The organism is Candidatus Rickettsia mendelii (genome assembly GCF_057543435.1).
In genome coordinates this window covers 85,636-126,583 of record NZ_BTGX01000023.1, presented here as the reverse complement: position 1 = coordinate 126,583, position 40,948 = coordinate 85,636, and the positions used below count along the sequence as shown (strand labels likewise).

Sequence of the window (40,948 nt, the reverse complement as noted above, 5' to 3'; positions counted from 1 at the left end):
GTGGGGTGGTATTATAAACATGGTATCATTTATAGAGAATAAGAAGAGATTATTAACAGAGTGTTAAAGTATAAGAATATTATATGGGTTCAATATCATGCTTTGAAGATCTTAGATAGGCTTAGATGGTACTGGAAACCTAAATTTAGAATTTAGTTGGAGGATTGATAAAACATATGTTTAAAGTTAAGAGGTAAGTAAGAATATCTATATAGAATTTTAGATAAGAATGGAGATGCTATCAATTTTATTTACTTCTGCTTGTACTACTCTAATAAGTAATACTAATGCGGCTAAGAGTTTCTTAAATCAAGCTTTGAAAGCTATCTATTGAATATTCATATCGCAAAACAATTAACATCGAGAAAAACCTAACCTACATTAGAATTATCGATTAACTAAAATTAGAAAAGAAATATATGAAAAACTGAAAGCATATGCACATTAAATTTAAATAACATTATTTAAAATCTGATGAATATGAAAGCTCAAGGTATTTACGCTGAAATATTATTACTGACAACTCATTAGCTTGTTAAAGAATATCTTCTAAACTCTATATCCTACTTAATAGTACCATAAACTGTCATATATCAAGCATTCTAAAATATAATGTTAATATTTTTAATGAATATAAATTATGGTAGAAAATGCTATGACGTTACTCACAACATGTACAATATTAACCTCAACTATAAATTTAGTAATTTTACTATAAATTAATTATAATTTATCTAAACATTAGCAGTCCCACTTCTTAAAGTTAAGCCAACCTTCTTATTTGTCAAGTAAAAAATCTGAAATAATTATAAATATTTATGTTGAATAAAATACTATTCTCGTGTCTACTAAAGGAAAATTTTTATACACAAAAATGGTTCTTAATTTAGGTATTATTGCATGACTTATGAAGATCATTTTGATTTTGGTACCTCTAAAAATAAACTGTTATAAGTTGTATTGCTGGGGATACTAAAATTATGCTGCAGTATAACATTTTTAGTTATTTTATGAACCATGCACGTCTTTGATCACTTGCAGTAGCAATTTGAATAATTATGTAAAATAACATAAGAGCTATACAACAAAAATTCTTAACTTTATACTTATAATGAGCACACTAAAAAAAAACAAGTTTCCTATAAATATTAATAATAACAATAATGATTTACTTACTCCTTTCGGTAGGGCTATTTTACGAGATCGATATCTCATAAAAGGCGAAGATTTTCAAGATTTATTTGCGCGAGTTTCTAGTTATTATGCTGAAAATAAGCAGCATGCTCAAAAGCTATATGAATATATGAGTAAAATGTGGTTCATGCCAGCAACACCGATTTTAAGTAATGGTGGGACAGATAGGGGGCTACCTATTTCATGCTTCTTGAATGAGACTGCCGACAGCTTAGATGATATAGTAAGTTTATGGATGGAAAATGTTTGGCTTGCTTCACGCGGCGGAGGTATTGGAAGTTACTGGGGAAATGTACGCTCCATTAGTGAAGAAATATATAATAAAGGTCACTCGTCAGGCATTATACCATTTATTAAGGTAATGGATTCCATGACTCTTGCGATTTCACAAGGTTCTATTAGGCGTGGTTCATCTGCTGTATATTTACCTATTAATCATCCTGAAATCGAAGAATTTATTGATATAAGGCGTCCGACAGGAGGTGATATTAATAGAAAATCTCTTAATATTCATCATGGTATAGCAATAAATGATGAATTTATGAAAGCAGTTGAAAATGATAAGGATTTTGAGCTTATTAGTCCTGCTACTAAGAAAGTGGTAAGTAAAATTAGAGCAAGAGATTTATGGGTTAAATTATTAACTACTAGAATAGAAACAGGTGAACCTTATCTTTTATTTATTGATAGTGTCAATAAATCTATCCCTGAGCATCATAAAAAACTAGGATTAAAAGTTAAAATGTCTAACCTTTGTAGTGAAATTACATTACCAACTGGAATTGATCATTTAGGGAAATCAAGAACTGCTGTTTGTTGCCTTTCTTCCTTGAATCTAGAATATTTTGAGGAATGGAAAGATGACAAAGAATTTATCTACTCTATAATGCTTTTCCTTGATAATGTCTTAGAAGATTTTATTAATAAAGCACCTGATACTATGGCAAGAGCTAAGTATTCAGCTTATCGTGAGCGCAGTGTTGGACTTGGTGTAATGGGATTCCATTCATTCTTGCAGATGAAAAAAGTACCTATAGAGTCAGTGATGGCAAAAGTTTGGAATAAAAAAATATTTGAGCATATAGAAATAGAAACTGATAAAGCATCTATCCAAATTGGTAAAGAGAAAGGTGCATGTCCTGATGCAAAAGAAGTAGGTAGTAGTGAGAGATTTAGCAATAAAACTGCAATAGCACCTACTGCCTCGATTTCAGTAATAGCAGGAAATGCATCGCCAGGAATAGAACCATTTGCTGCTAATAGTTTTATACAAAAAACTTTAACTGGTTCCTTTAATGTGCGTAATAAGAATCTAGAAAAATTATTAAAAGAAAAAGGATATAATAATGATCAAGTATGGTCTTCAATTGCAACACATGAAGGGTCAGTGCAGCATTTAACATTTCTATCTGATGAAGAAAAACAAGTTTTTAAAACTGCTTATGAGATTGATCAAAATTGGCTAATAGAGTTAGCTGCTGATCGCACTCCTTATATTACCCAGGCACAATCATTAAATATATTTTTACCAGGTAATGTTAGTAAGAAACATTTAAATAATATTCATTTTAAAGCCTGGACAAAAGGAGTAAAGAGTTTATATTATTGTAGATCAACTTCAATTCAGCGTGCTGATAAAGTTTCGCACGATGTATTAAAAGCAGATTTTAAAGATTTAGAGAAACAAAATGATAAAGCACAAGAATCTAATAATTATGAAGAATGTTTAGCTTGTCAGTAACATAATACTAAATTTTTGTATAATAGTTATTATGTTAATAAAGTATTTTGATATTAACAGTTACCTTACTAGATTAAAGAAGAGAATATATGTCATTACTTGATGCAAGTCCAATTTATAAACCATTTTCATATCCATGGGCATATGAAGCTTGGCACACTCAACAAAAAATCCATTGGTTACCGGAAGAAGTAGCACTTGCCGATGATGTTAAGGATTGGAAATATAACTTAACTCCTGGAGAAAAACATTTATTAACACAAATATTTCGTTTTTTTACACAAGCTGATATCGAAGTAAATAATTGTTATATGAAGCATTATTTACGAGTATTTAAACCAACTGAAGTATTAATGATGTTATCGGCTTTTTCCAATATGGAAACAATACATATTGTAGCATACTCTCATTTACTTGATACTGTAGGTATGCCGGAAGTAGAATATTCTGCGTTTCTTAAATATAAAGAAATGAAAGATAAATATGATTATATGCAACAATTTGGTGTTAATACTAAGGAGGATATAGCAACCACTTTAGCAGTGTTTGGGGCGTTTACGGAAGGGTTACAGTTATTTGCTTCTTTTGCTATTTTACTTAACTTTCCACGTTTTAATAAAATGAAGGGGATGGGACAAATTATTACTTGGTCAGTTCGTGATGAAACACTTCATACTAATTCAATTATTACACTTTTTAAAACTTTTGTGAGAGAAAATTCAGAAATTTGGACAGAAACTTTACGCAAGCGTATTTACGAAGCGTGTACAACTATTGTACATTTTGAGGATGCATTCATTGAGCTTGCTTTTGAAGTTGGTGGTATAGAAGGATTAACTGCTGATGATGTAAGGTTATATATTCGTTATATTGCGGATAGAAGGTTAATGCAGCTTGGTTTAAAAAATATATATATGGTTAAGAATAATCCTCTGTCTTGGCTCGATGAAATATTAAATGGCATTGAATATACAAATTTCTTTGAGAATAGGGCAACTGAATATTCAAAAGCAGCAACTACTGGTTCATGGGAAGAAGTATTTGTTGAAATGGATTCTAATAATAGTAAATAAAAAAGATTTTTACCCTTATTCCTCAGTGATATAACTATTAAAGAGTGATTTCACACTGACACATGAATCAAGTGGTTATTATAACAAATTAAGGTTGGATCTATTTAGATTCCTGCTTGATGGAATGCTATACATGATATGAAACGTTGCTTTATTTCGTTAAAGAGTTTAACTTCTGTAAAGTTATCTACTCGTAGAGCTATACATTTTAGTAACAGAAATTGAAATATTTAGGTAATTTTCTTTTTTTAAATAATAGGTTAGGGTAGTTTTTATGACTGTTATAAACACTCAAAAATATTATCAGAAAGTTGTAGAAAAAGCTTTCTCTTCTCATGTAGCTAATAAAGCAGTTAGTAGCTTGGTTAAGGATTTATCGTCTTCAAATGGCAAAAATTTTCCTTTAAGTTTAAGAACAATATTACTAGGAGCAAGATTTGTCTTAACTAATCCTGTAAATAGTTATAAGCTTGTTAAACTTGCTAAATCTTCTAATGTGTATCTTGATCCAGAATTTCAAAAGTCACTTCTTGAAAAATCTACAATATGGGAATTTTTAAGAAAACATTCAGATGATTTACCTCAAATAGGTCAAATCTTAGCAAAAGCAGGTTTTAGAGAATTTCAAGATAAGAGTGCGTTAGATCACAAAGGGTTAAAAATATTAAAAGAATGTTTTAAAAATGAAGAAGTGCTTAAAAAGCTTAAAGAAATTGCAATTGAAGTAAAGCAAGAAGTACCTGATTGGACTAAAGTTTCTTCTAAAACTTTAGATATGCTAGCTACTGATAAAAATTTTAAAAAATTTTTTAGCGAAAAGAGTGAAGATATTACAAATTATATAAAGGTTGGAGCAACTGAGATACTTCCAAGCGATTATATAAAAACTTTTGATGATATATTGCAAACACCTGAAAAGAAAAATTTATATTCCTTAGTTACAAAAATATTTGATAAAAATCCTAGTTTTAAACAAGAACTTGCAGAAAATATAAATAACCCTGTTGTTCTAAGCAAATTTAATAAATTAAATCATAAACAACAAATGGTTATAGAAGGTTTTTTAATAGAAGTTAAAGATCAAGCTAGACCTTTTTTAAAACAATATTTTGAAAGCTATAAAATTGATCCTAAAGTTTTAGATACTATTCCTGCTTTATTAAATAAAATTCCTGAAATAAAAGAGATTTTTGATACTCTTAATGCTCCAAATGAAGGTGTAATGCTTGCTCTTGAAAAATCCTTAGAAATAGTAGCTAAAGATAATAACATAAAGGGTTTTTTTGCTAATAATAAAACAGTTTTGCCAAATATTGCCTTAGGTGTTATTGAAAATACCCCTAGTTTGAAAAGCATAATGAACAAGTATAATTTTGATAAACAAATGCTTAATATAGTTGGTGAAGTTATGTCAAAACCTGAAGTTGCACATGCTATTGTTGCAGATGTAAATAAGAGTGACTATATGAGCTTAAGCAGTAATTTAATCTCAGCACTTAATGATCATTCATTTAAACTAAAGGATATATTAATAGAGCAAAGTAAAAAAGGCTTATTTGATAATTTAATAGATGGTATTTTAGAACAAGATGAGAAAGGTAGTAAAGTTATTAAGCAGCAGCTCATAAATTATGGTTTGGAAGCGAATGATGTTACAAAGTTAACTAGTATAATGCCTATATTAATTGATAAACCGGAATCATTACAAAAGATTTTTCGGAATTTTATTAAAGGTGATTATATGATAATGTCAAAGGAGCTAATAATTTTGACTAAAGATAATCCTGAGATTAAACAATATCTGAATGATAATAAGGAGATATTTGCTAATATTTTGGATAAAACTTTAGCATATGTACCAGGAATAAATAGTCTTAATAAAAAAGAATTATATAATATACTACCATCTATGTTAAATCATCCAGATGAATTAGTTCAAGTTATAGAAGGAATTGAACATAAGAATTATCGCAGTGCTGCTACCAATATTTATAATTTAGCTCAAAAAACAAATTACTTTGAAGGACAATTGCCAAATCTTATGAAAGCAGGTTTTAGTTACGCTGCTGAAAAAGTAAAAGATGTATTCAATACATCACAAAATTTTAAGGATAAAACTGTAGATGATATTACTCTGAGAGGCATTATAGATAAAGTACAAAATGGAAAATTTAAATTAGAGGGAGCTATATTAGTAGGTGATTTATCCAATATTGATTTTTCAGGGGTATCATTAAAAAATGCCGATTTAAGTAAAGTAACATCTTTGAAAGATTGTAATTTAAAAAATGTTAATCTAGCAGGAGCTAAACTACCTAGTGATTTAATGCTACTAGCTGATACTTACAATCTTGATAAGACTACACCTTCTTTAGCATATGAACTAATTAAAGAACAACAAAATAAATTAATTGATAAAGCAGTTGATAAAATATTTATACAAGTACAGTCTGAAGGTAAGAGAGGTTTACCTAATAAAAAGGAATTCGCTCAGCAGATAAAAATATTATGCAAAGAAAATCAAGAAATTAAAGAATATATTATAGAGAAATTAAATTTAGTGCCTATGAATATGGTTACTAATCTAGCTGCTCTTGAAACAAATCAACATAAACATATTACAAATCATATAAACTCTCCATTACAAGTATTAAATCCTTTATATGAAAATATAGCAAATCAACAAGATATTAAGGTTAGTTTATTGACAAATATCTTAAGTGAACAAATATCGCAAAAACTTTTTGGTAAAGGTGATAATCGAGGAGAAGATTTTTATATGATTCGTCAGATGCTTAAACAGGTAGTTTCTGATTATGCTAAAGAAAAGCCTAATAATATAGATAATCTTTTAGATTCAGAAAATCAAAAGGCATTAGTAAGTAACATTGCATCTATTTTAAATTCTAAATCTAAATATACTTTAGCAGGTACTATTACCGGCGGAATTTACTTGCCAAAAGAAATTTTCAATAATAAGTTAAAAAATGATCTTAAAGATGAATTTGAAAATAGTATTAAATTAAATATTGTAAGGCATGCAAAAGGTATAATTTCAAATTTAAACAGTAAAATACATATTGTAAATGATCAAAGTAAACCACATGATTATGAATCATTACCAATAAAAAAGCAAAGAAGGGATACACAAAAGGGAATACATTCCTAATGCTCTAAAAAATTTAATAAATTGAACCTTGAAGAACTATATAACATATTCCTACCTATACTTAATTGTTAAATTATAGAAGGAGTTAAAAATAGTAATGATTGAGATGTTCTGCTATATATAATTTAGCTCAAAAAATAAATTATTTTGAATTGAAGTGAGGACGTAGTGGTGCTATTCAAAAATTTAAAAATATATTTAATAGCACATCTTTAGAATAAGAATAAAGGAGCATAAAATATAGTCTTACATTTAAATAATAAGATTAATTTTATAGAAAATAATTCTAAGTTACCTCATATTTCCAATATAAAAAGGGATGAAGAAACACATAGATAACAAATAGTATAGGTTCTCCATTTATAGAGTAGAGCTAAATAATAGGGAATTTTTTTAATATTTGTAAAAATTCTTCCTCATTAGAATATTCCAATGTAATTTTATCTTGCACTTGTTTTTTAAACCAGGTGATTTGTCTTTTAGCATACTGGCGAGTTCTAATCATAGCAGTGTTTAAAGCTTCATCTAAAGTAAGGCTACCATCTAAATAAGCTAAAATTTCTTTTATTCCTACTGCTTTTAAATTTAAATGATCTGTAAAAGAAAATCTATTTTTTATTAAAGTAATTTCATCAATTGCACCTTCTTTAAATATTTTTTGTAAACGTTCATCACATGTTTTATATAAAAATTTTCGTTCTGGATATAAAAATATTATTTTAAAATTAAATTTAGATAAAATCATCTTTTTTGGTAAATTTTGAAAAGAAAAAATAGATTTACCAGTTTGAATGAATACTTCATAAGCTCTAATTAAACGTTGAGTATCACTCTGTTTTATTTTAAAACTAACAAGTGGATCAAGCTTTTTTAATCTATTCCATAATCCTATATTACCTATTTTGCTATGTAACTCTCTAACTTTTTTGCGTAAATCCAAAGATATATCAGGAATATTATTATATCCAAAAACTAAAGAATTGATGTATAAACCTGTCCCGCCTATTAATATAGGTAGTTTACCTCGAACAGTTATTTCATTTATTTTCGCTGCTGCTAATTTTAGATATTTTATTACTGAAAAATCTTCAGTAATAGATAAAAAATTATAAAGATGATATGGAATTTCAACTTTATGCAATTGAAGAGGTGAAGCAGTAATAATAGGAATTTCTTTATAAACTTGCATTGAATCAATATTGATTATTTCGCCGTCATATATTTTTGCAAGTTTATGTCCTAAATACGATTTTCCACTGGCAGTAGGACCACATAATATTATTACATCTTTTTTTGTCACTTATCTATAGTTAATCCGTATTTACTTAATAATTTATTAATTATATTTTTTGATTCTATCAACCCTTCATTACTTACAGATTCAGCTCTTGCAATAATAGCTGATTCAGTATTAGAACAACGCAGTAACCACCAGCCATATGTAGTATTTACACGTATACCATCAATATCATTAAATTTTATTTTATCTTCTAGTAACTTTTCTTTGATTTCTTTAATAATTCGTAACTTTAATTCTGAAGGAACAAAGATTTTAATTTCCGGTGTACTATATGATTTAGGTAATTCTTCTATTATTGCCCCTAGAGTTTTATTGGACCTGCTAAGTAAATCTAAAAATCTTAGTGCTGCATAAATTGCATCATCAAAACCAAAATATTTATCAGCAAAGAATATATGTCCGCTCACTTCTCCAGCAAGTAAAGCTTTTGTTTCATTAATTTTACTCTTAATAAATGGATGACCAGTACGACATATTATCGGCTTGCCTCCATATGATTGAATTCTATCAATTATTAACTGACTAGCTTTTATATCAACTATTATAGTAGCATTTGGATTTTCTTTTAAAATATCTTCAGCAAAGATACATAAAATTTGATCACCAAATAATATTTTACCACTTGAGCTTACAATACTTAGCCTATCACCATCGCCGTCAAAAGCTATACCGATATCACAATTTTGTTCTTTAACTAATTTAATGAGTTCTTGTAAGTTAGCATGGTTTGTAGGGTCAGGATGATGGCTAGGAAAATTTCCGTCAATCTTGCTATTTATAATTATATTTTCATTATCTAAATAATGTTTTAAATCTTCAATAATATTCCCAGTTGCTCCATTACCGCAGTCCCAAGCAACTTTTAATTTTGGATTAATATTAGATTTTTTTTGAAATTCTACTTCTAGAGGTAATTTATACATTGACCAGGTGCTAGAATCACTACATAAGTCTATGTATGCTGCTGATCGAAGCTTTATGTCTCTTGCAATTCTCTTTCTATAAGAGAGTTTAGAAAGAATTCTATTTAAAATACATTCTAAGTATTTATTAGTAATATTGATTTCATGTGTATTTTTATAGTTAGATCTCTTTTGCCAATCAGTATCTAGAATTTTTGCTAGTAGATCCTGTATTTGAGAACCAAAAAAAGGTTTGCCATTTTGCAACAATTTAAAACCATTGTCATCACGAGGGTTATGTGATCCCGTAACCATAATACTAGCGCTAGGTTTAAATTTTTTATCAGCAAAATATAAAACAGGAGTTGGCACAATACCAAGATTTAGGATTTCAGCGTCACCAGCAGTTAGTCCACATTCTAAAGCATTAAACAGAGTAGGGGAGCTAAGACGGCCATCCAAACCAACACAGATTTTTTTATTATCAGTATTTATAGCCATTTTAGCAAAACAAAAACCGATTTTGTAAGCTATATCTTCTGTTAGGTCTTTAAGACTATTACCTCTAATATCATAGGCTCTGAAAATTTCTTTATTAATATGCATGGGGTATATTTAAAATTATTACTTTTTCTAGTGTTGTCAGCATGTTTTAAAAGACAAGTAATGCCCATGTATCTAAAAATTTAACCTATAATGTTATATTTTAGAGATCACACGATTTAATCGAATCAAACTATATAGGTTATAGCAATTTTTTTTGCAATGACATTTTATCAATTTATCAATGAGAATAAAATAACTTAAAAACTAAAGCTATTACCAAGATACACATCTTTAACTTTCTTACTGTTTGCTATTTCTTTAGCTCTTCCTTCTAACAATACTTTTCCTTCAAAAATAACATAAGCACGATCAACTACATCTAAAGTATCACGAACATTATGGTCAGTAATTAAAATACCTATATTAAACTCCCGTAAATAAGTAATTATATTTTTAATATCAGAAATAGCAAGTGGATCGATACCAGCAAGCGGCTCATCAAGCATAATAAATTTTGGTTCTATTGCAAGTGAGCGAGCAATTTCAAGCCGACGTCTTTCACCGCCTGATAAACTAGAGGCAGATAAGTCCCTTAAGTGAACTATCGAAAATTTTTCTAGTAAATTATTTGTTTTTTGTTCGATTATTTCTTTATTATTTTCTGATATTTCAAATATAGCTTTAATATTATCCTCAACAGATAATCCACGAAATATTGAAGGTTCTTGAAGAAGATAACTGATTCCAAGTCTTGCTCGTAAATAAATAGGTAAATGAGTAATATTTATATCATTTAAAAATAATTGCCCTGAATCAGGTTCCATTAAACCAATAATAATATTAAAGCAAGTTGTCTTACCAGCACCATTCGGACCAAATAAACCTACTATTTCTCCTTGTTTTATGTTAAGAGATATATCGCTTAATATATTTCTTTTTTTGTAAGATTTTGATATATTTTTAACTTGTAAACTATCCATTTAATTTATCTTTTCACTAACGTTTTTAAATCTATATAATAGATAAGTTTATTGGTTTTTAAAATATTATCATCACGCTGTAATATTACATTACCAAGTAAGATAAGTTGTTTATTATCTAAAAAATATTTAGCTGAATCAGCAAGCAGTAATTCATTACTTATTTTTCTCTCAACGGTTAGTTTATTAGGAATAATAATATAATTAATAGTTTTTTTGTCACCTACTATTTTATAAAAAATATATAATTCTTCTGTTCTTAATATTGCATTATCAAAATAAATAGCAACATTCCCAAGATATTCCACTTTATGTTTAATTTTATTGATGATTAAAGTATCAGATGTTATATGTAAATTTGAAATATCTTTATTAAACTTCTTTCTAAACTCTAATTCTAGAGGTAATTGAGACAATAATCCAATATTTGAATTCTCATGTACTGCGGTACTATGTTCTATGTCTCCTTCAAATTCTTCTCTATTATAAGCGAGTTTGGAAAGAAGTCTATTATTAGCAAGTACTGAAATATTAATTATAAGAAGTAATACAAGTTTAATAATCTGACAAATTGATAATTGTAGAGACATTGCCTTTAAAAGTTATAATATTATTATCATCTTGAGTATTAAAACTATCTGAAGTAACAGAAGAGTTTTTATAAAGTAGCGTAGAGAAAGAATTACCAGTTATATCTTTATTTACTAAATCAATTTGAGCACCATTAGTATTAAAAATTATATCATCAAAATAAAGCTTCACATCATTTTTTAAATCTAATACACTTGACCCTTCATTTAAAAAACCTTCTTTTGCGTATATGGTAAGAGGCTGGTCTTTACTTGCATTATATGTAACATATATTATATCTAATTTATATTTATTATCTGACTTTTTTATAGCTTGCTCAGCTTTAATAGTATAAGTATTTAAGTTTTTATTTACTCCTTCAAAAATTGAATCTTTTAATATAATATTATATTTGAGATAATAATTTTTATTATCTTTTAAACTTTTTTTTGTAATATTAACATTATTTTCATCAGTAGTATAACCACTCTTAATTAGTATATATCCTACATATAAAATTCCAATTATTATTAAAAAATAGATAGATTTCCAAAGTTTTTTTCGTAGTTTATAGGAAGATAGCATAAATTTTAGCTAATTCCAGCTTGCAACAGATCATGAATATGAATAATACCTGTAATAATATTATTATCAATGATCGGTATATTAGTGATATTCTTAGATTTCATTAAATTTAAAGATTCTTTCGCAAATGTTTCAGATGAGGTATAAATAGGATCTTTTGTCATAATATCTGAGGCAAATCTTAAGTAAATCTGATCGTTAATGTGACGACGTAAATCACTATCCGTTATAATTCCTACTAAATTTTTATTTTTATCCATTACTAAAGCACACCCCAAACATTTTTCATTCATTATAATAATAGTTTCAGCAAAAGATGTATTTTCATATACTAAAGGTATTTGATCGTCTATACGCATTAAGTCTTTGATTTTTGTTAAATTAGCACCAATTGTACCACCAGGGTGATAAACTTTAAAATTATCTTTTGTAAAGCCTCGCTCTTCATGCACAGCAGTCATTAATGCATCACCAAGTGATAACATCATTAAAGATGATATAGTAGGAACGCCAATTGCAGAAGCTTCTACATGTCCAGGTACTAACAATAAAAAATTACTGCTCTTAGCTACAGTAGAATTTTTATTCATTGTCATTGCTACTATTTTTATAGAAGAATTGCGGCAATATTCAATTATATTAAATAATTCTTTAGTTTCACCAGAATTAGAAAGCATAATCACTAAATCGTCTGCAGTGATCATTCCTAAGTCACCATGACTTGCTTCTGCCGGGTGTAAATAAAAAGCAGGCATACCAGTAGAGGAAAAACTAGCAGCTATTTTCTTTGCAATGTAACCACTCTTACCTATACCAGTTAAAATTATCCGCCCTTTAAAAGATAGTAGAAACTTTACTATCTTATTAAAATCTTCAGGGATATTCTCAGATAATTTTTTTAAAGCACTAGCTTCGCTAGAAATAACTCTTTTAGCAATAATTTGGTAATTATCTGTGTTATTCATTTTAATTTTGTAATTAATTATGGATTTCTTGATATAGCTTTAAAAAGAACTCTATATTATTTTAGCTAAAAGTAAGAATCTAGTTTTAGACTAGTAAAATTTAGAACTTTAAAACATAATTTATCTCTCTTCTTTCTTGATTTCTGCTTTTTAGCTAATTATGACATAAAACAATATAATAACAATCTTTCTACGCCTCTAACACTTTAATTAAAATATTTGCGTTCTGTAACTATTTCAGATGTTTCAGAGTTATTTTCTTCATTCCAAGCTCGTTTTTTATTTATGTCATGTCGCACTGCTTCAGTATTTTCCTTAATATTATTTTTTGATTTTGAACTATTTGAAAATTTATCTTTATCAGCATTTTTAATAGTTAGTTTTGCTTTACCTTTATTATCAAAACCAATAAGTTTAACTTTTACTATATCTCCTTGTTTTAAAATGCTGCTAACAGATTCAATTCTTTCTTCTGAAATTTCGCTAATATGAACAAAACCGTCCTTATTGCCTAGATAATTAATAAAAGCACCGGAATCTAATACTTTCATTACTATACCATTAAATATTTCACCGATTTCAGGCTCAACTGAAATAGCTTTAATTTTATCTAATGCGAGTTTTAATTTATCTTTATCAGAAGCATAAACAGAAACTGTACCGTCATCACTTATATCTATTTTAGCACCGCTAGTCTCACAAATTTCTTTTATTACTTTACCACCAGGACCTATAATATCTCTAATTTTATCTTTATCAATTTTTATAGTAATAGTAGAAGGAGCATTTTTGCTCATCTCACTATTAGGCTTGCTAATAACCTTATTCATTTGCTCAAGTATATGCAAACGCCCGAGTCTTGCTTGCTCTAGAGTTATTTTCATTATTTCAAAATTTATACCAGATATTTTGATATCCATTTGTAGAGCTGTAATTCCTTCGCTAGTTCCTGCAACCTTAAAGTCCATATCACCGAAATAATCTTCATCACCGAGAATATCTGATAATACTGCAAATTTTTCGCCTTCTTTAACAAGTCCCATTGCGATACCTGCAACCGGTGCTTTTATTGGAACGCCGGCATACATTAATGCAAGTGAGCTACCGCAAACAGTCGCCATTGAAGAAGAACCATTAGATTCTGTAGTCTCAGCTACTATTCTGATAGAATAAGGGAATTGTGTTCTAGTAGGTAGCACTGGATTAATAGCACGCCATGCGAGCTTACCATGACCAATTTCACGGCGTCCTGGTGCTTTCATTGGCATTGCGTCATTAACAGAGTAGGGTGGAAAAATATAATTAAGCATAAATCTTTCTTTATATTCACCTTCTAAACTATCAACTATTTGTTCATCTAAACTAGTCCCAAATGTAGCACTTACTAAACTTTGTGTTTCACCTCTAGTGAATAAAGCTGAGCCATGAGTACAAGGTAATAAGCCTAATTCACAGGCGATTTGCCTTATGTCTGTAGTGCTACGTCCGTCGATACGTCTATTTTTTTCTAAAATATCATTGCGTAATATATCTGATTCAACAGCTTTTAAAGCTGATTCAATTTGATAATGATTATATTTTTTACTTTCTATATCACTTGCAAATTGTGTAAGTGCTTTTTCAGGTATTATTTCTAAATTACTACTACGTTTCTGTTTAGATTTAATTGCAAAAGTTTGCTGAATTTCTTCTGCAAATAATTTTTTAATCTCATTTTTTAACTGAGCAGGATATAGATCTTGTATTTTAAGTTTTGGTCTTTTAGCTTCTGCTGCAAGTTCTTTAATTAATTTTACTACCGGCTGAAAGCTTTCAAACCCAAATTTTACCGCAGCTAGCATTTGTTCTTCAGAGAGTAGATGTGCTTCTGACTCAACCATCATTACTGAATCTGTTGTTCCTGCAACTACTAAATCAAGCTCACTTATTTTTAATAATTCAAGTGTCGGATTTAAAACAAATTCACCATTTATTAACCCTACTTTACTTGCAGCAACTATTTCTAGATAAGGAGCAGGGGATAAAGCAAGTGCAGCTGATGAACCAATAATTGCAAGTATATCTACCGGAGTTTCAGGATCATATGAAAGAACAGTACAAGTTACATGCGTTTCATTAACAAAAGCTGGATGAAATAATGGTCTAATAGGTCTATCTATTAAACGAGATATTAAAACTTCTCTATCTGATGCTTTTCCTTCACGTTTAAAAAAGCCACCAGGTATTTTACCGGCTGCATATGCCATTTCTCTATAATTAATTGTTAAAGGAAAAAAGCCTACACCTTCTTTTACCTTTGTAGCCACTACTGCTGTACATAATAAAACGGAATTATCCATTTTTACGGTAACTGCACCATCTGCTTGCCGTGCTATTTTACCTGTACTAATTTCAATGGCTTTATTACCCCATTTGACCGTCTTAGTTATTTCATTAAACATTTCTATCTCATTAAATTTAATTATTTATATTTATTATTAATTAGAACAATACTCTAAAATGTCTCCACATTATTTCCACATAAAGATATTAGCTGCATTCCCACTTTCTTAGTCAGAAGATAAGTAATATTATTTTATTTTTCTAATACCAAGTTTATTTATTAAGTCTAAATATTTACTAACATTTTTCTTTTTAATATAATTAAGTAATCTACGGCGACGTCCGACTAGAATTAATAACCCACGTCTTGAAGCAAAATCCTTATGATTAGACTTAAAATGCTCAGTCAAGTTATTGATCCTTTCAGTTAAAATAGCGCATTGTACGATACTAGAACCTGTATCATTTTCTGCTGTAGCATATTCTTTAATTAATTGTTGTTTACGTTTTGATGTAATCGACATCGATAATTTCTCCTTGTTTATTATAAATTAAATACTCGTAAAGAATTAAAGCAACTCTTGTTTAAGTTACCAATTGCAAGCAGGGACTTTTTATAGCGAACCCATAAAAAATTAGCATCTTTTTTGTAATTAAATAGACATTTTTGCCCATATCTAATTTTTTGTGCTTGTTCTCTTGTAGCATCAAGAACCAGGATGTCGTCCAGTATTGCTTCTATCTTTATACTTTTTGTCTCAAGAAAATTTTTTGTAATTTTAATTTCTTTAGAAGGAATAATTCTAATAGCATCTGTTTCTTTAAATATTCCAACTTGAGTACGGCGTAATTCTATCACAAATGCTAAACTTTGCAAGGATAATGCTAGATCTTCTGCTAATGTCCTGATATATGTACCTTTAGAACATTCTGTATAATAAGTAGCAGTAGCATTTTTCCTATCATAATTAAGACATTTTAGATCATATATAGTTATATTTCGTGGTTTTAATTCTACTTCTTTTCCTTCTCTTGCCAGTCTATAAGCTTTAACACCATTCACTTTAAGAGCAGAAAAAGCAGGAGGTATTTGTGTTAAATTACCAATAAATTTAGAGCATATAGCATAAGCATTTTCTTTAGGAGGGATATAGTCCGTAGTAGCTATTATTTTGCCAGCGTAGTCGCCACTATTAGTTTGTACTCCGAATTTTACAGTAAAAATGTAGACTTTCCTAGCATTAACAAGCAGTTGGACTAATTTTGTTGCTTCGCCGACTGCAAGCGGTAATACTCCCTCTGCTTCAACGTCTAAAGTACCGCTATGCCCTATTTTAACTTTACCTAGTACTTTTTTAATGATGCTAACAGCCTTAGCAGAACTTATACCTTTAGGTTTATAAATATTTAACCAATAATTACTCATTTTAATTATTTTTTAATTATTTTGATTTTAACTTGACTTAAACTTAAAAATCTTAGAATATGTAATTTTAGTCAATATACCATAATTAGGTTAGACCAAATAATGACCATTAACCCAACTAATATAGAAAATTCTTCTTCTACTTCAAGTCACAATTTAGATAACTCTTCTTCTAAAATCAACAGACATTTTTTCAAACTTGCAGATTACATTTGGCCTATAAGGCGTCATGAAGTTTCTAAGTTTTTATCTATCACCTTATTAATGTTCTGTATTTTATTTATCCAAAATTTGATCAGAGCTTTAAAAGATAGTATTGTTACGACTATGATTGGTGTTGAGACTATATCATTTTTAAAATTTTGGGGAGTAATGCCGTCAGCTTTCTTAGTGACTGCTGTTTATATAAAAATTGTTAATAAAATGAAAGCTGAGACTATATTTTATCTGATTATATCAATTTTCCTGATGTTCTTTGCACTATTTGCTTATGTTATTTTTCCAAACCATGAAATTTTGCATTTAAGTCCTACAACTGTTCAAGGTTTTACTAAACTATTACCTAATTTAAAATGGTTTATATTGCTTTTATCAAAATGGAGTTTTTCATTATTTTATATAATAGCAGAATTGTGGCCAAATGTAGTTTTTGCATTACTTTTTTGGCAGTTTGTGAACAATATTACTACAGTTGAAGAATCTAAAAGATTTTATCCATTATTTGGTTTATTTAGTCAAACTGGTATTTATTTAGCAGGACAATTTTTAGAAAACTTAAGTAATATTAATGAATATATAACTAATAAATTTGTACTGCAATCGTCTTTTCATACGCTTTCTATACAAATTATACTAAGTATAGTGTTAATTTTAGGTGTAATAGCTATTAAAACTTTTTGGCTGCTTAATAATAAAGTACTTGACAAAGAGCATATGGTGCTTTTGCAGTTTAAAGCAAAGAAAAAATCTATGACCATTACCGAGAGTTTTCAAATGATTTTATCATCAAGACATATTAGATTAATTGCAATTTTACTTATTTGTTACGGTATTGCAATAAATTTAGTAGAAGGCCCTTGGAAAGCTGCAGCTATTAAGGTTTATAAGACTCCAACTGAATATGCAGCTTTTATAGGTAGTTATTTGAGTTATACAGGAGCATTTACTATTTTATTCGTGGTACTTGGGTCGAATATAGTTAGAAGACTCGGCTGGTTTACAGCTGCTATTATCACGCCTTTAATAGTCTTTATTACTGGTATATTATTTTTTGCTGTTAATAATTTTGAAAGATTTGCCGGTTTAATAATAGCTGATTTTATTCTAACTGATCCTGCTTTAATTGCTATAACAATCGGTGCAGTTCAAAATGTGCTTAGTAAATCAAGTAAATATACTTTGTTTGATTCAACAAAAGAAATGGCTTATGTTCCTTTAGATAAAGAAATAAAAATGAAAGGTAAAGCTGCTGCTGACGTAATTGGTACAAAACTTGGTAAATCAAGTAGTGCATTTTTACAGTCATTAGTATTTGTAATATTACCTTCTGCTAGTTATCAATCTATTTCTGTCTGTTTGATGATAATATTTATAATTACTTGTTTGACATGGCTGTGGGCAAGCAAAGAGCTTAATAAAGAATATAAAAACTCTACTAAAATTTCTCAATAAAGATGTAAGTTTTTTCTTGATATTCCTAGAGTCGATCTATACTATTCAGGTAGTATTTTATTTATTAATTAAAATTATTAGGTTTTATGAGTAAAGATAATGAACTGGATTTAAGTGAATTTGATCCTTTAACAGATAAAGAATTTACAGAAGTAGAAAAACAAGAACTAGAAAAACAAAAAAAAGAGTTTTTATCTCAAACCATGGAGTTTCAAGCTCAAGATACTCTTTTTTTTGAGTCTCCTAATATTATAGGTACAACACCTTCAATTAGTGCTTTGTCTGAAAGCATATCAGCTGACAATCAAGCAGTAGATCCGATAACCGAAGCAATAAGAAAAGAAATTCTTGAAAAGCAACGTGAACAATTAATGTTATATCTTTCTACTACGCACCCAGAGTTAGAAGAACACACAAAAGATGATGAAAAATTTAAGTTATTTTTAGCTAATTTGAATTCAGAACAAAGAGGTTTTATTAATGATGCTTTTAAAAGTGAAAAAGTTAAGGTAGAACTTGAGAGAATAGAATTAGCAGGTTATAAAAATGTTCATGAAACATTTAAAGATCGTTTTCAAATAATGCAGTGGAGTGAGACAGTAAATGGTGATAATACTAGAGCACAAATAGTTAAAAATGATGCAGGTGAAGAAATTTGTACATTAACTGAAATAACTTATAAAAGTGCACCAATGGTTGTAAAAAAACAAGATGGTACTGCTGTTACAGTTAATTCATATAGAACTATTGATTTTCCTACCACTCTTGATAAAGCAAACGGTACAATGCATTTATCTATTGTTGTACTTGATGAAAATGGTAATAAACCTTCTATTAATCAAGCAGTATATTTCACTGCTCATTATGAAGAAGGAGTAGATGGCAAACCTTTACTTAAAGAAATAAGCTCTCCGCAACCTTTAAAATTTATAGGCGAAGGCAAAGATGCTATAGGTTATGTAGAACACGGTGGAAAAATTTATACTCTACCAGTAACGCGCGGTAAATATGAAGAAATGATGATTGAAGTTGCAAAAAACAAAGGGCAAAGTGTTGATTTATCTCAAATCATAGCAGAGGATCTTGTAAAAACTCAAAGGCAAGAACAAGCTATAAATCTAGAGCCAATACCACATCAAGCAGCAAGTTCAACAATTGATCCATTGCTTACTACTCAAAATACAAAAATTTCTGAACTACAACAATCTAATTCTTTGGGAATTCTAAATCAGGCACTTAATGCTGATTTGGAAGATAAAAAACAAATTACTCAAGCCCTTTCTAAGGGAGTTGATAATATTAATGTTATAGAAGAACATGAAGCAATTTTAGATATGGAAACTCAAAATTTAAATAAAGATTTAAGTAAATGTTTAGAAGAAAGTAAGCCAGATTTATATGCAGCAGCAAAAGGTGTAACTGATGCAATGAAAAATGTTCTTGATCAGGTTGGAGAAGCATTAAAAGAATCTGTAGTATCAGAAGAAGAAAAAGTTGTAAAAAAAACTGCAAGTATATTAAGTGATGTATCTAAACTTGTACGTGATAAAGCTAATAGTATAAGAAATGCCTTTTGCTCAGGTAATGATTTTAAGACTATTGAAGAAAAAAGAGCTGAATCAGAGCAAAAAATTAATGAATTAGTGAATGCTTATAAAGTTGTAGATGAGAAATATAAACAGGAATATCAACAACAGCAAAGAAGTTATGATAGCACAAAGGAATTAAAGGAAAAACAATCATTTATTGATAATGTAAAATTAGATGATAAAGATAAAATAAAATTATTTAACGTATTAATCCAGCATGAGGTTGACCATAAGAAAAAAAGTACAGTTAATAATATAAAAATGTTAACAGATAGTAGAATTAAACTCGAGAATAAGGTTACAAATCCAGGTAACCATTCAAAAGAGGTGTATACTAATCAAGTAAAATCACGCCCAGATTTAGGAAGATAATATTAGTTTAAGTCTACATTATGTTGCTGTTAATATCACATAACTAAATTCCCGCTGCCTATGCGGGAATAGCATTAAAGTTTATTGTGATACAATAAAAGATACTAATCTTTATCTTATTATGTGTTAACTTTTAGTTTTTCTTTTCCAGCTAAACATTTTACTAGGTTATTAATAGCTTGTTGTTCTTCTGTACTTTGGATTTTCATAAAATTTCTTGAAACTTCGATGCACATACGTTGATGTTGAGTATGCACAGGTTGAGGTTTATTAGCTTCTTCTAGACCTTCAAAGAAATAATCGATATTTCTATCCAAAGCTTCTGCAATCAACACTAACCTACCTACAGAAATTCTATTAATTGCTTTTTCGTATTTTTGTAATTGTTGATGAGTAACATCAATTACTTCAGCAAGTTGTTGACGAGATAAACCCTTTGCTAATCTTAAAGAATAAATTTTCTTTCCAATAAAGCTATCAATTTTTTGTATAATATCGTTTTTTCTACCCATTATCCTCTCCTTAGTTACAAATTATACTATATTATAAAAATTTTCTTTAAACATAATATATAGTTATTAATAATTAAATATTATTCTACTTATCCAATTATAAGTAGAAATAATATCATACCTTAATATTATAAGCAACTATAAAATAATATTTTTTAAGTTTTGTGTAATCTATTTAGTAAATAATTATTTAGTTTTGATCTCAAACATAATTGAAATAGATTATAAAAACAAAATTATTATGCATAATTTCAAATATTTCTTATTAAATGCAAATTTAATTTGTTGATATACACTTAGAATATTAATTTAATAAATTAAACTAATATTCACGATAAAAATATCATAGGAATTTCGAATTCTTATTTGAAAGATAAAATATAATATAATTATATTTTTAAAATTTTTAAAAACTTATTTACTAAAGTCAAAACTGCAATTTAGAAAAAAATTAAAATTTTGGTGTATTATAGAAAAATATAAAATTAATACAAGGAAAAATTTCATTTCTATGTTGATATTTCAAATCAAGGATAAATGTGACTTCATAATTAATTATAAAATTAATTATTTACAGTGAGTTTATTTAAGATTAAATATAATTACTGGAATTACAGTAATTATAAAAACTTAACTTAAATATAATGAGAAAAATTTTTAATTGTCTTTATGTAGCTTTATTTAGAACAATAGAACATGATGGTGTTGAACACTCTGGATATATGTCATTTATGGTACTTTTGTCTATTTTCCCCTTTCTAGTATTTCTATTAGCTCTAACAAGTTTTTTAGGAGCTTCAGAGCTTGGTCAAAATTTTATAAAAATTTTTTTAGAAAGTCTGCCGGAACAAGCAACGGAATCAATTGAAAAGAGAGTACAAGAATTGCTAAGTGCTCCGCCTCAAAGTTTAATGACTCTTGCTATAGTAGGTAGTGTCTGGACTGCTTCTTCCTTTGTAGAATGTTTAAGAACTATTTTAAATCGTGTATATCAAATAAAATCTCCTCCTCCTTATATAAGAAGAAGATTACTTAGTATTATACAATTTCTCATAATTAGTATTATGATTACCTTTACTATGTTCCTTTTGGTGTTTATTCCAATAATTTTTACAAAAATTCCAGTAATATTAGAAACTATTGAAAAATATAAGGTCGTTTTAAATTTTATAAGATATGCTTTAATTTTAATTTTATTATTTTTAGGAGCTTCGTCTTTGTATTATATACTGCCTAATGCAAAGCTAAATTTTGTTGATGTATTTCCTGGAGCTTTATTAACTGTGATGTTATGGATAATAAGTGGCTATTTACTTTCAACTTATATAGTCTATTATAATCAATTAAATTTAATGTATGGTTCTCTTGGCAGCATAATAGTTACATTAGTATTTTTCTACATTATAAATATGATATTTATCTATGGTGCAGAATTTAATTATTTAATGAAAAATTATGAAAAATAGAATAAAGCAAACCTAAGGCACTGAATAAACATTAAACCATATATCTTCAAGCACTTAAGATGGTAATACCAAATTTTGTGTATTAATGCTATGCAATATCGCTTTGAATTTTAATATCACTAACTTAGAAAATTTGCTTGTAAATAGTTAATTAAAAAATTCTGGTTTAAATAACATAAAACTTTCTTGAGATGATGTAGGTAGTGGAGTTAGGTTATATTGCGGATCAAAAGCATTACCATAGGTTTTTTCTATTTTGGGGAGTAAATTAGGAAACTTTAAAGCCAATAATATCGATTTTAAAATAGTAAAAATTGCTATATATGGATCAGTCTCAGGAGAGGATAAACGATGTTCTAAACGTTTAGGAAAAGCATCTGGAATTCGCACGGCTACACTTCTATTATTCCCACCGTACGATACATGCGTAGGGGCCATAAATTTTTTATTTATCCGTAAATAATCTATAGTGTTTGGCATAAAAGCTAGTAATGTTTCTAACATATAGTGGCATAGGCCTTGTGTCGCTAAAATTATGTAATGATCACTAAATTCAGGATTAAAATTGACATGAAAATGCATACTATTACCGTAATCATTTAAAAATGGTTTAGGAGAAAAATCTATATAACCATTTAACTGTTTTGCTATTTTTTTTAAAATCGCTTTAACTTCAAATATATTTTTTATATATTTTATTAAATCTTCTGAAGGAGGAAGATCTATTTCAAATTGATTATTACCTTTTTCTTTTTTTATTTTAGGAATTTTAAATCTAGCTAAGTATTTTCTTGAAAGAATCTCAAATTTAGTGATATCCATATTATGGCTTAAATAAAATTCTATTTCTACGCCAATAATTGGGATTAAATTATAATCTTTATGAAATTGTGCTATTATTTCTTGTAGTTGCTTATTTTTTTGTAAACTACTAGATATAGTATTAATAAAATTATGATAGTTAATATAGGATATTTGCATGGAAGGATTAATAAATGGATTAGTTTATTATAAAATTTTTGATAAAACATTCAAGAATTCTAGTCATAGATATATAAAAAAAAGTAAATCTGTAAATGAAATAGAAATAGCTAAAAATAAAAAAGCTATTATTGATTATTTTAAAGCACAAGATATTTTAATTTTAAGGCAAGTACACGGTAACCAAATTATTGATGCAGATCACATTATGGCTTTTGAACCAGAAGTAGATGGAAGCGTTACAACTAAAAGAGGTTTAGTTTTAGCTGTACAAACTGCAGATTGTGTACCTGTATTACTAGCAAGTAGTGATGGTAAAATAATTGGAGCAGCACATGCTGGATGGCGAGGTAGCATAGATAATATTATCATTAATATAGTTGCTAAAATGGCAGAGAAAGGAGCAAAAAATTTAGTAGCAGTAATAGGTCCTGCTATAGCTCAAAGTTCATATGAAGTTGATGAAAAATATTATCAAGCTTTCTTAGATCAAGACATTAATAACAAACAATTTTTTATAAATTCAAAAAGAGAAAATCATTATATGTTTGATCTACCAGCTTTTGTAGAGTTAAAACTTAAAGAGGCTGGTGTCAAGAACATTAAAAAGATTAAAGAAGATACTTATATAAATCCAGCAAAATACCCAAGTTATAGACGCTCATGTCACTTGCACGAGCTTTATAATGAGAGTATATTATCAGCTATCATAATTAAATAAATATATTCGTTTAATTTAAAAAATTTGCTTCAACGCTTTTCACTTTTAATTCTCATGATATTTATCTATGATGCAGTCAAAAGTTGTAAAGCGTTCTGCTCTTTTTCAAATTAAACTTTGTCATCACTTTATGGTTAGTACTATAAAACCTTAGCATGAAATAATTTTTCTAAAAAGCAAGCAGAATATATATCATAGTATCACGTTATCTTTGATAGATGGCCTGAGAAAGTGTTACCGTTTAAATAATATATTTAATGCTTAAAAAATACTACGGTTCCTGACTCTTGCTTATTACCTTCATTATCAAGATAATTTACTTTATATTACTTTTGATCTTATAATTTGTATTTCAATTCCAGAAAATAATAAAGCACTTTCAAAAAAGTCCATTTTTCTTGAGGAAAATAAGTTATTTCTGAATTAATAAAAATTATAAGCAATAATTTATTACTTTTATGTAAATCTACTACTATGTTTTAATATTCCAACCATATTAGCACCAAGCAATGCTGCTTTTCTATATGTTAAAGTCTTAAGCATTGAATATTACTCCAAATGTTTATAGAGTTGGAGAGATTATAGGCATTAAATAACAAAATTCTTTTGATTATTAATAGGAAAATTATAATAAATTTATAATCAAAATAAAGAAACATGGGAAGAAATTACTAAGACACTTAGTAATTTATACAATCATTCATTAAAATTAATAAATAACGTAGAAAGGTATAAAACATGAAATCTAAAGAAGGAGTATATATGATTAACACACAGGATTTATAAAATGCTTTAGTGTTTATAATTGTTAATGTTGCTACTGGTATAGCTTGAGTAAATTTTTATAAAACAAGCCGAAGTATTCTAAAGATATTCTAAGTAAAACCAGACGATTTTGACAATATCTATAAGTCTAACACAAGAACTACTCCCTCCTATGGTCAGACCTACACATTACTGGCAAATGATGGAGATTAAAACCATTTAAAAATAGTGGAATAGTGACAATAGGACATGAAACACTACATTATTCATTAGATTTGATAAGTTAAGATTATAAGTTTACTCTATTGAGTATATCGCAATTATATAAGAAAAATTTTATAGATGTGACATATTGATTATAATACATCAATTTCAATTACAACATTTAATGCTAAAGTTCATTTGAACTATTAGATCATTTATCAAATGTGCAGAAATTTTGATTACTAAGCAAGGAAAAGCTACAGGACCAATTAGTCCAGATTAATTTTAACTATTATATTAAAGTTACAAATGTAGCAGCCTTCAGAATCCAAAAACTTACCAAAGAAATTAATCTACAACCTCCTGATAAAGTAAAAAATAGCTCTTTAGTTTTAGATTATTTAGTAAGCATTGTATAAGTTTATACCTGGTATCGACTTAACCACACGCATGTGTTAACCCTTTATTACTAGTTATTAACAGTATGGATTATTACTGTAACACTTGATAAATCTTTAAACAAGCAAGCAGAACTGCATAAGTTATAATAGTTTTACATATTTACAGCTCTCAGCCAAAATACCCAATCATACGTTTGCCTAAGTCTTCTTCAAAAGATGGTAAGTATTGCACTGTTTTCCTACATATTTTTACGGATGGAATAATGAGATCTTGTTCTTTTACAGAATTTATCAAGCACTGTGTTTTACAAGCTTGCTCTAAATGGTAACTATAAAACATAGCTTCGTGAATAGTTTTTCTGCAAGTAATAGCACCATGATTACGAAGTAACATTACATATTTTAAAGCAGAAACTGCAGTACTTGCAGTGGGTTGGTATGATAATGCAAAATAGCAGAAATATCGGACGATCCTTGTAAATCCTACCATAAATAAAATAACTGGTTTTATTATCATGATACTCTTCTTCTTCTAAAATTTTTCCATTTAAACTAACTGTTCAAAGATTAGTTGGAGTCACTTCTTCAAATCTGATCCCAAAAGGATAAATATAATAAAAATCAGCATTTTTATGTATTGCAGATAGATATGTATAGGTATGATCATGCATCCATAAATATGCCATTATTTTGCTGCTAAATTGTATTTTATATTATTAGATTTTGTTAAAAGGCATGTATATATTTTTTCCTTCTATACTTATATCTATACCCACAGGGGTTTTTATACATTCTTGTATATATTTTTTATCTAAATATAGTGCTAAATAATAATTTAATATATTACATTGTAAATTATTATTTTTACTGTAAAAATTAAATTCGACTTTATTTCCTTGAGCTAACAATTTTTTAATATTCTCACTTTGTTTAATCAAGACTTTTTGTTCTAAACTTAAATGTTTTATTCTCAAAATATTCTTAACTACAGAAAATGAAGAAATAGCAAAGAGTATAATGAATATCAATAATTCTTTTTTATAAGTAATGATGCTCCTTTAATCGCTTCTATATAACTAAAGGTAAAGAAATACAAATATAACCGCCACAAGGCAAAAATTATAAAGCAAATGCGTGTACTTATCAGAAAAAATTTATATTCTTTTAATAAATCTAGTTTGTATTTACATATACCATACAACGATGCAGATTGTATACACAACTAAACTACCTTCTTTTACTAAAAATTTTAGAAAAAATTTCCCATAATTTAATAATAATAACTTATGTTGTTCATTAAAATTTTTAGCAATATATACTAAATTACTAAAGCTATGTTCGCTTCTGTCAAAAAAATCATGAGTGTTCTTAAAATAACTCATCCAAATAAAATTACATAAAATTGGTAAAGTTAGCAAAATTAAATAAGTAATATAATCTTATAGTTCTTTAGATTTTTTATAAAAAATCATGTGATTAAATATTAAAATTACCGAAGCAAAACTAGCAAGCCATACTCCGATTTCTCTGAAAAACGCAAGTAATATCGTAATAGGTAAAATAAGCTTTAGAGCTTTCTGTTTATCCTCTTCAAGGATATAAATTGCGAAAATAGATCCAAACATTAAGCCAATAGTGCTATCATTATATATTGAGCGAAGTCCTGTGGTATAAATACTACAGCACAGAGTAGGATTGAAAATAATACACCAGTCTGCCAAAGTCTTTTATTCCCAGCAAGAGGTGCTAAAAATACTAAATGTAATAAGAAATGTACAAATAATACGTTAGCTTCTGAATAGCCTGAAAGCAATAGCATAAAGTAATGATAAACAGCAGAGCCTCTTGGATAATGTGCATGAGTAGAAACAATAGAAGTTAGAGAAGTTTGATTTTCAAAAAGACCAAAATATAGTAATTCTTTAGTAAATATTCCCCAATGCGAAAAATCATCATAAGCATGTAGTGATGCTTCTCTAGTATAAAGAAAAAATATGATGACTAGTAAAATAAAGGCAATGGATTCATTAGATAGAATACGTATGCTTCTAAAAACTAAGAATATACCGATGAAATAAAATAAATATGTTGCAATTACCAATAGCTTTAGCAAGACAATATAGAATTGATACTAATATGCTGATCGTTACTGGAATAGCAAAATTTAATTTTGTTTTGGAATATTTAGCAAAAAAAGATAAGAAAGCAAATATACTTAATATCGGTATAATAATCATATATTTAAAATTTAAAAAAGCTACCAAGTCATTACAAGCAACTGTAAAGAGCATGGCTAAAAAAATAAAAAATTCTAGAAGAACAGTTGTCTCTTAGTAATGATGTCAAAAAGTTAGTAATATAACAATGTTTGTTACAGTATAATACTGACTGAATGTTACCCATGTTTAATTTTTGCTTGGGCTGCAGCAATTCTTGCTATAGGAATTCGGTAAGGAGAGCAAGAAACATAATTTAAATTCATTCTATGGAAAAAGTCTATAGAAGTAGGATTTCCTGCATGTTCACCGCAAGCTCCTAATTTCAAATTAGCATTAATACTTTTGCCTCGTTTTATAGCAATTTCAATTAGTTCTCCTACCCCTTCTTCATCTAAAGTAGTAAAAGGATCAGATTCAAAAATCTTTTCTTCTAGATAAGAAGGTAGAAAAGATGCAATGTCATCTCTAGAAATTCCATATGTAGTTTGAGTCAAATCGTTAGTACCAAAACTAAAATAGTCAACTTCTTGAGCTATTTTTTTACTGCTAAGTGCTGCTCTTGGAAGTTCTATCATAGTACCAAGAGAAAAAGAAAATTTATATTTATAACGTTTTTCTAATTCTTGGGACATTTCATAAATATCAGTTTTAAGTTTTTTAATTTCATTAACATTACTAATTAAAGGAATCATTAACTCTAAATTACATTTAATATTTTCTTGTTGATGTAATTCAAAGATCCCTGTAAAAATTGCTTCAACTTGCATTTGGTAAATTTCTGGTGAGCATATGCCTAAACGACACCCACGGTGGCCGAGCATAGGATTTACTTCATGCATCGCATGTAGACGCTGATTGACTATTGATAAAGGTAGATTTAAGCTGTTTGCTAAATGTTCCTTATCTTCTTCTGTTGTAGGTAAAAATTCATGTAAAGGTGGATCAAGTAACCTAATATTTACAGGTTTATCTTTCATAACTCTAAATAAAGCCTTAAAATCCTCAGTTTGTAGAGGTAATAATTTTTGTACAGCAAGCTTTCTTCTCTCTATATCTGGAGCAATAATCATTTCTTGTACTAAAGGAATTTTATTTTTATCAAAGAACATATGTTCGCTACGACATAAACCAATACCTTGTGCACCAAACTTCACAGATATTAAAGCATCATTAACTGTTTCAGCATTTGCACGAACTTTTAATTTGCTGATTTCATCTGCCCAATCAAAAATTAATTTTGATTCTTCACTAAAAGTAGGTTGAATTAACGGCATTTCTCCTAAAAATACTTTACCACTGCTACCATCAATTGTTATAACATCACCTTGTTTAATTATTATGTTACCTGCTTTTAATATTTGTTTTTTCTCATCTATCAGTAAATTATTTGTACCGCAAACACAAGGCTTTCCCATACCTCTTGCTACAACTGCAGCATGTGAGGTCATACCGCCTCTGATAGTTAAGATACCTGAAGAGACATGAATACCGTTAATATCTTCAGGACTAGTATTATGACGTACTAAAATTACTTTGTGATGATGTGATAATCTCTCGGCATCATAAGGTGAAAATACAACAATACCGCTTGCAGCACCTGGAGATGCTGGTAACCCTTCAGCAATAGGAGTCAATCCTTTACTGTAATCAATTCTTGTATGTAATAATTGATTTAAGGATTCTGGATCAATTCGCATTAAAGCTTGCTCTTTAGATATAAGCTTTTCTTTAACCATTTGTACGGCAATATTAATAGCAGCAATAGCAGTTCTTTTTGCAGTACGTGTTTGCAATATATATAATTTATTATTTTCTATAGTGAATTCTATGTCTTGCATATCTAAGTAGTGCTCTTCAAGCTTTTTTGCAATTTGTGATAACTCATTAAATACTTTAGGCATCATTGTTTGCATAGAATTTGAATCATCGGAAATAATAGGCATAGGTGTTCTAGTACCTGATACTATATCTTCTCCTTGAGCATTTATCAAAAATTCTCCAAAAAGCTTTTTTTCCCCTGTAGAAGGTGAACGAGTAAAAGCAACACCTGTAGCTGAAGTTTTACCTAAATTACCAAAAACCATCGCTTGTATATTAATAGCAGTACCGAATGATTCAGAAATATTATTGATTTTTCTATATACAACTGCTCTGTTACTCATCCAAGAATGTAGTACTGCTTTAATTGTTGATTCTAATTGTTCATAAGGATCGGTTATTAGTTGTTTAGTATACTTAATATGCAATCTTTTAAAATCTTCAATAATTTTTTCTAATAGCTCTATAGTTATGTCACTATCTTTATAAATATCAGCTTGCATCTTATGTTTTTCATAAATTTGTTCAAATAAGTAACTTGGTATGGATAATACTGTTGAACCATACATTTCTAAAAATCTTTTATAACTATCAAGAGCAAATCGTTTATCACTACAAGAATCAGCAAGAGCACTGCATACCTCATCATTCATTCCAAGATTAAGTATAGTGTCCATCATTCCAGGCATTGAAATAGTAGAACCTGATCGCACTGATAATAATAAAGGATTTTTTATACTACCAAAAACCTTACCAGTAGTTGCTTCAAGTTTTTTTATAGCTTTTTTTAAATCATTTTGAAAATTTTTAGGAAAGTTATTTTTATGTACATAAAAATAATTACAGAGTTCTGTAGTGATTGTAAAGCCATCCGGGATAGGTAACTTTAGGTTAGACATTTCAGCAAGACCTGCGCCCTTGTTACCAAGTACATTTTTCATGCTAGCGTTTCCATCGCTACCGTTACTGCCAAAATAATAAATTAATTTTTTCATATCACATATCAAAATTTGCTAACAGTTTATGTGTTTAGAAGCTTAACCCATATTTATACAGTATGCAAAAAATAGTAGCAATGTTAAATCTAGTCGGAATTTTAGATTTATTAGATTCATTTAAATTTCTGTACATAAAATCTAAATATCGTTGACTAATTTAAGAAAATTTATCATAATTCTATGTGGTCGTGCAGTTGCGTGATTTTTAAAATATCACGAGGAAAGTCTGGACTCTATAGAGATGTGGTGCCGGCTAATCTCCGGCGAAGTATTATTACTTTAGGGAAAGTGCCGCAGAAAATAAACCGCCGAAATATTTCGGTAAGGGTGAAAAGGTGCGGTAAGAGCGCACCGGTAAGTTGGTAACAAATTACGCATGGTAAACCCCGCTAAGAGCAAGATCAAATAGGTGTTACAGAACATTAAGTTCCCGGGTATCTCTAATCGGTTTGTAACGCGGGTAGATCGCTTGAGATAAACGGTAACGTTTATCCTAGATAAATAACTGCAATGAAAATATTCATACAGAATCCAGCTTATAGACCTATATAATTAAGTTTTATGTAGTATAATATAAAACTTAATTATAATCTTAATAAAAAATTTTTTGGCTTTGTTTATATGGTTTGGATGTCATTCGTGCAAAAGTAGGAATAACATCCAATGCATTTTTATTACCTTACTTTATAGTGTGGCACCATTTAATGAAGAAATTATATCATAATCCAATTTGTCCTCTCTCACGACAAGCTCGTATCTTTTTAAAAGAATTAGATATACCATTTACTACAATTAAAGAAGATTATTGGCAATTCAATAAAGAATTTTTAAAGATAAATCCTTCAGGAAATTTACCTGTTTTAGAAGAATCATATGGTTTATTTGTAATCGGTATTTATCCTTGCATAGAATATCTTAATAGTAAATATCCAAACTTTAATTTTTTAGATGAAGATATCGATGTTTGCGCTGAAATTAGACGATTATTTTTTTGGTTCAATGATAAGTTTTACCGCGAGGTAACGAAAATTATTATCGATGAAAAAGTTATAAGATCTATTTCTAAAATGAGTAGCCCACGAACTGAATTTTTACGTGCTGCAAAGAATAATTTAAATTATCATTTAGAATATATAACAAGTTTATTGGAAAAAAGAAGCTATATTGTATCTGACACATTAACTATTGCTGATATTGCATCAAGTTGTCACTTGTCGATACTGGATTATTTCGGTGAGATTTATTGGGATAAATGGGCAATTATTAAACATTGGTATTCACTAATAAAATCAAGACCAGCTTTTAGATTATTATTACAAGATAGAATCCCAGGCTTTACTCCTCCTAGTTATTATGCAGATTTAGATTTTTAAAATATGTAATTTAATAATGTGATTCTTGTAGTATTATAAGTTTGCAGTATTTCTTGGATATTATTAAGAGATTTATTTTTTGAATCATATTCAATATGGATGCTACTTATTCAATATGGATGCTACTTAGAAATAGTAATCCTATAATTTTATTTATAGCTGGTTTGGAGTGTTTATAACTTAACTACTATAACTACTATTATTGAATATTATTACATTTTCCTCATCAGTGAAATATCCACCACAATTATAAAATAATATAACAATCTTTTATGTTTAAGTTAAGATTAGGATTTTTTTTAATCAGCAGCTTTCGCCCCTTAGAATTATAATAATGTGGAGCAAACAATACTCATACTACTGTAACCTTTAAAAATCTTAAATTCTCTTTTTTACCTATAACTTTAATACTTCTCGCTACTGCATAAAACTACCAACACATACCAATACCCCAAGAAAGTTATAACCATTTTTAATGTATTTGGAGCATTACCTTTTTTTCTTATAATTTTTATACATAATCTCTTTTGCCAAGTAAAATGAGTGGACAAGTATTCTGAAGCCAGCTCTTAATTTTATAAATTTTTGGTACTGAAGACTTATAACTAGAAGCATAAAGCTTTAATGCAAAACAATGTTTATACTTTATTTGATACATCTAAATCTTTATAAATTTTCATTTTCATTATTTTAACTATTGACAGTGACATTATATAATTCTATTTAGTTTATCTACTGAAAAAATTATAAGGTAATTTTATGCAACTTAGTTCAATTTCTATACCGATAATTAAGAGACCAGCTATCGAAATAGCTTTAGGAGTAGCTTTAATTGCGATTTGCTCACAAATAATTATACCAATAAAACCGGTATTTATTTCCTTGCAAACTGTAGCAGTTATGTTTATCGGACTTACTTATAACAGAGTTAATGGGCCTTTAGCTGTATTCGCTTATATAGTTCTAGGGGTTATAGGAGCACCTGTATTTGGAAAATTTTCGAGTGGTTTTAATGTATTATCAGGAATCACTGGCGGGTATTTAATTGGTTTTTTAATTGCAGTTTTTGTAATGACTAACTTAAAGGATAAAGTTTTTACCTCTAGTAAGTTATGGAATCAGGTAACCTTATGTTTAATTGGTAATATTATCGTTATGAGCTTAGGATGGGTGTGGGTTGCTAAGTTTTTAGGAGCACGTGATGCATTTTATGGTGGTGTATTGCCTTTTATAATACCTGGTGTAATTAAGTCATTATTATTAATTTGGCTTATTAATGTAGTAAAACCAAAAGCTAAATAACAAGATGTTAATGCCGCATTTTCCGGTACCAACTTGGAAAAGTCATGTTAAATGTGATCTAGAAAATGTTGTTGCACTTTTAAAAGCCTTAGGTGATCCTTACTTAAGGCTTCCTCCTGTTATACATATAGCCGGCACCAATGGTAAAGGTTCAAGTGCTGCTATGCTTAAGAGTATTTTTACAGCAGCTAACTATAAAGTGCATTGTTATACCTCTCCTCACTTGCTAGAATTTAATGAACGAATTGTAATAGCAGGCGAAAAAATTTCAGATAATGAATTATGGCAAATTTGTGAGCATGTGAGGATAGCAAGTGAGAAATTTAATATCGAACCTAGTTTTTTTGAAGGAACTACTGCAGCAGCTTTCCTAGCATTTGCTAAGCATAAAGCTGATATATTAATCTTAGAGGCAGGTCTTGGCGGACGTTTAGATGCGACAAATATAATTGAGCATCCTTTAATTACTTTAATTACGCCTATCTCATATGATCATATGAATATACTAGGTAAAACATTACCGTTAATAGCATTTGAGAAAGCAGGTATTATGAAGCCAAAAGTACCTTGCATTATTAGTGCACAGGTACCTGAAGTTTATAAAATATTACTTGCAAAAGCTGAGGAACTAGAAGTACCAAATTTTTGTTATGAATATGATTTTGGTATTAAGAAATCAGAAAAAGGATTTATTTATTCATCGCACAATTTTACGTATGAGTTCCCTATTCCTTCGCTGTTCGGTGATCATCAATTAATAAATGCAGCTAGTGTTATTGCATTAATAAGCTTGATTAATAAACAATTTAATATTAATAATGAAACTATTTCTAAGGGATTACAAAATACTATTTGGTCAGCTAGAATTGAGAAAATCGATCCACAAAAATGTTCCAAATTAATAGGTGATAATATCCAAATTTGGGTAGATGGAGCTCATAATAATAGCGGTGCACAAGTTTTAGCCAACTGGGCTCGTGATAATTTAAAATCACCTATATATTTAATAGTCGGTATGACAAAAAATAGAAATATAGGAGAATTTTGTTCTTATTTCAAAGGTTTGACAATTAAGGGTTACAGTGTTAAAGTTTTATCTGAGCCACTAAGTTATGATGCTGAAACAATAAGTTTAGAAAGTCAGAAAATCGGTATTGATTTTACTGAAAGTTCTTCTCTTGAAGAAGCAATAAGAGATATAGGCAAAGTAAACGGGAAGAATAAAGCGAATATCATAGTAACTGGATCACTTTTTTTAGCTTCTGACTTTTTTAAATTATTGCATGAGTAAACATCATTATGAGAAGACATTAAGTGTTATTGTATTGCTCTTTATATTATTCCAGCAACGGCGTGAATTCAGAATAAATAGGTTTAATGTGACAGAGCTTTCATAAGTTTTTATGAAAAATAAAAAACTTATGTTTTATATATTTTTTCTAAATTCTAGCTTTCATAGGAATAATGTTAAATAAAAGTTAAAACCAAAATAATATAGGAGAAATAATATGGTTTATTGCGACAAATCTAATCAAACATCATATCCTTTTGTTCTGCCTGATTTACCCTATGATAAAGGCAGCTTTAAACCACATTTTACTGCTGAGACTTTTGATTATCATCACGGTAAACATCATAGTGCTTATGTACAAAATCTAAATAATTTGTTAAAAAATAAAGAAGATTTACAAAAGAAAAATTTAGAGGAAATAATAATTTGGTCATCACAAAATCCAAGTCCTGCTATTTTTAATAATGCAGCACAAATATGGAATCATACATTTTTTTGGCATTCGATAAAACCAAAAGGTGGTGATAAACCCACTGGTAAAGTATTAGAGCAAATTAATAAAGATTTTGGCAATTTTGAAAATTTTTGTGAACAATTTAAAACAGAAGCATTAGGGCAGTTTGGTAGCGGTTGGGCATGGCTTATATATCATGATAATAGATTACAAATTATAAAGACATCTAATGCTGGTACGCCTATAGCAAACGGTATAAAGCCGCTTTTTACATGTGATGTTTGGGAGCATGCTTATTATATTGATTATCGTAATAAACGTCTAGATTATGTTGACATTTTCATTAACAATATGATTAACTGGGAATTTATAGAAGATAATTTAATCAAGTATAAATTATGAATTTAGAAGATTTTAAAAAAATTCAAGAAACTCCTATAGAATATATAGCTTTTAGCGGTGGTGGAGCTAAAGGTATAGCCTATTCAGGGGTTTATGAGGCAACAAAAGAAGCTGGTATATTAGACAACGTCAAAGCCGTTGCAGGTTCTTCTGCAGGTGCTATTACTGCTACTCTTGTAGCGCTTGGTACTCCTCCTAAGCAATTTGAAAAAATTTTTAAAAATACAAATTTACAAACATTGCTTGGAAAGAAAGGTTTTTCTGCAGGTATGATACAACTAAATAAAGATGGTAAACCTTTATATGATTTATTAGATAATACTATTAAAAAGAATATAAAAGACTTTTTAGATAGAGCAGAGATTGTAAAAATAACAGACGATAAAGCTCTTGATGATTTAAGAAAAAGATATCAAGAAAGGGGGAAAATATATTTTAGAGATATAGCATTACTTCGAAAGTATGATCCTGTGCAATATAAAGATCTAGTAGTTACAGCAGTTCAAAAGGATACGGGTAAGTTAACTACTTTTAATAGTTTTGATACGCCTGATGTTGAAATTGCTTTAGCTTGCCGTGCTTCTGCTTCTATTCCATTAGTTTTTAAACCAGTAGAAATTAATGGTAAGAAATATGTTGATGGTGGATATATAGATAATACACCTATAAAATATTTTAAAGATAATGAACCAGAATTTGAGGTAAAAGAATTAGATAATAATATAGACGAGATTAACTTAGCTAAAAAACAAGGTAGAACTCTTGCCATGGCTTTTGGTAATGGTATAGAAGATGCAGCAAATATTGCCATATATAGTGCAAAAAAAATTGAAACTCCAAGTGAGATTATAAAGTTTTTAGCTGATGTGTTATTTAAAATGCTTGCAAAAGTAGGAGGGAAATTTAAATATACTGATACTTTAAAAGAGACTAGCGAACAATTACGGGAAAATGCTTTAAATACAGTAGTGTTAAATACTGCAGGGATAGATACTCTTGATTTTAAGGATGCACAGAAATATGCAGATTATTTACACATGAAAGGATATTGCCAAACTAGAGAATATTTAAATAATCATGAGCTAGGAAAAGAAACCGATAAAACATTTGAATATCAAAATTTCTTGTTAAATGTCTATGAAATTTATGATAATCAAAATTTGAATAAAACATTTGGAATTAAGTTGTTGGACATATTCAGCTCTCCAGAGGAAAAAACTGACTCCAAATGGCAAGAAGGAATTATAGAAAATCATGATGATAAAGCAAAAGTGCTGTTATCATTTTGTAAAACTGGAGCATTGACAGAAAAAGGGCTGCAAAAGAATCTTAAAGAATATGTAATTATTGCTGCAATTAGTCGTAATGGTACATTAAAAGCTGATACAAACTCACTAAAAGCCTTACTCCATGTGCTCAATGATCCCAAAACTCCTAATAAGATAAAAGAGAGTTTTATAGATGTACTTGCTATAGATAAAAATAAAGATGCAAGATTTGATAAAACTAAAACTTTTGATAAAAACGTCATCAAATTTAAGTTTACTAAAGAAGATTTACAGTCATTTCTCAACTTCAGTAAAAATGAAGCGCTAAAAGTACAAAGGAAATATAGTGTATATAGTAATCGTGCACGTAGTGCATACAGGTAATAATTTACAGTTTTAAGAGATTAATTATGGGCTTTTATAGCAATACTAAGAATCTAGTAAAAATTACATAAAAATAAATTTTTTGTGTTTTATTCTATAGAATATTTATCTATGCTATATTAGAGCAAGTCTATTTTTGCTAGATTACTGCTTTCTTGTAAGCAACATTGATTGCTTTAAAAAAAGCATAAGAGAGCAGCTCTGACCTAACAGCAGGATTGCAGGATGTGTTAGATGTCATGGTCAAGGCATGGTATAATTATTTTTTGAGTTATGTAACAAAGCCATTTTTAAGTCACTCATAATGAAGACCGGTAAATTTAAGTTAGTTATTTTTGATGAAATAGATAGTACAAACTCTGAGGCTATTAGAATTGCTATAAATGGTAAAATTGACTCTAATTATGCTATACTTGCTAAATCTCAAACAAAAGGGCGCGGTAGAAGTGGTAAAAATTGGCAATCTACTTCCGGTAATTTACATGCTAGTTTCCTGATAAAGCCAAATAAAGAGCTGGAATTACTGCCACAACTATCTTTTGTTACCGCTCTTGCTGTTTATAACAGTATCAAATCCTTTAAACTTCATAATATAAAATTAAAATGGCCTAATGATGTTTTGGTCAATGGTAAGAAAATTGCTGGCATACTTCTTGAATCCATTAAAGTAGCTAATGATTACTATCTTATTATTGGTATCGGTATTAATATTGTTTATCACCCTACTAATATTGACCAGCCTACTACTAGTTTAGTGAATGAAAATCTACCGTATATAGAACCGCAAAATCTATTTGAAATATTAATAGAAAATTTTGAAAAAAATTATCAAATTTGGGATAATGGAAATTTTTCTTTTATTAGAGAAACTTGGCTAAAATATGCCTATAAGCTACATAAAAATATTAGTGTAAAACATCAAAACAATATTATAACTGGTATTTTTAAAGATATCGATTGCTTAGGAAGAATAATATTGCAAACACCTTCAAAAACAATAATCTCTTTTTCCACTATTGAGTTTTCCTTTTAGCAAAAATTTTACTAAAAAATTATATACATGCAAAAACTCTTCTTATGACAATAATCTTATATTAATAACCACTTTTGTATATTGAAAAAGTTTTTAAATATGCTTTATTTATTGGTAGTAATAAATATTGTAAGGTATCAGTTGAGATTTATGCTGAAGTAATAAAACAGTATCTCATTTCAAACTATAAAATATCAATATAAAAAATCATAATATAAATATGATGAGAATTAGAAAATGAAAGATCTTTTTAAGACTCTCTTAGCTTCAAATATTAATGAAAAATTTTTAAAAATAAATATTATAGTGCAAGTAAATGCTATTAAACTTTGTCAAGAAAAACTAGTAAAAATCCTTTTGAAACTAACGAGTATAAAATTATTAATAATTTAAATGAAATTAAAAATAGAATCTCAGAAAACTCAATCTTAATATTGACAGATTTTTTAAATCTCATTTAAATGGAAAATCATGTTGAATTAATTAAAGTACACAAAAAGAAGAAAATTCTTATAACAGATTAACCAAGGATATTTCATTTAGCAACAATCTCTTTCTAATCCTTGCAGATAAACTATATTTGGGGAATTACTAGCAGTTGTAGCTTCGATGTAAAACCTATAAGTAGAGACGTTAGTACTATAGCTATATGAGATTTTAAAATAGAAAGTGCAGTTCAATATTATGAGCGATATCCTCACACTGAAAAGCATTTTATTAAGATTAATGGTTAATTGACGTTGTTGTATGTATCTGATATTGTTCTTACGTAGATAGGAGCCTAGAAAAAGAAAGATATATTAGATTTTTGAGTTTTAAAATTCTAAGTTCTACTAACCTAAAAATGGATTCCTGCTTAATCTGGAATAACATAGACTAGACAAATATTAACAAAACCGATTTTATTCGAAAAAGGAATTTTCATTAAAATATCAACATAAACCATAAAATAATGAAGAGCTGACAGTAAAATATATCAGTGATTATGATCACTATAAAATATGGCATTATACTACAAGCTTAAATTATATCATGCCCTTCCTAAGGGAGTAAAAATTTCTATTTTCTTTTATAGAAATAAAAGAATTTGAAATGCATAGTCATTACAAGAATAAATTTTAACAAAGCAATCCAGTAAAAAAATGAGTGTTCTATAAATATTTTTACTGAATCTCTACTTTTGCAAAGATGACATATAAGCAATGTGTGCAAAACCTTAGTTGCTTGCAATAATATTTAGATAAAGATTTCACTTGTCAATGATATATAAATATGCAAGAAATAGTTGTAAGAAATTTTCAGCGTCAAATTAAGTTTTAAGCAAATATAGCTAGAGGTAATATAGAAGAAAATGATGGATAGAGGAGATTAGAGCTTATGCTGAAATTAAGCAATTATAATATGATAATAAGTTCTTGCTAAGTTTTAGGCATATAATTACAAAAATATATTTTCTTTAAAGTAAGATTTATTATTGTTTGAGCGCAGTCTCTAATATTAAACAGGATTAGCGTTAAAATGCATCTAAAACCTGAAATGGTAAAATAATAATTTAGATTATCACAGATATAGCAAAACATGTATGTGCAAGTTTCAGTAATAATAAATGTAAGGTAAACAAAAACTTATATGCTAGGATATACTGAGATACAAGAGATTCTAAAAAAGTTTGATAGAGTATTAAATTTGTATAAAGAAAACAGCTATTATAACAGTGATCAAATTATATTTGATGATAATGCATTTAGTAGTAAAATCTTTAGCAATTTTAGTGGTTTAATTGTATTAAAACATTAGGTGAAAGATACTAAAGAAATAAAAATTATCTCAAGATATGATAAAAATTTTATAATCTGTTGCAATAAATTCAATAATGTTATAAATTTTAGATATAAGCCTTTAATACTCGATTAAGTATTTCATACATTTAGTATTATAATGAAAAAGAATTTTATAAGACTAGTTTACGAAGAGCTAATAAGCATAATGGCCATAAAAAGCTCTATCCAACAAAAAAAAGAAATGCAGTTAATTGATTATTTTAAAATAGTTGGAAGTAATTTATTATATGCATTTCAAAAAATAAGAAATGAATATGAAAGAGACTAAAAGTTTTTTTACAAGTAATAATAGGCTAAATAAAGGTTATGCTAAGACTTTTGGTGTACATGAATCTGATAATAGTTTTTATAATAAAAAATTTGAACATATATTACCACCAATTGATTTAATTACCGAATATGAAAGTATTTACCCAGGTATTTTAGAAAAATTAGTAGATATGGCACAAAGAGAACAAGCTCATAAGCATGATTTAGAGCTAAAAAATTTAAAGATACAAGAAAAAGTTGCTAAATTAACTAGAATTTGCTTATTAGTATTTGGAGTTTGCTTAGTAGTTTCAATATTTTTTTAATTGCTATTGAAGAGTTTCATTAGCTTTCTATAATAATAAAGAAAGATAAAATATTTTATTTACTTGTAATTTTAAATAAAGTAAGTTAAGTGCAGTGATATTTAATAAACAATAATACGGAGAAGTTTTATTTCTGGAGTTAAAAATAATTTCCCTAAAGCGAATAAAGAAATTAGAGCTAGCAAAGTTCGTTTAGTAGGTGAAAATGGTGAAATGCATGGGATTGTAAATATAAGAGAAGCAATGGAACTTGCTGAAAGAGCTAGTCTTGACTTGGTTGAAGTATCACCAAATGCCGAGCCTCCGGTCTGTAAGATTTTAGATTTCGGTAAATTTAAATATGAAGCTAAAAGGCGTGCACACGAAGTGCGTAAAAAGCAAAAAAATATTGTACTTAAAGAAATGAAATTTAAGCTTAATATTAGTCAAGGTGATTTTGAAGTTAAATTAAGAAAAATAAAAGAATTTCTAAAAGATGGAGATAAAGTAAAAATTTCTTTATGGTTCAAAGGTAGAGAAATTCTCCATAAAGATA

Annotated in this window: 25 protein-coding genes, 1 other RNA gene and 5 pseudogenes (1 of these 31 cut by a window edge); 16 read left to right on the top strand and 15 right to left on the bottom strand. The window is 28.3% G+C overall.

Going from position 1 to position 40,948, the window contains the following annotated elements; translation table 11 throughout:
• Window positions 1-1,111 precede the first annotated feature (1,111 nt).
• The 3 genes from AC27F4_RS04080 to AC27F4_RS04070 all read left to right on the top strand — a co-directional run bounded on the left by AC27F4_RS04080 (window position 1,112) and on the right by AC27F4_RS04070 (window position 7,177).
• Window positions 1,112-2,935 carry a ribonucleoside-diphosphate reductase subunit alpha gene (locus tag AC27F4_RS04080; RefSeq protein WP_487062312.1) on the top strand — a complete coding sequence of 608 codons (1,824 nt, stop codon included), beginning with the start codon at window positions 1,112-1,114 and terminating at the stop codon, window positions 2,933-2,935.
• A gap of 89 nt (window positions 2,936-3,024) precedes the next feature.
• Window positions 3,025-4,008, top strand: coding sequence for a ribonucleotide-diphosphate reductase subunit beta (locus AC27F4_RS04075; RefSeq protein ID WP_487062310.1), 984 nt, complete (start codon window positions 3,025-3,027; stop codon window positions 4,006-4,008).
• Between the two features lie 274 nt (window positions 4,009-4,282).
• A complete protein-coding gene (locus tag AC27F4_RS04070; protein WP_487062308.1) occupies window positions 4,283-7,177 on the top strand; it encodes a pentapeptide repeat-containing protein in 2,895 nt (964 codons plus the stop codon).
• A gap of 373 nt (window positions 7,178-7,550) precedes the next feature.
• On the opposite strand, the gene miaA is transcribed toward AC27F4_RS04070, so the two are convergent.
• From miaA to truB, 10 genes and pseudogenes are all read right to left on the bottom strand, one after another.
• Window positions 7,551-8,477, bottom strand: coding sequence for a tRNA (adenosine(37)-N6)-dimethylallyltransferase MiaA (miaA, locus tag AC27F4_RS04065; protein WP_487062306.1), 927 nt, complete (start codon window positions 8,475-8,477; stop codon window positions 7,551-7,553).
• Window positions 8,474-9,358 (bottom strand): annotated as a pseudogene (locus AC27F4_RS04060) (phosphomannomutase/phosphoglucomutase); the annotation flags it as partial. The pseudogene AC27F4_RS04060 and the gene miaA, both read right to left, overlap by 4 nt.
• Before the next feature lie 225 nt (window positions 9,359-9,583).
• Window positions 9,584-9,985: pseudogene (locus AC27F4_RS04055) on the bottom strand (phosphomannomutase/phosphoglucomutase); the annotation flags it as partial.
• A 197-nt stretch (window positions 9,986-10,182) separates the two neighbouring features.
• Window positions 10,183-10,905, bottom strand: coding sequence for an LPS export ABC transporter ATP-binding protein (gene lptB / locus AC27F4_RS04050; RefSeq protein WP_487062304.1), 723 nt, complete (start codon window positions 10,903-10,905; stop codon window positions 10,183-10,185).
• Window positions 10,906-10,910: 5 nt separating this feature from the next.
• A complete protein-coding gene (locus AC27F4_RS04045) occupies window positions 10,911-11,330 on the bottom strand; it encodes an LptA/OstA family protein (RefSeq protein WP_487062330.1) in 420 nt (139 codons plus the stop codon).
• A 130-nt stretch (window positions 11,331-11,460) separates the two neighbouring features.
• Window positions 11,461-12,060 carry an LPS export ABC transporter periplasmic protein LptC gene (gene lptC / locus AC27F4_RS04040; RefSeq protein WP_487062302.1) on the bottom strand — a complete coding sequence of 200 codons (600 nt, stop codon included), beginning with the start codon at window positions 12,058-12,060 and terminating at the stop codon, window positions 11,461-11,463.
• Window positions 12,061-12,065: 5 nt separating this feature from the next.
• Complete coding sequence (locus AC27F4_RS04035) at window positions 12,066-13,025, bottom strand: KpsF/GutQ family sugar-phosphate isomerase (RefSeq protein ID WP_487062300.1); 960 nt, start codon at window positions 13,023-13,025, stop codon at window positions 12,066-12,068.
• A 206-nt stretch (window positions 13,026-13,231) separates the two neighbouring features.
• The gene (gene pnp / locus AC27F4_RS04030) at window positions 13,232-15,466 is read right to left on the bottom strand and encodes a polyribonucleotide nucleotidyltransferase (protein WP_487062298.1); all 2,235 of its coding nucleotides are present in this window, start codon (window positions 15,464-15,466) and stop codon (window positions 13,232-13,234) included.
• A 129-nt stretch (window positions 15,467-15,595) separates the two neighbouring features.
• Entirely contained in the window at window positions 15,596-15,871 is a 276-nt protein-coding gene (rpsO, locus tag AC27F4_RS04025; RefSeq protein WP_487062296.1) for a 30S ribosomal protein S15, read from the bottom strand.
• A gap of 20 nt (window positions 15,872-15,891) precedes the next feature.
• On the bottom strand, window positions 15,892-16,773 hold the full coding sequence (gene truB / locus AC27F4_RS04020; RefSeq protein WP_487062294.1) for a tRNA pseudouridine(55) synthase TruB: 882 nt from the start codon (window positions 16,771-16,773) through the stop codon (window positions 15,892-15,894).
• A gap of 102 nt (window positions 16,774-16,875) precedes the next feature.
• Between truB and tlc4 the strand changes: the two genes are divergently transcribed.
• Window positions 16,876-18,444, top strand: a complete 1,569-nt coding sequence (gene tlc4 / locus AC27F4_RS04015) for an NTP/NDP exchange transporter Tlc4 (protein ID WP_487062292.1) — start codon at window positions 16,876-16,878, stop codon at window positions 18,442-18,444.
• Window positions 18,445-18,530: 86 nt separating this feature from the next.
• Window positions 18,531-19,607, top strand: a pseudogene (locus AC27F4_RS04010) (Sca4 family spreading effector); the annotation flags it as partial.
• Between the two features lie 917 nt (window positions 19,608-20,524).
• Here AC27F4_RS04010 and AC27F4_RS04005 read toward each other — a convergent pair.
• On the bottom strand, window positions 20,525-20,917 hold the full coding sequence (locus AC27F4_RS04005; RefSeq protein ID WP_487062290.1) for a helix-turn-helix domain-containing protein: 393 nt from the start codon (window positions 20,915-20,917) through the stop codon (window positions 20,525-20,527).
• 644 nt (window positions 20,918-21,561) lie between these two features.
• Between AC27F4_RS04005 and AC27F4_RS04000 the strand changes: the two genes are divergently transcribed.
• The gene (locus tag AC27F4_RS04000) at window positions 21,562-22,383 is read left to right on the top strand and encodes a YihY/virulence factor BrkB family protein (RefSeq protein WP_487062288.1); all 822 of its coding nucleotides are present in this window, start codon (window positions 21,562-21,564) and stop codon (window positions 22,381-22,383) included.
• Window positions 22,384-22,530: 147 nt separating this feature from the next.
• Here AC27F4_RS04000 and AC27F4_RS03995 read toward each other — a convergent pair whose 3' ends face one another.
• On the bottom strand, window positions 22,531-23,364 hold the full coding sequence (locus tag AC27F4_RS03995; RefSeq protein WP_487062286.1) for a type I glutamate--ammonia ligase: 834 nt from the start codon (window positions 23,362-23,364) through the stop codon (window positions 22,531-22,533).
• Between AC27F4_RS03995 and pgeF the strand changes: the two genes are divergently transcribed.
• Window positions 23,363-24,085 (top strand): peptidoglycan editing factor PgeF, encoded by a 723-nt coding sequence (gene pgeF, locus AC27F4_RS03990; protein ID WP_487062284.1) that lies wholly within the window; start codon window positions 23,363-23,365, stop codon window positions 24,083-24,085. The genes AC27F4_RS03995 and pgeF overlap by 2 nt on opposite strands.
• Window positions 24,086-25,607: 1,522 nt before the next feature.
• Here the strand turns inward: pgeF and AC27F4_RS03985 are convergent.
• From AC27F4_RS03985 to ppdK, 3 genes and pseudogenes are all read right to left on the bottom strand, one after another.
• Window positions 25,608-26,141 (bottom strand): annotated as a pseudogene (locus AC27F4_RS03985) (class II aldolase/adducin family protein).
• Between the two features lie 30 nt (window positions 26,142-26,171).
• A pseudogene (locus AC27F4_RS03980) lies at window positions 26,172-27,692 on the bottom strand (hypothetical protein).
• 158 nt (window positions 27,693-27,850) lie between these two features.
• Window positions 27,851-30,487, bottom strand: a complete 2,637-nt coding sequence (gene ppdK / locus AC27F4_RS03975) for a pyruvate, phosphate dikinase (RefSeq protein ID WP_487062282.1) — start codon at window positions 30,485-30,487, stop codon at window positions 27,851-27,853.
• Between the two features lie 182 nt (window positions 30,488-30,669).
• On the opposite strand from ppdK, the gene rnpB reads away from it, so the two are divergent.
• From rnpB to infC, 9 genes are all read left to right on the top strand, one after another.
• An RNA gene (gene rnpB / locus AC27F4_RS03970) (RNase P RNA component class A) lies at window positions 30,670-31,045 on the top strand.
• Window positions 31,046-31,194: 149 nt separating this feature from the next.
• Window positions 31,195-31,863, top strand: a complete 669-nt coding sequence (locus AC27F4_RS03965) for a glutathione S-transferase family protein (protein ID WP_487062280.1) — start codon at window positions 31,195-31,197, stop codon at window positions 31,861-31,863.
• A gap of 759 nt (window positions 31,864-32,622) precedes the next feature.
• Complete coding sequence (locus AC27F4_RS03960) at window positions 32,623-33,165, top strand: biotin transporter BioY (protein ID WP_487062278.1); 543 nt, start codon at window positions 32,623-32,625, stop codon at window positions 33,163-33,165.
• Between the two features lie 4 nt (window positions 33,166-33,169).
• Window positions 33,170-34,456, top strand: a complete 1,287-nt coding sequence (locus AC27F4_RS03955) for a folylpolyglutamate synthase/dihydrofolate synthase family protein (RefSeq protein WP_487062276.1) — start codon at window positions 33,170-33,172, stop codon at window positions 34,454-34,456.
• A 217-nt stretch (window positions 34,457-34,673) separates the two neighbouring features.
• Window positions 34,674-35,312, top strand: a complete 639-nt coding sequence (locus AC27F4_RS03950) for a superoxide dismutase (protein WP_487062274.1) — start codon at window positions 34,674-34,676, stop codon at window positions 35,310-35,312.
• Window positions 35,309-36,964: a patatin-like phospholipase family protein gene (locus AC27F4_RS03945; protein WP_487062272.1), complete on the top strand. Its 1,656-nt coding sequence runs from the start codon at window positions 35,309-35,311 to the stop codon at window positions 36,962-36,964. Before AC27F4_RS03950 ends, AC27F4_RS03945 begins: the two co-directional genes overlap by 4 nt.
• A gap of 304 nt (window positions 36,965-37,268) precedes the next feature.
• Entirely contained in the window at window positions 37,269-37,997 is a 729-nt protein-coding gene (locus tag AC27F4_RS03940; RefSeq protein WP_487062270.1) for a biotin--[acetyl-CoA-carboxylase] ligase, read from the top strand.
• Between the two features lie 2,095 nt (window positions 37,998-40,092).
• Window positions 40,093-40,413: a DUF2335 domain-containing protein gene (locus AC27F4_RS03935; RefSeq protein WP_487062268.1), complete on the top strand. Its 321-nt coding sequence runs from the start codon at window positions 40,093-40,095 to the stop codon at window positions 40,411-40,413.
• Between the two features lie 111 nt (window positions 40,414-40,524).
• Window positions 40,525-40,948: the 5' portion of a translation initiation factor IF-3 gene (gene infC / locus AC27F4_RS03930; RefSeq protein ID WP_487062328.1), read on the top strand. Its footprint extends 125 nt past the window's final position; 424 of the gene's 549 nt are visible here — the first part of the coding sequence; its start codon is at window positions 40,525-40,527; the stop codon falls past the right edge of the window.

Bases quoted from the DNA above. Each gene is read 5' to 3' on its own strand.
- AC27F4_RS04035 (WP_487062300.1), bottom strand. From the start codon at position 13,025: ATGAATAACACAGATAATTACCAAATTATTGCTAAAAGAGTTATTTCT.
- AC27F4_RS03945 (WP_487062272.1), top strand. From the start codon at position 35,309: ATGAATTTAGAAGATTTTAAAAAAATTCAAGAAACTCCTATAGAATAT.
- truB (WP_487062294.1), bottom strand. From the start codon at position 16,773: ATGAGTAATTATTGGTTAAATATTTATAAACCTAAAGGTATAAGTTCT.
- ppdK (WP_487062282.1), bottom strand. From the start codon at position 30,487: ATGAAAAAATTAATTTATTATTTTGGCAGTAACGGTAGCGATGGAAAC.
- lptB (WP_487062304.1), bottom strand. From the start codon at position 10,905: ATGGATAGTTTACAAGTTAAAAATATATCAAAATCTTACAAAAAAAGA.
- AC27F4_RS03935 (WP_487062268.1), top strand. From the start codon at position 40,093: ATGAAAGAGACTAAAAGTTTTTTTACAAGTAATAATAGGCTAAATAAA.
- AC27F4_RS03950 (WP_487062274.1), top strand. From the start codon at position 34,674: ATGGTTTATTGCGACAAATCTAATCAAACATCATATCCTTTTGTTCTG.
- tlc4 (WP_487062292.1), top strand. From the start codon at position 16,876: ATGACCATTAACCCAACTAATATAGAAAATTCTTCTTCTACTTCAAGT.
- AC27F4_RS03940 (WP_487062270.1), top strand. From the start codon at position 37,269: ATGAAGACCGGTAAATTTAAGTTAGTTATTTTTGATGAAATAGATAGT.
- AC27F4_RS04005 (WP_487062290.1), bottom strand. From the start codon at position 20,917: ATGGGTAGAAAAAACGATATTATACAAAAAATTGATAGCTTTATTGGA.
- AC27F4_RS03965 (WP_487062280.1), top strand. From the start codon at position 31,195: ATGAAGAAATTATATCATAATCCAATTTGTCCTCTCTCACGACAAGCT.
- AC27F4_RS04070 (WP_487062308.1), top strand. From the start codon at position 4,283: ATGACTGTTATAAACACTCAAAAATATTATCAGAAAGTTGTAGAAAAA.
- rpsO (WP_487062296.1), bottom strand. From the start codon at position 15,871: ATGTCGATTACATCAAAACGTAAACAACAATTAATTAAAGAATATGCT.
- AC27F4_RS03955 (WP_487062276.1), top strand. From the start codon at position 33,170: ATGTTAATGCCGCATTTTCCGGTACCAACTTGGAAAAGTCATGTTAAA.
- pnp (WP_487062298.1), bottom strand. From the start codon at position 15,466: ATGTTTAATGAAATAACTAAGACGGTCAAATGGGGTAATAAAGCCATT.
- AC27F4_RS04075 (WP_487062310.1), top strand. From the start codon at position 3,025: ATGTCATTACTTGATGCAAGTCCAATTTATAAACCATTTTCATATCCA.
- AC27F4_RS03995 (WP_487062286.1), bottom strand. From the start codon at position 23,364: ATGCAAATATCCTATATTAACTATCATAATTTTATTAATACTATATCT.
- AC27F4_RS04000 (WP_487062288.1), top strand. From the start codon at position 21,562: ATGAGAAAAATTTTTAATTGTCTTTATGTAGCTTTATTTAGAACAATA.
- lptC (WP_487062302.1), bottom strand. From the start codon at position 12,060: ATGCTATCTTCCTATAAACTACGAAAAAAACTTTGGAAATCTATCTAT.
- AC27F4_RS04080 (WP_487062312.1), top strand. From the start codon at position 1,112: ATGAGCACACTAAAAAAAAACAAGTTTCCTATAAATATTAATAATAAC.
- pgeF (WP_487062284.1), top strand. From the start codon at position 23,363: ATGGAAGGATTAATAAATGGATTAGTTTATTATAAAATTTTTGATAAA.
- AC27F4_RS03960 (WP_487062278.1), top strand. From the start codon at position 32,623: ATGCAACTTAGTTCAATTTCTATACCGATAATTAAGAGACCAGCTATC.